52 protein-coding genes, 1 tRNA gene, 3 pseudogenes and 1 other annotated feature (2 of these 57 cut by a window edge) are annotated in these 56567 nt (G+C 62.8%); of the genes and pseudogenes, 27 read left to right on the top strand and 29 right to left on the bottom strand.

All coding sequences use genetic code 11. The features are described 5' to 3' along the window. Positions 1-2140, top strand: the 3' portion of a protein-coding gene (locus ACSHWJ_RS00495; protein ID WP_432539139.1) for a DNA translocase FtsK. 185 nt of this gene lie to the left of the window's left edge; 2140 of the gene's 2325 nt are visible here — the last part of the coding sequence; the start codon falls outside the window, past its left edge; it ends in the stop codon at positions 2138-2140. A 16-nt stretch (positions 2141-2156) separates the two neighbouring features. Here the strand turns inward: ACSHWJ_RS00495 and ACSHWJ_RS00490 are convergent, their stop codons facing one another. From ACSHWJ_RS00490 to ACSHWJ_RS00475, 4 genes are all read right to left on the bottom strand, one after another. Beyond that, positions 2157-2654 carry a type II toxin-antitoxin system RatA family toxin gene (locus ACSHWJ_RS00490; protein ID WP_432539138.1) on the bottom strand — a complete coding sequence of 166 codons (498 nt, stop codon included), beginning with the start codon at positions 2652-2654 and terminating at the stop codon, positions 2157-2159. A gap of 275 nt (positions 2655-2929) precedes the next feature. Continuing rightward, positions 2930-3466: a flavodoxin gene (locus ACSHWJ_RS00485; RefSeq protein WP_010960955.1), complete on the bottom strand. Its 537-nt coding sequence runs from the start codon at positions 3464-3466 to the stop codon at positions 2930-2932. A gap of 400 nt (positions 3467-3866) precedes the next feature. Beyond that, positions 3867-5318, bottom strand: a complete 1452-nt coding sequence (gene nhaD / locus ACSHWJ_RS00480) for a sodium:proton antiporter NhaD (RefSeq protein ID WP_432539137.1) — start codon at positions 5316-5318, stop codon at positions 3867-3869. 83 nt (positions 5319-5401) lie between these two features. Beyond that, a complete protein-coding gene (locus tag ACSHWJ_RS00475; protein WP_432539136.1) occupies positions 5402-6769 on the bottom strand; it encodes a porin in 1368 nt (455 codons plus the stop codon). Between the two features lie 124 nt (positions 6770-6893). Between ACSHWJ_RS00475 and ACSHWJ_RS00470 the strand changes: the two are divergent. Then, a pseudogene (locus tag ACSHWJ_RS00470) lies at positions 6894-7745 on the top strand (IS3 family transposase); the annotation flags it as partial. After that, positions 7064-7180: a sequence feature (AL1L pseudoknot), on the top strand. (Overlaps the previous pseudogene by 117 nt.) Positions 7746-7947: 202 nt before the next feature. On the opposite strand, the gene groL reads toward ACSHWJ_RS00470, so the two are convergent. Continuing rightward, on the bottom strand, positions 7948-9576 hold the full coding sequence (gene groL / locus ACSHWJ_RS00465) for a chaperonin GroEL (RefSeq protein WP_010960960.1): 1629 nt from the start codon (positions 9574-9576) through the stop codon (positions 7948-7950). 43 nt (positions 9577-9619) lie between these two features. Further along, positions 9620-9910 carry a co-chaperone GroES gene (gene groES / locus ACSHWJ_RS00460; protein WP_010960961.1) on the bottom strand — a complete coding sequence of 97 codons (291 nt, stop codon included), beginning with the start codon at positions 9908-9910 and terminating at the stop codon, positions 9620-9622. A gap of 184 nt (positions 9911-10094) precedes the next feature. Between groES and ACSHWJ_RS00455 the strand changes: the two are divergent. Beyond that, a pseudogene (locus ACSHWJ_RS00455) lies at positions 10095-10433 on the top strand (transposase); the annotation flags it as partial. 361 nt (positions 10434-10794) lie between these two features. Beyond that, positions 10795-10989, top strand: a pseudogene (locus ACSHWJ_RS00450) (transposase); the annotation flags it as partial. Positions 10990-11201: 212 nt separating this feature from the next. On the opposite strand, the gene ACSHWJ_RS00445 reads toward ACSHWJ_RS00450, so the two are convergent. Continuing rightward, positions 11202-11277, bottom strand: a tRNA-Lys gene (locus ACSHWJ_RS00445). A 14-nt stretch (positions 11278-11291) separates the two neighbouring features. After that, a complete protein-coding gene (locus ACSHWJ_RS00440) occupies positions 11292-11711 on the bottom strand; it encodes an integrase core domain-containing protein (RefSeq protein ID WP_218797825.1) in 420 nt (139 codons plus the stop codon). 119 nt (positions 11712-11830) lie between these two features. Here ACSHWJ_RS00440 and ACSHWJ_RS00435 point away from each other — a divergent pair, with 119 nt between their 5' ends. Both ACSHWJ_RS00435 and mtaB read left to right on the top strand, forming a co-directional pair. Continuing rightward, complete coding sequence (locus ACSHWJ_RS00435; protein ID WP_432539135.1) at positions 11831-12625, top strand: hypothetical protein; 795 nt, start codon at positions 11831-11833, stop codon at positions 12623-12625. Between the two features lie 27 nt (positions 12626-12652). After that, positions 12653-13963, top strand: coding sequence for a tRNA (N(6)-L-threonylcarbamoyladenosine(37)-C(2))-methylthiotransferase MtaB (gene mtaB, locus ACSHWJ_RS00430; protein ID WP_432539134.1), 1311 nt, complete (start codon positions 12653-12655; stop codon positions 13961-13963). Here mtaB and cysZ read toward each other — a convergent pair. The 6 genes from cysZ to ACSHWJ_RS00400 are packed head-to-tail and all read right to left on the bottom strand — an operon-like array spanning position 13917 to position 20688. Next, positions 13917-14678 carry a sulfate transporter CysZ gene (cysZ, locus tag ACSHWJ_RS00425; protein WP_432539133.1) on the bottom strand — a complete coding sequence of 254 codons (762 nt, stop codon included), beginning with the start codon at positions 14676-14678 and terminating at the stop codon, positions 13917-13919. The two genes, mtaB and cysZ, sit on opposite strands and share 47 nt — an antisense overlap. A gap of 33 nt (positions 14679-14711) precedes the next feature. Beyond that, positions 14712-16094, bottom strand: a complete 1383-nt coding sequence (locus ACSHWJ_RS00420; RefSeq protein ID WP_010960967.1) for a sigma 54-interacting transcriptional regulator — start codon at positions 16092-16094, stop codon at positions 14712-14714. 19 nt (positions 16095-16113) lie between these two features. Then, the gene (locus ACSHWJ_RS00415) at positions 16114-16683 is read right to left on the bottom strand and encodes a hypothetical protein (RefSeq protein WP_010960968.1); all 570 of its coding nucleotides are present in this window, start codon (positions 16681-16683) and stop codon (positions 16114-16116) included. Further along, a complete protein-coding gene (locus ACSHWJ_RS00410; RefSeq protein WP_333687276.1) occupies positions 16676-18229 on the bottom strand; it encodes a sensor histidine kinase in 1554 nt (517 codons plus the stop codon). The genes ACSHWJ_RS00415 and ACSHWJ_RS00410 overlap by 8 nt, the downstream gene beginning before the upstream one ends. A gap of 27 nt (positions 18230-18256) precedes the next feature. Next, positions 18257-19126 (bottom strand): ribose-phosphate pyrophosphokinase, encoded by an 870-nt coding sequence (locus ACSHWJ_RS00405; RefSeq protein ID WP_010960970.1) that lies wholly within the window; start codon positions 19124-19126, stop codon positions 18257-18259. A gap of 11 nt (positions 19127-19137) precedes the next feature. After that, on the bottom strand, positions 19138-20688 hold the full coding sequence (locus ACSHWJ_RS00400) for a thymidine phosphorylase family protein (protein ID WP_218797828.1): 1551 nt from the start codon (positions 20686-20688) through the stop codon (positions 19138-19140). A gap of 437 nt (positions 20689-21125) precedes the next feature. Here ACSHWJ_RS00400 and ACSHWJ_RS00395 point away from each other — a divergent pair, with 437 nt between their 5' ends. The 5 genes from ACSHWJ_RS00395 to ACSHWJ_RS00375 all read left to right on the top strand — a co-directional run bounded on the left by ACSHWJ_RS00395 (position 21126) and on the right by ACSHWJ_RS00375 (position 28997). Further along, entirely contained in the window at positions 21126-21758 is a 633-nt protein-coding gene (locus ACSHWJ_RS00395; protein WP_017365194.1) for a DUF2076 domain-containing protein, read from the top strand. A 753-nt stretch (positions 21759-22511) separates the two neighbouring features. Then, positions 22512-23162 carry a hypothetical protein gene (locus ACSHWJ_RS00390; protein ID WP_017365195.1) on the top strand — a complete coding sequence of 217 codons (651 nt, stop codon included), beginning with the start codon at positions 22512-22514 and terminating at the stop codon, positions 23160-23162. 226 nt (positions 23163-23388) lie between these two features. Further along, entirely contained in the window at positions 23389-24516 is a 1128-nt protein-coding gene (locus ACSHWJ_RS00385; protein WP_256996464.1) for an efflux RND transporter periplasmic adaptor subunit, read from the top strand. A 24-nt stretch (positions 24517-24540) separates the two neighbouring features. Continuing rightward, positions 24541-27690: an efflux RND transporter permease subunit gene (locus ACSHWJ_RS00380; protein ID WP_017365197.1), complete on the top strand. Its 3150-nt coding sequence runs from the start codon at positions 24541-24543 to the stop codon at positions 27688-27690. After that, on the top strand, positions 27687-28997 hold the full coding sequence (locus ACSHWJ_RS00375) for a TolC family protein (RefSeq protein ID WP_218797831.1): 1311 nt from the start codon (positions 27687-27689) through the stop codon (positions 28995-28997). The genes ACSHWJ_RS00380 and ACSHWJ_RS00375 overlap by 4 nt, the downstream gene beginning before the upstream one ends. 17 nt (positions 28998-29014) lie before the next feature. Here the strand turns inward: ACSHWJ_RS00375 and ACSHWJ_RS00370 are convergent, their stop codons facing one another. From ACSHWJ_RS00370 to ACSHWJ_RS00340, 7 genes are all read right to left on the bottom strand, one after another. Further along, positions 29015-29599: a MarC family protein gene (locus ACSHWJ_RS00370; protein ID WP_010960978.1), complete on the bottom strand. Its 585-nt coding sequence runs from the start codon at positions 29597-29599 to the stop codon at positions 29015-29017. Positions 29600-29644: 45 nt separating this feature from the next. Beyond that, positions 29645-30769 carry a S1C family serine protease gene (locus ACSHWJ_RS00365; RefSeq protein WP_432539132.1) on the bottom strand — a complete coding sequence of 375 codons (1125 nt, stop codon included), beginning with the start codon at positions 30767-30769 and terminating at the stop codon, positions 29645-29647. 31 nt (positions 30770-30800) lie between these two features. Beyond that, positions 30801-31244 (bottom strand): phosphate-starvation-inducible PsiE family protein, encoded by a 444-nt coding sequence (locus ACSHWJ_RS00360; protein WP_026045929.1) that lies wholly within the window; start codon positions 31242-31244, stop codon positions 30801-30803. 176 nt (positions 31245-31420) lie between these two features. After that, complete coding sequence (locus ACSHWJ_RS00355; protein WP_432539131.1) at positions 31421-31741, bottom strand: chaperone modulator CbpM; 321 nt, start codon at positions 31739-31741, stop codon at positions 31421-31423. Between the two features lie 3 nt (positions 31742-31744). Continuing rightward, positions 31745-32671, bottom strand: coding sequence for a DnaJ C-terminal domain-containing protein (locus ACSHWJ_RS00350; RefSeq protein WP_017365201.1), 927 nt, complete (start codon positions 32669-32671; stop codon positions 31745-31747). Positions 32672-32716: 45 nt separating this feature from the next. Beyond that, positions 32717-33550 carry a ZIP family metal transporter gene (locus tag ACSHWJ_RS00345; RefSeq protein ID WP_010960982.1) on the bottom strand — a complete coding sequence of 278 codons (834 nt, stop codon included), beginning with the start codon at positions 33548-33550 and terminating at the stop codon, positions 32717-32719. Further along, positions 33547-33930 (bottom strand): YkvA family protein, encoded by a 384-nt coding sequence (locus ACSHWJ_RS00340; protein ID WP_432539130.1) that lies wholly within the window; start codon positions 33928-33930, stop codon positions 33547-33549. The genes ACSHWJ_RS00345 and ACSHWJ_RS00340 overlap by 4 nt, the downstream gene beginning before the upstream one ends. Before the next feature lie 251 nt (positions 33931-34181). Between ACSHWJ_RS00340 and ACSHWJ_RS00335 the strand changes: the two genes are divergently transcribed. From ACSHWJ_RS00335 to ACSHWJ_RS00320, 4 genes are all read left to right on the top strand, one after another. Next, on the top strand, positions 34182-34556 hold the full coding sequence (locus ACSHWJ_RS00335) for an Hsp20/alpha crystallin family protein (protein WP_228370150.1): 375 nt from the start codon (positions 34182-34184) through the stop codon (positions 34554-34556). A gap of 20 nt (positions 34557-34576) precedes the next feature. After that, positions 34577-34957 carry an Hsp20/alpha crystallin family protein gene (locus ACSHWJ_RS00330; protein ID WP_010960985.1) on the top strand — a complete coding sequence of 127 codons (381 nt, stop codon included), beginning with the start codon at positions 34577-34579 and terminating at the stop codon, positions 34955-34957. A 78-nt stretch (positions 34958-35035) separates the two neighbouring features. Further along, the gene (locus ACSHWJ_RS00325; RefSeq protein ID WP_432539129.1) at positions 35036-35539 is read left to right on the top strand and encodes an Hsp20/alpha crystallin family protein; all 504 of its coding nucleotides are present in this window, start codon (positions 35036-35038) and stop codon (positions 35537-35539) included. A 184-nt stretch (positions 35540-35723) separates the two neighbouring features. Further along, positions 35724-36248, top strand: coding sequence for a hypothetical protein (locus tag ACSHWJ_RS00320; protein WP_238536851.1), 525 nt, complete (start codon positions 35724-35726; stop codon positions 36246-36248). Between the two features lie 12 nt (positions 36249-36260). Here the strand turns inward: ACSHWJ_RS00320 and alr are convergent, their stop codons facing one another. From alr to ACSHWJ_RS00295, 5 genes are all read right to left on the bottom strand, one after another. Further along, a complete protein-coding gene (alr, locus tag ACSHWJ_RS00315) occupies positions 36261-37340 on the bottom strand; it encodes an alanine racemase (RefSeq protein ID WP_432539128.1) in 1080 nt (359 codons plus the stop codon). A gap of 3 nt (positions 37341-37343) precedes the next feature. Beyond that, positions 37344-38729 (bottom strand): replicative DNA helicase, encoded by a 1386-nt coding sequence (gene dnaB, locus ACSHWJ_RS00310; protein ID WP_010960989.1) that lies wholly within the window; start codon positions 38727-38729, stop codon positions 37344-37346. 11 nt (positions 38730-38740) lie between these two features. Further along, complete coding sequence (gene hldE, locus ACSHWJ_RS00305) at positions 38741-40162, bottom strand: bifunctional D-glycero-beta-D-manno-heptose-7-phosphate kinase/D-glycero-beta-D-manno-heptose 1-phosphate adenylyltransferase HldE (RefSeq protein ID WP_010960990.1); 1422 nt, start codon at positions 40160-40162, stop codon at positions 38741-38743. Between the two features lie 76 nt (positions 40163-40238). Next, positions 40239-41189, bottom strand: a complete 951-nt coding sequence (pip, locus tag ACSHWJ_RS00300) for a prolyl aminopeptidase (RefSeq protein WP_432539127.1) — start codon at positions 41187-41189, stop codon at positions 40239-40241. A 77-nt stretch (positions 41190-41266) separates the two neighbouring features. Next, positions 41267-42190: a hypothetical protein gene (locus tag ACSHWJ_RS00295; protein ID WP_010960992.1), complete on the bottom strand. Its 924-nt coding sequence runs from the start codon at positions 42188-42190 to the stop codon at positions 41267-41269. A 476-nt stretch (positions 42191-42666) separates the two neighbouring features. On the opposite strand from ACSHWJ_RS00295, the gene ACSHWJ_RS00290 reads away from it, so the two are divergent. From ACSHWJ_RS00290 to ACSHWJ_RS00245, 10 genes are all read left to right on the top strand, one after another. Then, positions 42667-43629: an HpcH/HpaI aldolase/citrate lyase family protein gene (locus ACSHWJ_RS00290; protein ID WP_017365208.1), complete on the top strand. Its 963-nt coding sequence runs from the start codon at positions 42667-42669 to the stop codon at positions 43627-43629. Positions 43630-43683: 54 nt separating this feature from the next. After that, positions 43684-44853: an ADP-forming succinate--CoA ligase subunit beta gene (gene sucC, locus ACSHWJ_RS00285; RefSeq protein WP_010960994.1), complete on the top strand. Its 1170-nt coding sequence runs from the start codon at positions 43684-43686 to the stop codon at positions 44851-44853. 5 nt (positions 44854-44858) lie between these two features. Then, positions 44859-45761 (top strand): succinate--CoA ligase subunit alpha, encoded by a 903-nt coding sequence (sucD, locus tag ACSHWJ_RS00280; protein WP_218797842.1) that lies wholly within the window; start codon positions 44859-44861, stop codon positions 45759-45761. A gap of 70 nt (positions 45762-45831) precedes the next feature. Continuing rightward, positions 45832-46152: a rhodanese-like domain-containing protein gene (locus tag ACSHWJ_RS00275; RefSeq protein ID WP_432539126.1), complete on the top strand. Its 321-nt coding sequence runs from the start codon at positions 45832-45834 to the stop codon at positions 46150-46152. Between the two features lies 1 nt (position 46153). Next, positions 46154-46615 carry a D-aminoacyl-tRNA deacylase gene (gene dtd / locus ACSHWJ_RS00270; RefSeq protein WP_010960997.1) on the top strand — a complete coding sequence of 154 codons (462 nt, stop codon included), beginning with the start codon at positions 46154-46156 and terminating at the stop codon, positions 46613-46615. A 55-nt stretch (positions 46616-46670) separates the two neighbouring features. Then, on the top strand, positions 46671-47519 hold the full coding sequence (locus ACSHWJ_RS00265; protein WP_432539125.1) for a GNAT family N-acetyltransferase: 849 nt from the start codon (positions 46671-46673) through the stop codon (positions 47517-47519). 88 nt (positions 47520-47607) lie between these two features. Next, the gene (dusB, locus tag ACSHWJ_RS00260) at positions 47608-48591 is read left to right on the top strand and encodes a tRNA dihydrouridine synthase DusB (RefSeq protein WP_432539124.1); all 984 of its coding nucleotides are present in this window, start codon (positions 47608-47610) and stop codon (positions 48589-48591) included. 14 nt (positions 48592-48605) lie between these two features. Next, complete coding sequence (locus tag ACSHWJ_RS00255) at positions 48606-48878, top strand: helix-turn-helix domain-containing protein (protein ID WP_228370151.1); 273 nt, start codon at positions 48606-48608, stop codon at positions 48876-48878. 34 nt (positions 48879-48912) lie between these two features. After that, positions 48913-50475, top strand: a complete 1563-nt coding sequence (gene purH / locus ACSHWJ_RS00250) for a bifunctional phosphoribosylaminoimidazolecarboxamide formyltransferase/IMP cyclohydrolase (protein ID WP_432539123.1) — start codon at positions 48913-48915, stop codon at positions 50473-50475. A 5-nt stretch (positions 50476-50480) separates the two neighbouring features. Continuing rightward, entirely contained in the window at positions 50481-51680 is a 1200-nt protein-coding gene (locus ACSHWJ_RS00245; RefSeq protein WP_218797847.1) for a (Fe-S)-binding protein, read from the top strand. Between the two features lie 64 nt (positions 51681-51744). Here ACSHWJ_RS00245 and speD read toward each other — a convergent pair whose 3' ends face one another. From speD to ACSHWJ_RS00230, 3 genes are all read right to left on the bottom strand, one after another. Then, positions 51745-52545, bottom strand: coding sequence for an adenosylmethionine decarboxylase (gene speD, locus ACSHWJ_RS00240; RefSeq protein ID WP_026045934.1), 801 nt, complete (start codon positions 52543-52545; stop codon positions 51745-51747). A gap of 92 nt (positions 52546-52637) precedes the next feature. Next, a complete protein-coding gene (locus tag ACSHWJ_RS00235; protein ID WP_010961004.1) occupies positions 52638-53054 on the bottom strand; it encodes an OsmC family protein in 417 nt (138 codons plus the stop codon). A 38-nt stretch (positions 53055-53092) separates the two neighbouring features. Further along, the gene (locus tag ACSHWJ_RS00230; RefSeq protein WP_432539122.1) at positions 53093-53269 is read right to left on the bottom strand and encodes a hypothetical protein; all 177 of its coding nucleotides are present in this window, start codon (positions 53267-53269) and stop codon (positions 53093-53095) included. A gap of 85 nt (positions 53270-53354) precedes the next feature. Here ACSHWJ_RS00230 and ACSHWJ_RS00225 point away from each other — a divergent pair, with 85 nt between their 5' ends. Together ACSHWJ_RS00225 and ACSHWJ_RS00220 are read left to right on the top strand one after the other, a co-directional pair. Then, complete coding sequence (locus ACSHWJ_RS00225; protein ID WP_228370152.1) at positions 53355-54017, top strand: hypothetical protein; 663 nt, start codon at positions 53355-53357, stop codon at positions 54015-54017. A gap of 84 nt (positions 54018-54101) precedes the next feature. Then, a protein-coding gene (locus tag ACSHWJ_RS00220; protein ID WP_432539121.1) for an alpha-2-macroglobulin family protein crosses the window boundary here: on the top strand, positions 54102-56567 show its 5' portion. 3300 nt of this gene lie beyond the right edge of the window; only the first 2466 of its 5766 coding nucleotides appear in the window; its start codon is at positions 54102-54104; its stop codon lies off the right edge, out of view.

Genomic DNA, 56567 nt, shown 5'->3' with positions numbered 1-56567 from the left:
CTGGCTGTCGGATTTCTCGTTTTCCCTGTTCGGGATCGTTGCCTTTCTGCTGCCACTGCTCCTGGCCGGTTATGGGTACCGAATCTACCGCGGCCGCGGCGCGTACTACCGGTTCTCCCTGCTCGGCTCCAGCCTGCGCTGGCTCGGCCTGGGTGCCGCCATCGCTGCCGGTTCCGGCATCGTCGATCTTCAGCTGCTGCGGGTGCCGCTGCCTTTGCCGGAAACCACCGGAGGCATCGTCGGGCGGGAACTCGCGGATCTCATGACCGGATCGTTCGGCATCAAAGGTGCTTCGGTCTTGCTCGGCGGCATCTTCCTGGCCGGAGTGTCCCTGGCCACCGGTCTGTCTTGGCTGAAGCTGGTGGATGCCATCGGTCGGGCGGTATTGCTGCTGGTCCGGCGGCTCACGACCGTTCCCGCCAGGGGCGGAGAGCAGCCCGCGGTGACGCCCGAACCGGCGCTGGCGACGCCCGCTCCAGTGAAATCACGCACGGCCCCGTCTCGGCCGGCCAAGCCACAGGAGCAGCCGGCGGCACCGCCCCCTCCTGGCGAATCTGCCGGACAGCCCGCGCAGCGCGCGCCGGTCATCCCTTTCCTGCAACCCAGGAAGCCGGCGGTCCGCAAGCCGGCTGGCGGAGTCCTGCCCTCGCTGGCCCTGCTCAATGGCACCTCGGCCAAGGTACATGCCTATTCTCCGTCGGTGCTGGAGCAGATGTCGGAACTGGTGGAAACGATCCTGGCGGATTTCGGTGTGGATGTGGAAGTCGTCTCGGTCCATCCCGGCCCCGTGATCACCCGTTTCGAGCTGCAGCCAGCGGCCGGCGTCAAGGTCAGCCGGATCAGCGGCCTGGCGAAAGACCTGGCGCGGGCTCTGTCGGTCACCAGCGTGCGGGTGGTCGAAGTCATTCCGGGCAAGTCAGTGGTAGGATTGGAAATCCCCAACCGGGAGCGCGAGATCGTGCTGCTGCACTCGGTCCTGGCCTCCGAAGCCTACCAGCAGGCCCACTCCCCTCTCACCCTGGTGCTGGGCAAGGACATCAGCGGCCAGCCGGTGGTGGCCAACCTGGCCAAGATGCCGCATCTCCTGGTCGCCGGCACCACCGGATCGGGCAAATCGGTCGCCATCAACGTGATGATTCTGAGCCTCTTGTACAAGGCCGGGCCTGCTGACGTCCGGCTGATCATGATCGACCCCAAGATGCTGGAACTTTCAGTTTACGAAGGCATCCCCCATCTGCTGACGCCGGTGGTCACCGACATGAAGGAGGCCGCCAATGCGTTGCGCTGGTGCGTCGCCGAGATGGAACGCCGCTACAAGTTGATGTCGCTGGTTGGTGTGCGCAACCTCGAGGGCTTCAACCAGCGGGTTCGTGAAGCCGCCGAAGCCGGCAACCCCTTGCGTGATCCGTTGTGGAACCCGAACCTGGCCCTGGGCGACGAGGAGCCGCCGCTGCTCGAACCCCTGCCCTGCATCGTCATCGTCATCGACGAACTGGCCGACATGATGATGATCGTAGGCAAGAAGGTGGAGGAGCTGATCGCCCGGCTGGCGCAGAAGGCGCGTGCCGCGGGGCTGCATCTGATCCTGGCCACCCAGCGGCCCTCGGTGGACGTGATCACCGGCCTCATCAAGGCCAACATTCCGACACGCATCGCGTTCCAGGTCTCCTCCCGGATCGACTCGCGCACCATCATCGACCAGGGCGGCGCCGAAACGCTGCTCGGCAACGGCGACATGCTCTACCTGCCTCCTGGCACCGGCTTCCCGCAGCGCGCCCACGGCGCTTTCGTGTCCGACCACGACGTCCACAAGGTGGTGGAGTTCCTCAAGAGCACCGGCGAGCCGGATTACATCGAGGACATCACGCGGTTCAGCGAAGACTCCGCAGACGGATCAGGATTCCGCGGGGGGCACGGTGAAGGCGGAGGAAGCGATGAAAGCGACGCCCTTTATGACGAAGCGGTAAGGTTCGTGACGGAAAGCCGCAAGGCTTCCATATCCTCCGTGCAGCGCCGCTTCAAGGTGGGCTACAACCGTGCCGCGCGGATGATCGAGGACATGGAACGTGCCGGCGTGGTCACGCCGGCCGATACCAACGGCAGCCGCCAGGTATTGGCTCCGCCACCACCACCGGTCTGAAGGAATCCGCCCTTCCTCAGACAGACCCGCTCCTTCCGACGCCATCCCGTGCCTGCCCTGGCGGCAACGCCGGCCCGGCGTTGCCGTAGCGCTTGGCAGCCTGATTGCAGAAGGCGGCCACCAGCGACTCCATCACCTCCCTGAAAATCCCGCCCAGAGCCATCTGCAGGAGGGGATTCGCGAATTCGAAATCCACCCGGAACGAAACGTCGCAGCCGCCGTGAGGATTGGCGTCGAAACGCCAGTTCCCGCGCAGATACTTGAACGGCCCGTCCACCAGCTTCATATGGATATGCCGGCCCGGTTCCATGGTATTGGCCGTGGTGAAATTCAGCCTCACGGCACCCTTGGCGAGGGTGATGGTCGCCTTGATATGGCGATCCGCCGCAGACAGCACTCTGACATCGCGGCAAAGCGGCAGATATTTCGGATAGTCGGCCACGTCGTTGACGAGCTCGTACATCTGGTCCTGCGTATAATTCACGCAGACGCTGGTCGCTATTGTCGGCATCATTTCCCTCGAAAATTCGACGGTCGCCCGGCCTCCTCCGTCTGGAGACGCGGCGCACACCGGAACTCGAGATGATAAAGCAGTTCACCGCCTGGATCGAAGCCGAACCTCGCTCAAAATCGACCGGATGAAGCGGATGTTCGTCGATCTCACGAACCTCGGCCTTTCAGCCTCCGGAACACGCCGGGCTCATAGGGGTCGACCGGCGGAAATCCGAGGAAGCCCCGATCGACTCGGAGCTTCCCCGCAGCGTTGCAAGCCGGCGCAACCCGGTGTCATCAGGCGCCGACGAGGGCCGGCCTGACGATCTCCAGCCATTCGTCGAGGCGTTCGTCCGTCATTTCGCTCTGGTTTTCGTGGTCGATCACCAGGCCGACGAACTTGCCGTCCACCACCGCCTTGGACTTTTCGAACTCATAGGTGTCCGTAGGCCATGCGCCGACCACCCGCGCCCCGCACTCGACCACCTGATCGTAGATTTCGCGCAGGGCGTCGACGAATTCATGGCCATACCCCTGCTGATCGCCCAGACCGAACAGCGCCACGGTTTTCCCCGACATGTCCTTGCCCTTGAACTTCGGCAGGAACTCGAGCCAGCTCTCCTCCGAAGCACCGGAATCCAGGCCCGGCAGTTCCCCATCCCCCAGGGTCGGTGTACCCAGAATCAGTGCATCGTATTTGAGCACATCGTCGATGTCGGCCTTTTTGACGTCGACCGGAGCATCCGCGTCCTCACCCAGTTTCTTGGCAAGCTGCTTGGCGACGCGGCGGGTATTGCCGGTATCGGAGCCGAAAAAGATCCCTATCTTCCCCATGACTGTTTCCTCTATAACATATTGTTCAACAAGGATAATGTTGCGCCCGAACCGACCTTGGCCCGATTGGCCGCAGCCGGCAAAGTTCCGCATCCGGGCGGTTCTTGAACCAGGACCGCGGCGCACGACTCCGCGACACCCACCAGCGGTTCAGGCATCGACCAGAATGAAGCAATAACCAGACCATTTATAGGGAAAACCCGGCTCACAGGCGCTGACGCGGTTTCCAGGGTCGGAAAATGTCCACAGAATCTGTGGATAAGGATGTGGGCTCACCGGGCAATCAGGATTCATCAGATTGATATACAAGGACATTTCTACAACGTTCAGAGCTTTTCCAGGATCGCACGCAAAAAGTGCCAAACGCCATCCACGGCGCCTGCCAAAGAAGCCTGGACTGTCAGAAGTATTGCGAGTTGACGATGAAATGGACCCCGATGGCCGCAAAATAACCAAGGAGAATCACAGGGCACCATTTCAGATGGCTGCTGAAGCTGTATCGTCCCCCGGTCATCCCGAGCAAAGCGATGCCCGGTGCCGACCCGATGGCCAGGAGACTGCCCCCCACCCCCAAGGTCAGGGTCACGAGCAGCCACTGTCCTTCGGGCAGTTCGGGGCGCATGCTCAGAACGGCGAACATCAGCGTGCCGTTGTCGACGAACGCGGAGGAGAGCCCGATCAGCACGTTTGCGAGCGTGGCACTGTGCTGGCCATACAGCCAGGCCGAGACGGCATCCAGATAGCCGATGAAGCCGAGCCCGCCGATGCCCGTCATCGCACCATAAAAGAACAGGAGCGTGTCCCATTCCAGCCGCCCCACCTTTTCGAAGATATCGAAACGCTGCGTTTCGAGAATGCCGTCCGGCATATCGGGCTCGGGTGGGGACGGCTTGGCATCCCGGGCACTCGAAGCGATGCGATTTTCGGTCTTGCGAAGATAAAACGTGAAGAACTGCAACAGCGACAGCCCGGCCATCATCCCCGCGGCCGGCGGCAGGCGAAGATACATATCGGAGAACACCGCCAACCCGATGGTGACCCCGAACAGGACGATCACCCGCACGGCTCCGCGCCGCATCGCGATACTCTCCGCTTCCACCCGCGGCGTGTCGTGAGGCACCGCGAAATGCATCGCAAGCGCGGGCACCAGAAAATTCACCAGACAGGGAACGAACAAGGTGAAGAACTGGGTGAACTCCAGCATCCCCTTCTGCCAGACGAACAGGGTGGAAATGCCGCCCAAGGGGCTGAACGAACCGCCGGCATTGGTGGCCACCACGACGTTGATGCAGGCCAGCGAAACGAAACGGGGACTGTTCCTTCCCACCGCGACCACGACCACGCCCATGAGCAACCCGGCCGTCAGACCATTGACCACGCTGGAGATGAAAAACACCAGGGTTCCGGTGACCCAGAACAATGCCTTGTAGCCCAGCCGCAGCCTCACCAACGCGAGCCGCAAGGCGTCGAAGACACCCATGTCCTCCATGGCGTTCAGATAGGTCATGGACACCATGATGAACAGCAGCAGTTCGATATAGGCGAGGAGATTCGAGGTGAACGCCGTCACCGCCGCAGCGACCTGCCCGTGCTGCCGGTAGACGAGGGAAATGGCGAACCAGACGAGAGCGGCACCGAGGAGCATGGGTTTGGATTTCCGCAGATGCGTGACTTCCTCCAGCATGGCTGCGGCGTAGGCCGACACCATCACGACCAGCGAGAAATACCCTGCCCAGTGGTGAGTCAGATCCAAAGGCACCGGCGATGTCTCCGCATCGCCCAAGGCGGCCGATGGAAGCCCGACAAGCAGTCCCAGCAACGGCAAGGCCAATTTCTTCGCCAGCGGATTCATTGGATGTCCTATTTCAAAAACGGCGCAGTGTAAGGGAAATGTCCTGGAACAACGGCGCTCCGTCGCCGACGGGGCTGTCGGCGTCAGAAAGTCACGGTCACGTCGGCGGAAAACAGGAATTGGTCCGAGCGCTTCCCTGCATCGAAAATCTTGATGGCGTCCGACCAGTCGTAGCGGGCATTGGGACGCAGGATGACCCAGTTCAGGGGCTTCCAGTTCAAACCCACCGTCAGCGCGTAATACCCGCTGCCCTGGAACGGATAGACGGTGGAGAAATCCGGGTTGCAGGCATAGGGCCGGGCCTCCCCGGCGCCGTTGACGTTCATGCTACCGCTGCAGCGCGGCGGTCCGGACACCCGGAAGCCATTGTTGTCGCGCCACCATTCGGCCCTGAGTCCTACTGACCAATGCTCCTCCAACGCATAGGTCAGCCACTGGGCGATGCCGTACCACTGGGCGTTCTCGAGCTTTCCGCCGTTGCGGGTGTAATTGGTGGTCTGCACCTGATCCGCGAAACCGTGGGTATGTTCGATGACGTAATGGAGCCTGTCGTCCAGAAAACTCGTCTTACCCACCAGGCTGTATATCGCCCAGAGGTCACCGAACCGTTCGGAACGCCCTCCTGCCATTGCCGTCAGACTGAGCGAATCGCTCTTGTCATCGCTGGTCCAGACGCCGCCCCCAAGGAAATCCCAGTTTCCCAGCTGCTCATCCCAGGTGCCGTCGCCGCCGCCGGTGGCGCTGCCGGTGACCGCGCCGGCCGACACAGCCCAATTGGCGTCGATCGCATAACGGGACAGAATGCCGGTATGGGTGAAAGGATTGAACTGAAAGGTATAAGGTCGGGTGATGAAAAAGTTGTCCGGCGCCGTCACCATTTCGTACCCCAGCGGAGTATAGAAATGGCCGGCCTTGACGACGATGCCGTTGCCCATCGGCAGATTGAATTCGGCATAGGCCTGGGGCAGAGCGATGCCGTAGAAGCGGTCCGACCAGCTCGATAGATGCAGGTCCCAATGCCCGCGGTTCAGTGGCCGACCCGTTCTCGGGTCGACGTAGGGGATGCCGTAGGCCTGGGTGAAAATCGTGTCGGTACCGTACATGAAGTCGAAACGGCCGCCGACGTCCCACTCGTTGGGACCGCCCGCGATGGCCCGCTCCAGATACAGATAGAACTGGTTCATCTGAGGTTCGCCGGCACGGTCGTTGAAAGAAACCGGGCCGTTGAAATTGTCCGCCGGCCTGCTCGCATTGTATGTCACGCTGGCGTTCACCCATCCTCCCAGGCGGATGCCCAACCGCTGGAATCCCGTGCGTTGATCGATCCCGGCGCCGAGATAATCGAGCAGGCCCGAGGTGGTATCCGTGGCGGATGCCTGGAAACCGGTCGAGAACAGGCCCGTAAGGAGAGCGTAAGCCCACGCAAAGCGAACCAGCCTCGCCAGTGCCATGAACATTCGTCATCCGAAGAAAAAAACGAGGGCAGTTTATCTGCGCGGAGATAAAAAGTACGTAAAAAGATTCCGGCACGGACAAACTCCCTGCCTTGACCGTTCCCTCTCAGAAAACTGAACCGCCCAGAAGATCGGCGGTACGGCGGAGACGCCGCGGCGCTGGATACGGCAGTCCGCGAACGACAACGGAGAACGCGAGAGAACGACGCTCAGCGAGCATGAGCGGATCAAGGCGTTGGAATGGGAGGTGCGGGAACTGCGCCAGGCCAACGAGATCCTGCGCAAGGCATCGGCGTATGTTGCCCAGGCGGAGTTCGAAAGCCCGTTCAAGCGATGAAGGCGTTCATCGACCAGCACCGCGAAGTCTATGGAGTCGTGCCGATCTGCAAGGTGCTGCCGATCGCTCCATCGACGGACTGGCGGAATGCGGCCCGTCAGGCCGATCCCAGCAGAGGTCGGCCCGCTCCCGGCGCGACGAGTGCCGATGCGGGTAAATCCGACGGGTCTGGGCGGAGAATTTCCAGGTCTACGGCGCGGACAAGGTCTGGCAGAATCGCGGCGCGAAGGTCTCCCGCTCGGTCCGGGCCGACTTCGGACTGGATGCCCTGGCACAGGCGCTGCGTGCGCGCAAGCCGTTCGGCCCCGGCAGCCTGGTCCCTCAGGCGATAGGGAAAACCAGTACCCGTCGATCCGGCACACCGAGCGCCCGGTCGAGGCTGGCCTCGAACCCGGGGGGCGGCGTGGGAGGGGTCGCATGACACCATCTTTGCCGAAACCCTCAACGGGCTGTACAAGGCCGAGGTGATCCATCGGCAAGCCTGGAAGAACCGGGAGGCGGTGGACTGGGTTACCCAGACCTTGGGTGGACGGGTTCAACCATCGCAGGCTGCTGGAGCCCATCGGCTACCTCCCGCCCGCCGAGGCCGAAGCCGCCCATTACCGTAGCCTTCCCGGGTCCGCCATGGCTCCGTGACTCTCATCCGGAAAACACGGGGCGGTTCACTTTTCGCCAGGCACCGTAGGACTCGCATGGACGGATCACCGATCGATCCATAAGCGAACCCCCGGTTCCGTGCCATGAGGGCTCCAGAACCGGGGGCCGATTCGGGAATGGGCATTCCCGCTTCTTTGCGGCTTTTGGAATTCGGGAGAATTCCAAAAGAGGAACTCCTTGATTACATCATGTCATCCATGCCGCCGCCGGCCGGCATGCCGCCTTTTTCCTTCTTGGGCATTTCTGCGACCATCGCTTCAGTGGTCAACATGAGACCCGCGACGGAAGCCGCGTTCTGCAGGGCGGAACGGGTGACCTTGGTGGGATCCAGGATACCCATCTCGATCATGTCGCCGTATTCGGCGGTGCCGGCATTGTAGCCGAAGGTCCCGGTGCCTTCCTGGACTTTCGCGAGTACGACTGATGGCTCCTCGCCGGCATTGGCTACGATCTGGCGCAACGGCTCTTCGATCGCCCGGCGCAGGATGGCGATTCCCACCGTCTGATCGTGGTTTTTGCCTTCCAACGTCTTCAGCGCCTGCTGGGCCCGGATCAGCGCCACGCCGCCGCCCGGTACGATGCCTTCTTCGACGGCCGCACGGGTGGCATGCAGCGCGTCTTCGACGCGCGCCTTCTTCTCCTTCATCTCGACCTCGGTGGCCGCCCCTACCTTGATGACGGCCACGCCGCCGGCCAGCTTGGCCACACGTTCCTGGAGTTTCTCGCGATCATAGTCGGAGGTGGTGTCCTCGATCTGCTTGCGGATCTGCTCGACCCGGGCCTTGATGGCATCCGCGGAACCCGCGCCGTCGACGATGGTCGTGGTTTCCTTGTTGATCTGGATTTTCTTCGCCTGGCCCAGGTCGGTGAGTTCGACCTTCTCCAGACTCAGACCCAGCTCCTCGGAAATCACCTGACCGCCGGTCAGGATGGCGATGTCTTCCAGCATGGCCTTGCGGCGGTCGCCGAAACCGGGCGCTTTGACCGCACAGACCTTGAGGATGCCGCGCATGTTGTTGACCACCAGGGTGGCCAATGCCTCACCGTCCACGTCTTCGGCGATGATTAACAACGAACGGCCGGCCTTGGCGGTTTTCTCCAGTACCGGCAGCAGGTCGCGGATGCTGGAGATCTTCTTGTCGTGCAGGAGGACGTAAGGATTCTCGAGTTCCACGCCCATGGTGTCCTGCTTGTTGATGAAGTACGGGGACAGGTAGCCGCGGTCGAACTGCATACCTTCGACGACGTCGAGCTCGTTCTGCAGACCAGAGCCCTCCTCAACCGTGATCACGCCTTCCTTGCCGACCGTGTCCATGGCCTGGGCGATGATCTGGCCGATGCTTTCATCGGAGTTCGCGGAGATGGTGCCAACCTGGGCGATGGCCTTGCTATCGGTGCAGGGCTTGGACAGCTTCTTCAATTCCTCCACCACGACGCCGACGGCCTGGTCGATGCCGCGCTTGATGTCCATCGGATTGGCGCCGGCTGCGACCGATTTCAGGCCCTCCCGCACGATGGCCTGGGCCAGCACGGTGGCGGTGGTGGTGCCATCACCGGCCACATCGGAAGTCTTCGAGGCAACTTCCTTCACCATTTGCGCGCCCATGTTTTCGAACTTGTCCTTCAGCTCGATTTCCTTGGCGACGGACACGCCGTCCTTGGTCACGACCGGAGCGCCGAAGCTTTTTTCCAGAACGACGTTACGTCCCTTCGGCCCCAGGGTCTGCTTCACCGCGTCGGCGAGGATGTTCACGCCGGCCAGCATGCGGTGACGGGCGTCGTCCGAAAAACGTACTTCTTTTGCTGCCATCAGTTCATTCCTCCAGTGTTCACTTCAAAAGCTTGGTCAAAGATCAGGATTCGATAACACCCATGATGTCGTCTTCGCGGAGCATCAGGTACTCCGTACCGTCGATTTTGATCTCGGTGCCGGAATACTTGCCGAACAGTACCGTATCGCCTGCCTTCACAGCCAAGGGGCGCACCTGACCATTGTCCAGCACTTTGCCGGTGCCGACGGCGACGATCTCGCCCTTGATCGGCTTCTCCTTTGCAGTATCGGGAATCACGATGCCCCCCGGGGAGGTCTTCTCTTCTTCCCGGCGGATAACCACAACACGGTCATGCAAGGGACGGATTTTCATGATGACTTGGAACTCCTTTAACTATGTTGCTTCAAGGAATGGTGCGAAATGCACGGAATTCAGCGATTAGCACTCTCAGGCGGGTGCTGCCGACGATATAGAGACACGGAACCTGATTTCAAGGCCCATGACTGACCGGCCTTCTGTATGCCTCCCATAAAGGAATCTCCGAACGCGGAACCCCATGAAACAGACCACCTTCGCCTCCTTGGCCTTTGACCGGAAGAAGAAGCAGACCCGGCGCGAGAAGTTCCTGGCCGAGATGGAGCAGGCGGTCCCGTGACCGGAACTGCTGGCGGTGATCGAACCGCATTACCCGAAAGCGGGTCGGCGCGGTCGTCAACCGTACCCGTTGGCGACGATGCTCAGGCTTTACTTCCTCCAACAAGGGTATGCCTTGTCCGACCCGGGCCTGGAAGATGCCCTGTACGAGATCGAATCGATGCGGCGTTTTGTGGGTCTGGAGTCGGCCGATGACGCGCTGCCGGATGAAACCACGCTCCTGAATTTCCGGCGCCTCGTCGCCGGTCGCCCATCCGCCTACGAATGCCCTGCAACGACCGCGAACCCATCATGGTCGAAGACAAAGGCGATTACGTGTGGAGGGAATCAACCGATGACCCCGCGCCGTGTTCTGAATAAGGCCGAATCCGCCGCCTGCCTGGGTCTGAGCACCGAAGCATTCGACAAAAAACGTCAACGTCAAACCGCCCCCTTCAAAAATATCCGCGCCATCCTCTACGACATGCGCGACCTCGACGACTGGCCGGACCGACTCAAATGCCGGGAACGACAGGAATCTTGACCCGCTCCGAGCCAGCCGTACCAGGGAAAACGAGAGAAGTCCGTCAACCCCGGAGAATGACGGACATGAAGAAGAGCAAATCATTGGCTTCCAGCGGCAGGCCGAGGCCGGCATGGCCATCCCCGAGCTGTGCCGCAGCGGCGGCTTCAGTCAGGCCACGTTTTGCAAATGGCGCACCAAGTACGGCGGCATCCCGGTCTCCGAAGCCCGGCGCCTGCGCGAGCTGAAGAGCGAGAACGCCAAGCTCGAGCGCCTGCTGGCCGAGGCGCACCTTGGGTAAAACGCTAGCCCCACAGGCGCGGCGTGCCTGCCGCCTTGTGGAAGAAAACGGAGTAGGCTTTGAAGTGAGGCAAGCGCTCATGGGCTACACCAGCGTCACCCACATCTACCGCCCAGTCAACGTCCGCCGGATGCTGGACGCGCTCTGGCTGCTATGCCGCAATGAAGAAGGAGAAGAATGAAAAGTCGTGCGACTTTTCAAGAAAGTGGTGGGCCGTATTGGATTCGAACCAATGACCACTGCATTAAAAGTGCAATGCTCTACCGACTGAGCTAACGGCCCCAGGAAGACGGCCATTATAAAGAAGGCATGGGTAATGAAGCAAGTCGATGTAGGCCTCCCTCACCTCTGGCACCCGGGGTGATGTGGGAGGAGGAATCGGAGAGGGGGTGCTGGCCGAAGCGATGGTGAGGTCGTTTGGTGCTGTCGAAGACGAGCCAATCGGCCAGTTTCTGGTTGAAGAGGCCAAAGCCGGTAAATAGCGGGTCTTCGTGGTAATCCACGAAGGATTCTTGCAGGGTGCGGTTGAAGCGTTCGATGTGGGCAGTGATCTTGGGCGGCTTGGGGTAGGAATACCGGCGTCCGATACCGTGGGCCTCGAGGGTTTGAGCAAGACCAGCCTCGAACTCGGAGCCGTCGTCCGAGAGGAGCCGGGCTGGGCGCTCCTTGCCTCCTTGGACTTGCCCGGTTTGGGATGGCGCTACGCCCTTTGCCATCGAGACGGCGGGAACGCCAGCGCATTTGTCTGGGGCGCACTGGACGGGGCCGCGCTTATGCAGTCGAGCGGCACACACGCCCCGCCTTCACATTGACCGACTTCGCTCGGCGACGGACAATGGTTCCCCCGCTCGGCTTCGATTTCCGCATCATGCGACTCCTCCTGCGTTGTCTGCTTCTGGCCACGATGCTCACGCTGTTCGGATGCGTCTGGCTGCGGCTGCTGGAAGTCAAGAATCAGCTCGAGGATTTCGACGATCATTTCAAGGTGGTCTCGACCGATCATTTTCTGCTCGAATTCCTCCACCCGGTCCTTTACGCCGACGATTTTCGCGAGCTGACGCGGATGGAGCCAACCCGGATCGAAACACTGCCCAAAGGCAGCCGCTGGCATGTGTTGTTCGAAAAGATCGATATGAATGGCAAACGGGATCCCGACCAGCGGGATCTCGAGTTTGTGCTCGGCTTCAACGCGAAGTCGCGGCTGGAGGTCTGGGATTTTCCACCTCCTTTCCTCGCCGCCGCGCCTCCGCAGTTTCTTGAAGCTTCATTACGGTCGCTGGGCAAGGGAGAAATCTTCCAGGATCAGCGCCAGCTCAAGGTCGATCCGAAAGACCTGCCGCAAATCGGCGCGGAACTTCCCAACCAGGCCCGTGTAAAAGAAGGCCTGGGACAGCCGGCGCTGGAACTGGACCATGAAGACGGTCGGCTCTGGGTGTACCGCTACCGGGTCAATACCCCTCATATGGAAGATGACGATGGAAGCCGGCGCATTGCGGTGGCCAGACTCTGGTTCGATCCGGCCACCCAGACCTTGCGGAAATTCGCCGGAAAATTCATCGGCCTCAAGCTGTCCATCGATTACCGCAAATTTTTGTCCGCCAAACACGCCGCCCACACCGACGACCAGTGAGCGGCGATTCTGCAACATCCCTTCACCATGCGAATCAATCTTCAAAGTCTGGGCTGCCGCCTGAACGAGGCGGAACTGGAAAGTTGGGCCCGGGAATTCCAGGCCGCCGGCCACCGTCTCGTCAGTGAAACAGGCGATGCCGACCTCATCGTCCTGAATTCCTGTGCCGTGACCGCCGAAGCAGTACGCAAGTCGAGACAGATGATACGACGCACCCAGCGGCTAAGCCCCCGCGCACGCCTCGTGCTCAGCGGCTGCTACGCCACGCTGCATGGTGACGAAGCGGCAGCGCTCGGCGTCGATCTGGTAGTCAGCAACGCAGACAAATCACGCCTGGTTGAAATCGCCGCACGGGAACTCGCACTGGAAGCCATGCCGGAATTTTCCACCGAGCCCGGCGAGACCGCCCTGTTCGCTCTGGGTCGGCAGCGCGCGTTCGTCAAGGTGCAGGACGGCTGCCGTTACCGCTGCACGTTCTGCATCGTCACCGTGGCGCGGGGCGAAGAGCGCAGCCGCCCGCCCGCGGAAGTCATCCGGGAAATCCGGCGGTTGCAGGCAGAAGGCGTTCAGGAGGTAGTGCTGACGGGCGTGCATCTCGGCGGCTACGGCAGCGACCTTGGGCTGCCGCTGGATGCGTTGATCCGCTCCATTCTGCAGGAAACGGAGATTCCGCGCCTGCGGCTGGGCTCTCTGGAACCCTGGGATCTGCCTCCGGGCTTTTTCGACCTGTTCGAGAACCCCCGTTTCATGCCGCATTTGCACCTGCCGCTGCAGAGCGGCAGTGACACAGTGCTCAAACGCATGGCGCGGCGCTGCAAGTCGGAAGAATTCGCTCGATTGGCGGACCACGCCCGGCGTCAGGTGCCCGACATCAACATCACGACCGACATCATCGTCGGTTTTCCAGGAGAAACCGAACGGGAATGGGAGGAAAGCCTGCAGTTCATCGAAACCATCGGTTTCGGCGACATCCACGTCTTCACCTATTCCGTCCGCGAGGGCACGAAAGCGGCGGCAATGGGAGGGCACGTCCCTGCCGAAATCAAGAAGGAACGCAGCCGGGTCCTGCACGAACTGGCTCTGGGTCAAAAACGGGCGCTGCTAGGTCGGTTCGTCGGCAGGGAAATGCCCGTGCTCTGGGAAAACCGGAGGGACGGCGCCGATCGCGGCTACACGCCGAACTATCTCCGCGTCGCCATACAGACTCCGGAAACCGGGCTGACCAACCGCATCACGCCGGTCCGCCTCGTGAAGGTGGATGCCTCCGGCGAATTCCTCTGGTGCGGACCGGTTACTCTTCCACCGGCAGCTCCAGCAGATACAAGGTGGCGCCGATGACCGCCGCCGGCGCGGCGAGCACGTTGAGGAGAGGGATCGTCTGAGCCAGCAAGACCGTCCCACCGAACGTCGCTGCCCCGAGTCGGAACCGCCCCAGCAGGCTCCGCTGGTGGTCGAAATCGTAGCCGCGTGCTTCCAGCGGATAAGCCGTGTATTCCAGTGCCATGAACCAGGCATTGAAGATCATCCATAGCACCGGCGCGACGAGGTTGACGACCGGAACCAGGAACAGGGCCGCCAGCGGCACGATGCGTAGCCCCAGGTAGGCCAGGCGCCGGAACTCGCTCCTCAGGGCCGACCACATGCCGACCTCGCCCGCCAACCCAGCTGGCCGGATCCGGCGACCCGTCGCCAGTTCCGCCGTGCGTTCGGCCAGGACGCCATAGAACGGCGAGCCGATGATGTTGGCCAGCACCGAGAAGGTGAAATACATCAACGTGAAGAAACCGACGGCGAACACGGGCCACAGCAGCCAACGCAGGAAATCCAGCCATCCCGGCAGCATCCAGTTCAGGAACGCGGAAAAATAGCGGATCCCCAGCCACAGCCCCAGGCCGTAGAGGACCAGATTGACGGCCAGCGGAATCCAGACGTAGCGCCGGATACCGGGCTTGGCCAACCAGGTCAAGCCGGTGATCAGGCAGCGGAAGGCCGTCATAGGCGAATTCAAACGGCGGAAGTCGATCGCCGTCACCTGCGAAATGGGATTGCTCATGAGGAAATCGTGAGAAACCGACTGTAGAGCATATCACGAAGGCGGCTGCGCATCGCCGGCGGCATCTCCGCCTCCCTTGAACATCGCCGGATTCATGCCATGCCGGCTCAAGAGCCGGTAAAACTCGGTACGGTTGCGCTTAGCCAGACGGGCGGCCTGGGTCACGTTCCCTCGGGTCATCTGCAATAGGCGGATGAGGTAGTTGAGTTCGAACTGGTCCCTGGCTTCCTGCAACGAAGGGAAAGACGACGGCGCCTCCCGCAAAGCACGTTGCACCAGGGTCACGGGGATCAGTGGCGTGGTCGACAGCGCCACGCACTGCTCCACCACGTTGCGCAGTTGCCGGACGTTGCCGGGCCACTGAAAATTCACCAGCGCCTCCATCGCCTCCGGAGAGAAGCCCTTGACCTGGTCGCCGTACGAACTCACCAGCTCCCGAAGAAAATGCATGGCCAGCAAGGGAATGTCCTCGGGACGCTTGACCAGGGGCGGCAACAGCAGGGTCACGACGTTGAGGCGGTAATACAGATCCTCGCGGAAGTTCCCCTCCGCCATCGCCTGTTCAAGGTCGACATGGGTGGCCGAGATCACCCGGACGTCGACCGGCTCGTCATGGGTCGCTCCGACGGGACGCACCTTCATCTCCTGAAGGGCGCGCAACAGTTTCACCTGGAAGGATCGTGGCATGTCACCGACTTCATCCAGGAACAGCGTGCCACCGTCGGCCGCTTTGAACAGGCCCTGGTGGTCCCGCGTCGCCCCGGTGAACGCCCCCTTGCGGTAACCGAACAGCTCGGACTCGAGCAGATTTTCCGGGATGGCGCTGCAATTGACCGCCACGAACGGCCCCTTGGCACGAGGACTGAGGTCGTGAATGGCCCGAGCCAGCAGTTCCTTGCCGGTACCGCTTTCACCACCGATGAACACGCTGGCCCGGTTCTGGGCCACACGCTGGGCCTGCCCCAGGACCTCTTCCATCAAAGGGCTCTGGGTGACGATCCGGGCGCGCCACTCCTCCTTGTCGGGAATGACGGTCGTGTTTCCGTTGATGCGGATCGCTTCGGAGATGTGCTCAATCAGTTCGTTCTTGTCCACCGGCTTGGTGACGAATCCGAATACGCCCCGCCGGGTCGCCGCGACTGCGTCGTTGATGGTACCGTGTGCCGTCATGATGATCACTGGCAAGGTGGGATGGCGTTCGTTCAAGGCGTCGAACAATGCCATGCCGTCCATACCGTCCATCCTCAGATCGGTGACGACGACATGGGGCCGGAATACCACCACCTGCGACAGTGCCGACTGGCCGTTCGCCGCTTTCGCCACATCGAACCCCGCCGCCGTCAGGCGCAGCCCGATCAGACGCAACAGGTCGGGATCGTCGTCCACCAGCAACACTCGCTTGCGCGCTTCACTCATCGTTTGAAAAACCCAGTCACTATAATTTCTGCTCAATCGATTTGAGCGTGTTCAATTTATTGCGCAGCTGTTCGACTTCGCTTTCCAGGCTCTGGATCTTGCTGTCCTTGGCCCGGACATCCTTGCGCACCTTGTGCTTTCCGCTCTGTGCTTCCTTGAGCTGTCGATCCAGCTCGGCCTTTTCGGCCGCTTCCCTCTGCGACCGCGACACCAGCTCGCTCAGGTAGGCCAGCCAAGCGCGTACCCGCAGGTCCTCGATCTCGCTGATCACCACCTTGATGTTCCCAAGCGTCACCGAGGCGTCGCCGCACCCCGTCGTCACCATCTGCGCCAGCAATAGGTGTAACCGGTATCCCATGCGGGGACTGGATGCCTGCATACGGTCGACCTGCTGACACTCCGGCAGACGCTCGGCCGGAGCCATCCTGGCGAGGTCTTCGCCGTAGCGGACCAGCGCGTCCAGATCCGTCGCCGCGTAATCGCGGGGAGCTGGCGCAACCGGCTGCTCCGGAGGTTTGGCCGGCCGCCACAGCTGGCATCCCGCGACCAGCCCCGCAAGCAGAGCAAGCAATACATGTGCCTTAGACATCGGCGGGTTCTCCTTGCCGAGGAAATGAAATTCGCACGCGCAACCGCGGCGTCGATTCTTCACACCAGGGGATTCTGACCCGAACCAGGGTGCCGTTGCCGGTCGGCGGATCCAGCAGTTCGACGCTGCCATGGTGGCTCATGACGCACTCGCGGACGATGGCCAGACCGAGCCCCGTACCCGGAATACCCAGTTCGCGTCCCTTGCTGCCCTGGAAGAAAGGCTCGAACACCTGCTGCCGTTCTTCCGGCGCAATTCCCGGCCCTTCGTCGCCGACCTCGAGTTCCATGTAGTGATCCAGGGCGCCGAGCCGCAGTGAAATCAGGCCACCGGCCGGAGAATACTTGACGGCATTGGACAGGAGATTGTCGATCACGGTACGGAGCTGTTCACGGTTACCTTCTATTTCGATCTTCGCCAGGTGGACATCGAGCCGGAGATCTTTCGCCCGCAGACGCAACTGATACTCGTCCAGCACCTCGCCCACCAGCGCGTGCATGTCCACTGGTTCACGCCGGAGCGCGGCCGGGTCGGCATTGGCCTGACTGAAGTTGATCAGCGCCGTGATCAAGCGCTCGAGCCGCTGGGTATTGCTGACCAGTATCTGGGTGATTTCCTTCTGCTCGGGGTTGAGCTCGCCCACCACTTCATCCGCCAGCAGCCCCGTGCCCTCGTGGATGGTCGCGAGTGGTGTCTTGACCTCGTGCGAGACGTGGCGCATGAACTGCTGCTTGGCCTCCTCCAGCGCATTCAGCCGGCTTCTGAGCCATTCCAGGCGCTCGCCCAGGAAAGTCAGGTCGGACGGGCCGGTGACGCTGACCGGCTGCTGGTAATCGCCGCTCCCCAACTGACGGATCGCGGATTCCAGTTGCCGGATCGGGCGGGTGATGAGGACGGTGAACAGGGCGACGAGGCAGGCCGCGCCGGGGACCAGCACCGCCGACCTCACGAGGATGCGGTCCTGGACCGATTTGGAATGCCCGTCGAGCCGCGCCACCTCCTGGTCGATCAGCACGGTATAGGCCTGCGACAAGGTCCTGGCTTTCCTCCCCAGGGACTGGAACAAGCCGTCGAACTTTTCCAGTCCTGCCGAAGGACCCTGCGAACCACGGCGCGGCACCGTCCCTTGCGTTTTCGCCTTGCGGCTTTCCTGTGCCTCCATCACACTTTGGTAGGCGGCCGCTTCCTCCGAGCCGAACTGATCGAGCTGGGCAGTCAGCGACTCATCTTCGGTGCGGACCCGCAAGTCCAGCACGATGTCCTGCACCTGTTCATGCATGGCTTCGAAGGCGCTGCGCATGTCCGCATCGTCGAACACCAGGAGCTGCTTCCCTTTTCGTTCCAGATCGCTCAAACGCTCCATGAGCATGAAGCTTTTCTGGCTGAGCTGCGCGACGGAATAGACGGTTTTTCGGGACTGCGCGGCGAGATCATCCACGGCACCGACGGTCGAACCGATGGCGACCAACAGCGGCAAAGCCGCCAGCACGAAGCCGCCGAGCACCAGTTTGCTGACCGACAGCGAAGGAAAACGGAATTTGTACAACGAAAGATTCCTGCTGCTTAGGGCCGCTCAAAACGCGCATTTTCGCACCGCATCGGCCAGCAGAGGTGCGAGACACATCCGGTTGGTGGGATGGCTGATGCTGTCGGTCGAGGCTATCGCACCGACGCCCGCCTGTTTGAGGCGGCTCCAGGCATCACCGGTAAACAGCGCATGAGTCACGATCACATCGATTCGGGCGACGCCGGCTCGGGCGAGCAGCCTCGCCGTCTCCGCCAAGGTCGTTCCAGTGCTCGCGATATCGTCCACCAGCACCACGCCCTTGAACGCTCCGGCCTCCTGCGGGAGGGAGATGCCGACCTCTCTGTCTCCCAAACGTCGCTTCGAGGCGACGGCGCAAGGCAGACCTGCCTGCGCGGCAATCGCCTCCACCCATTGCCTGGACTCTTGATCCGGTCCCAATAATAGCCACTCTTTGCGATCCGTCGCCAGATAGCGACTGACGAGCGTCGCCGACGACACACTCAGGACCCGTTTCAGCGGTACCGCCTGCTCCAGACGGTCGATCCTGTGCAAATGGGGGTCGACGGTGATGAGCGCATCGAAATAACGTGCCAACAGATTTCCGACGACCTTCTGGGAGACCGCCTCACCGGCCTGAAATGCGATGTCCTGGCGCATGTAGCAAAGATAGGGCGCCACCAGAACCAACCGGTCGCAGCCTTGCCCGCGCAAGGTCTCGGCGGCCAACACCAGTTCCACCAGTTTGTCGTTGGGGCGATCCAGGCTGCGATGCACGACACCCGTCCCCCGCACGTCGGGAGGAACCCTTACGCGACTTTCACCGTCCGGGAACCGGTGGACCTCAATTGCGCGCCACGGACAACCCAAGGCCCCGGCAAGCTCTTGGGACTGAGTCAGGGTTTCGTCGAAGCCCATGACGACCACGATCAGAACTCCATGTGAGTCTTGGTCAGGAAAGCGGCATCTCCGATGTTGTAACCGCTTCTCGTGCGCGTGAACTCCCGGGCGAATTCGAAATTGGCAGGGAATTCCGCGTAGACCCGGTAGAGCGGCTGCCCCTCCTCTACCGTATCGCCCAGCTTGTTCAACAGATCCACGCCTGCCCCTCGGCTCATCGGTGCGCCGGCGAGGCGGGCCGTCTGCGCCAAGAAAAAATTGTCGATCCCGACCACCACGCCGGCCCGCTCCGCCCGCACCTCGAAGACCAGCCTGCCGGGCTCCAGGCGCCGCTCCTGCCGGCCCTGGGCATCGATGATCCGGTGCATCTTGGCGAGCGCCCGGCCCGATTCCAGGATGTCTCGAGCGATCGAATAGCCGAAGCCGCCCCGGACGTCGGGATCGAACTCGAGGATGCGACCGGCCAGGCGCAAGGATTTTTCGCGCAGATCGACCGGCGCTTCCGGATCGTTCTCCAGCACCTGCATGACGTCCCGCACCTCCAGCACCGGACCGATGCCGCGGCCGACCGGCTGGGCACCGTCGGTGATCACGGCTTCCAGATGCAGGCCGACGCGGTCACCGACGTATTCGAACAGTTTCCTGAGCCTCATGGCATCGCGCATCTGCCGCACCTTGGCGGTAGGGCCGACCGGAATGTCCAACAGCAGATGGGTGGCGCCGGCCGCCAACTTCTTCGACAGAATAGAAGCGACCATCTGGCCTTGAGAATCGATGCCGAGGGGACGTTCGACCGAGATGAGCATATCGTCGACCGGAGCCAGGCGAGTGGTGCCGCCCCACGCCAGACAACCCCGTTCCATCCGCACCAGCCGGTCGAGTGATTCCGGCGCCAGATCGGTGCGCGCGAGCACTTCCATGGTGTCCGCCGTCCCGGCAGGCGAAGTGATGGCGCGGCTGGAGGTCTTGGGGATCAGCATCCCGTGCGCCGCCACGATGGGCACGATCAACAACGACGTCCGGTTGCCCGGAATACCGCCGATGCAGTGTTTATCGGCCACCAGCGGCTCATTCCAGCTCAATCTCACCCCGGTTTCCAGCATCGCACGCGTCAGCGACAGCACTTCGTCACGATCCAACCCGTTCTGGCCGGTCGCCACCAGGAACGCGGCCATCTCCATCTTGGAATAGCGCCCTTTGGCAATGTCGCTGGTAATGGCCTGATAATCGCCGTAATCCAGCCGTTCCCCGCCGATCTTGCGCCGGACGCCGTCCATGGATAGTGGAGGCTCGGCCTGCGCCACGTTCACGAGCTGGCCCGCGGGTTCGCCGAAACGCTGGAATGCCTGCTCCGACAGGCCCAGCTCGTCCGGGGCCACGATGCAGACATCGTCCACCACGTTCAGCACCGCCTCGATCTGCTTGCCGTTGCAGCCCACCCGGATCTTGGCGAGCGCCTGAAAGCCCTCCGCCCGATACACCGAACATTCGCGGTGCAGGTACGCCACGTTTTCCCGGTACGTATCGATCGCCACCGGCCGGAGCTTCAGGCGAGTCTTGATCGACTCTTCGTCGGACATCGGTTGGCAATCCTTCCTCGCATCGAAAATCCCCGGCTCTCGCCGGAACCCAGTTTGCCCCTACGATAGCATGCCTTTCGAGCACCACGATCCTTTTCGCCGGCCCTCGTTCCTTCCTCTCCCGGCGCTGTGCTCGCGGCGAATGCGATGGCACCGGCTGCCCCTGCCTGGCTCATCCGAAGTCCTGAGCGTGCGCGCCGCTAAACTCCGTTCCGGCAACCCGCACCATTTTCCGGCGTCGAATACACGAATCACTACTGATTCCTAAGTGACATTTCACAGAAACGTCCAATTGGACGCGGATGCCGCCGACCGGCCGCGATCCTGGCGCTCATCCGCCGGGGAATGGTCATCGCCGCCACCCCGTTGAAATCATCGGGATCCATCCCGAAAATGGGCGATGTTGGGACTCATGCCCGCCATCGAACCATCACCCCATGAACACTGAAGAACGCCAAGCACTCGAACGTTTTCTGTCACGGCTGACAGAGATCAAAGGCATCGAGAAAAACCCGGAAGCCGACCGGTTGATCCAGGACGCCGTGGCACGACAGCCTGATGCCGCCTATCTGCTGATCCAGCGCAACCTGTTGCTGGAGAAGGCATTGGAAAACGCCAAGGCCCGCATCGAAGAGCTCCAGCGCCAGCCTTCCCCGGTCAGTCGCAGCAACGGCAGCTTTCTGGGCGGTGATCCCTGGGCGCAGGCCTCGGCACCGGCCGGCCGCACCTGGGACGCCACCCCTGCGGGCTACCGCCAACCCGCGCCGCCGCCCTCGGCGGCTCCCGGCTTCCTGAGCAACATGGCCTCGACCGCCGCCGGCGTGGTTGCGGGCTCGTTCCTGTTCCAGGGCATCGAGAACCTCATCCATGGGGGGCAGCACGATCCCTGGGGCGCGTCAGCCGGCGGTCACCTCACGGAAAATACCACCATCAACAACTACTACGGTTCGGATCAGGCTCCCACCGGAGAAGATCAAGACGGCTGGTCCGATCTGGACGACTCGTTCCTCGACACCGGATACGACTTTTCGGGTGACGATCTCGGAGGAAGCGACGATAACTGGATCTGACGACCCGGGTCCCCTCCGGTCATGGGACGACGGGGTCGCCAGCGCCGTTGCGGAACGCCGGTTTCTGCGCGCGGGGCTTCTTCAGGGAAAGCGACCCGCGGTCGGGAGATCCTCCTGAACGGCACGAAACACCGCGGCGAGCGGGAAGGTTCGGCCAAAATCGGGAATCCGCCGCCGGGCCTTGCGATGCAATGAGGCCGCCCGCTGCCGCGGTTCCTGCGACACGGTCTCGACCCGGCGGCGCTTGGCCGGCTGACGGCCCGCAGCGAATGCGCCGGCGAGAACGAGCCGGCCGATCGGGCGCGGGCCGTCGTAGGCGAACCTGGCGAGGGGGAGGATCGCGTCGTTGCAATCGAAACCGCCCGGAGGCAGCCGCTCCCGAAAGAGGTCGGCTTGGGTCCCGGATCGGAACGTTCGGATCTCGCCGCGCTTCGGCAGGCGTGCCTCCCACCGCTCCGCCCCGACCTATGCCAGACCGTGGCCGATCGGCATCGACCCGCCGGTCGAGGTCGAGAGGCGATCCGGTTCTTTCCGCCGAAAACCGGGCTCGATCAGGAGGGGTGAACGGGGAAGTACCCGTCATCCCGTGGATGGCATCGGCCTGGATCAAAGGACACACGGTTTCAGGCTCTTGAAACGCTAGGTTTGGCTTCCGTTCAACGGCGTGGCGTGCCAGAATGCCACCGGCGCTCGTCCGGTCGTGGTGCGCATGACCGGTCCGGCCGCCTCCACTCAACAACCGGGAGCTTCCGAGTGAAAAGATCGATTCTTTCATCGGCGAGGAACGGACTAGCGGCGGCCTGTGCGCTGATTGCGTCCGCCGGAGTCGCTCATGCGCAGTCCGCCTGTTATACCGACAGCCTGTTTCCGGACGAGCGCTTCGTGATCGACGCAGAAACCCAGGGTGTGCTGGTCAGCTCATGGTACGACCTGGCCGCACTGCTGTTCGGCGGCAAGCAAACCGCTTACAGCGTCCACGGTAAATATGTCTACGCCTATCAGGAAGAAGGCGATCCCTGGGTCGTGCACATGGCAGCCGCGACCGGCACGATCGACATCGGCACCCGCTATTTCGGCAAGAACGTCAATCCCGGCGCCGTGCATACCCAGACCGGGGCCCGCCTCGGTCTGACGGTACACATCGTCGAAGGGACGGGTGGCGAGGCTCTGTTCCTGCCCGTTACGCTGGACTGCAGAAGCACCGAAACCAGCGTCCTTCCCAGCGAGTGGAGCTGCGAGAGTTACAACGCCTGGGGAGATTACTTTGGCGTCAGCACCCTGACCAGGGTGCCCTATCAGGCTGACGACGAACGCTGCAACCTGTTCGAAGTCGTCCCCCCTACCATGCCCACTGTTTCCCTGAGTCAGGGCGGTCACCACAAGAGTCGCGCATTCAGACAGTAGTCCGACACACGGGGCCGGCTTTCGCGGCCGGTCCGCTCTTTATTCACGGCTCGGCAAGATGTGCCCCCACCCGTCCCAGTGCAATAAGACATCGGCCTCGAGGGGAACCTGCACTCCCCCCGGGCCCGGATACCTCAAATTCTCTTTCCATTCGATCGTTTTCCTTCTCCTCGTGTCGGCGGCCGGCTGCTCGGATCACACCGGCTCCCACAAGAACGCCGCGGGCATGCCAAACGTAGCGGCAGTCACACCGGTGGTGCGGACGGACCTGGTGAGCACGCTCAATATCGCTTCTGAATTCGAGCCGTATCAGCAGGTCGACGTCCATGCCAAGGTGGCGGGCTACGTGAAGAGAATCGACGTAGACATCGGCGATGCGGTCAAGGAAGGGCAGGTTCTCGCCGTCCTCGAGGTTCCTGAACTCGAGGAAGATCTGGCGCGTGCGCATGCCGCCGTTTTGCGGGCCCGAGAGCGTATCCGGCTGGTCAGCAGCAACATCCGCCGCGCCGAAGCGATAGCCCGTCAGGCAGCGCTGACCTATCAGCGCATGTATTCGGTCAACCAGACCACCCCCAACCTGGTGGCCCAGCAGGAGGTCGACCTCGCCCAGTCCCAGGCTGATGCCACGGCGGCGGAACTTTCGTCCCGCCAAGCCGCCGCCCTGGTGGCCGAACAGGAACTCGCAGAAGCCCAGGCCGAGGAACTCAAGGCCAGGACGCTGGCTGACTATGCGACGATCCGGGCACCCTTCGCGGGCATCGTCACCAAGCGTTATGCCGATACCGGCGCCATGGTGCCACAGGGTATCCAGTCCAGCCAGCAGGCCATGCCGGTGGTCCGGATCACTCAGGTCGATCCGCTCAGGCTTTCCTTCCCCGTCCCCGAATCCTTGGTTCCGCTGGTTCACCCGGACACTCCGGTGACCGTCCACGTTCCTTCCCTGAACCGCACTTTCGAAGGAAAAATTTGGCGCTTCACGGGGAAAGCCTCCGATGTCACCCGCACCATGGAAACCCAACTCCTGGTCCCCAATCCACGCTTTGAACTCAAGCCCGGCATGCTGGCCTCCGTGGAGTTCGTGCTGGCGCGGCGCGACCGGTCTCTAGCGATACCGGTCGAAGCCGTGGATGAAGACGGAAAGGAATCGACGGTACTGGTGGTCGGTCCGGACGGCAAAGTGGAAGAGCGCAAGCCGAAGCTCGGCATCAGATCGCCGGACCGCTACGAAGTGATCTCGGGCCTCGAGGAAAACGAGCTGGTCATCGTCGCTGGACGTTCCGCCTTCCTCCCCGGACAGACGGTCCAGACGAGAACGGTGTCGTTCGACGACCCGCCCGCCGAGGGCGGGCATTAGACGGCCACGGAAGCTAGCTGCGAGATGCCCCGGTTCGCGCTCCGTTTCCCCTATTTCATCATCGTCGGCGGGTTGATGGCCGGAGTACTGGGCATTTCGGCCCTGCTGCGCATGCCCGTCGACCTGTTCCCCGCCATCAACATTCCGGTGGTCATGGTCGCCACCTTCTACTCCGGCATGCCGCCAAAGCAGATCGAAACGGCGATCACCGCACCGTTCGAGCGCATGTTCACCCTCGCCAGCGACGTCGATCACATCGAATCGCGGTCCCTGCCCGGCGTCAGTCTGATCAAAGTCCATTTCCATCCGGGCTCCAATCCGGACTCGGCGCTGACCGGCATCTCCAATCTGGCGATGGCGACACTCCGCCGCCTGCCACAAGGTACCCTCCCGCCGGTGATCCTGAAATCGGACGCGTCCAGCATGCCGGTGTGCCTGGTGACCTTCAAAGGCCAGGGTCTGGCCGAAAAGGACCTGCTCGATATCGCCCGTTTCAACGTGCGCAACCAGATGGCCAGCGTACCCGGCGCCTCGGTACCGTTGCCGTTCGGCGGCAAGATGCGGCAGATCCAGGTTTACGTGGACCCCATGAAGATGCAGGCCTATGACTTGAGCATCGACGACGTGGTGAACGCGGTCAACGACGCCAACCTGATCCTCCCTGCCGGCTTCTCCCGCATCGGCGATCTGACGTACAACATCTATACCAACAGCCAGGTCGCCACGATGCGGGAACTGGACCAGGTACCGTTGCGCACCGTAGGCCAGGGGGCGGTGATGGTAGGCGACGTCGGCCGGGCCAAGGACGACACCATGATCCAGACCAACATCGTACGCATCGACGGCCAGCGTTCGGTCTACGTGCCGGTGCTCAAGCAGGGCGGGAACACCAATACGATCGCCATTGTCGACGGGATCAAGGACATCGTCTCCCGCCTTTTGGATGTACCCAAGACCCTGATGACGGAGGTCATCTTCGACCAGTCCCTGTTCGTCAAAAGCGCCATCGAGAACCTGATGCACGAAGGACTCACGGGCCTGTGCCTGACCGGCCTCATGATCCTGATGTTCCTCGGCAGTCCGCGCGCCACCGGGGCGGTGATGCTGTCTATCCCACTGTCGGCGCTGACCATGTTCTTCGTCATGTTCCTCGGCGGCGGCTCCGTCAATACCATGCTCCTGGGCGGCCTGGCGCTGGCATTCTCGCGCCTGATCGACAACTCGGTAATCGTACTGGAAAACATCTTCCGTCATATGGAAATGGGCAAGCCTGCGGCGAAGGCTGCGGAGCAAGGCGGAATGGAAGTGTCACTCCCGGTGCTCGCCGCCACCCTCACCATGGCCATCGTGTTCTTCCCGGTGAGCTTTCTGCAGGGCGTCAGCAAATTCCTGTTCTCGGCGCTGGGCCTGGCCGTCGTCATGTCGGAATTCGCATCGTACGTCGTGGCCATGACCGTCGTACCGCTGTTCTGCTCCCGGTTCATCACGAACGTCCATGGCAATGGCCAAGACGCCCGATCCTCCCTATTGAGCCGCTTCAATGCCGGGTTCGATGCACGCTTCCAGGCCTTTCTCGACCGGTACCAGGCCCTGCTGGCCCGCGCCCTGCAGCGTCCCCGTGCCACGCTCGCGGGCATCACGGGCCTGTTCGCCGCCAGCCTATTGCTGTTTCCGCTGCTGGGCCTTTCGTTCTTCCCCCGCACCGATCCGGGATTGTTCACCCTCATGATCAAGGCGCCCTCCGGAATGCGGCTGGAGAAGACCGAGGACCAGATCCGCCAGGTCGAGGCACTGATCCGCCGCAACGTCACACCGGAAGATCTCCAGCTCATCCTGTCGAATATCGGCTCGGTGGCCGACCTACCGGCGCTCTACACCACCAATTCGACCGAGGACACCGCCTTCGTCCAGGTCGCTCTCAAGGCCGGCCACAAGACCAGCAGTTTCGAATACATGGACCGGATCGGGGAAGCACTGCGGGAGGAAATGCCCCAGCTGAGCACCTACCTCCAGACCAGCGGTCTGATCGACGCGGTGATGAACCAGGGAATGCCGGCGCCGATCGATGTCCAAGTGGGCACCAACGACCTCGAGACTGCCGATCGTGTGGTCAAGGCCCTGACCGCGGAGATTCGGAAGCTTCCCGGCACCGGCGACGTTTTCACCCCGCAGGACAACCATCTGCCCGCTTTCAATATCGAGGTGGACCGCATCCGCGCCGGTCAGGTCGGCCTCACGGAGAAGAACGTGGTCGACAGCCTGATCTCGGCGCTGACGTCAAACGTCATGATCTCGCCGAACTATTGGATCGATCCCAAATCCGGCAACAATTACTTCCTTTCGGTTCAATATCCGCTGGAACTGATCCGCTCGATCAATGACCTCAGAAACCTGGTGCTGCGCGGCCCCAACGTGCAAGGCCCGACGACCCTGGACAGCGTCGCCCGGATCGAGGAGATGCACACTCCCAACGAAGTTGACCACTACCAGATCCGACGCGTGATGGACATCTACGTCACTCCGCAAGGCGAGGATCTGGGACGGCTGGCTACCGCCATCGAAGACACCGTGGCGGGAATGCAGTTGCCGGAAGGCGTGACGGTGACCTTGCGCGGGGCCGTGCAAAGTATGCGGGCGTCTTTCCACAGTTTCGCCCTCGGCCTGAGCCTGTCGGTCATCCTGGTCTACCTGGTACTGGTTGCCCAGTTCCGTTCGTTCGTGACGCCTTTCATCATCCTCCTGGCGGTACCCACTGGTCTTACTGGGGTCATCCTGATGCTGCTCGTGAGCGGGACTACGCTCAACGTCATGTCTCTGATGGGCGTGCTCATGCTGTGCGGCATGGTGGTCTCCAACAGCATCCTGATCGTGGAATTCACCCACCAATTGCGCGCCGGCGGCATGACGGTCGTCGACGCCGTTTCGCAAGCCTGCCGGACCCGCTTGCGGCCCGTACTGATGACCTCTCTCGCCACCATCATCGGCCTGATTCCCATGGCTTTGAAGCTCGGCACCGGCAGCGAGGCCTATGCCCCGCTGGCGCGCGTCATCATCGGCGGCCTCAGTGCCTCGGTGGTGTTGACGGTATTCATCGTACCCGCCACCTATGTGCTCCTGTTCCGCGATCGGAACGGCGAAAAACCGGCCGATTCGCCGCCAGAGGCTACCACATGAGACCCGGGCTGTATGGTCTGTCCGCCACCTCGGCGCTGCTGCTGGCATGCACGACCGGCCCGGCGGACGCCCTCACCCTGTCACTCCGGGAAGCGCAGGACATCGCCCGCACGAGTCACCCGCGTATCCAGGTTGCCGACCTCCAGGCCCAGGCCTCCCAGGAGGCGGTCGTCCAGGCCAAGGCCGCCTACCTGCCGCATATCACCCAGCAGACCGTGAGTGCGGTTTCGAACAGCTCGAAAAACGCACCGGCGCGTCTGGCCGCGGGTTACGGCCTGGCACCGCCGCCGGTGGCGTCGCGCGCCGCGACCGGCGCCTACCTGAAACAGTTGATCTATGATTTCGGCCGCACTTCCAACCTGATCGCCAGCGCCGAATTGAACGCCAAAGCCAGCGAGGAGAACCGGGCCGCCAACGAAGCGCAGATCATACTATTGGTGACCGCCGCCTATTTTCAGATGGTCCAAGCGCAGGCCGTGCTGAAAGTGGCCGAGGACACTCTCGCGAAACGGGAGCTCAATCTACGGCAGGTCAAGGCGCTGACCACCTCCGGACTCAAATCCGCTCTCGACGTCAGCTTCGCCGAAGTCAACCAGAGCGATGCTCAGTTGCTGCTGCTCAAGGCGCAGAACGATCTGGCCTCGGCCCGCGCCGTGCTTTCCACTGCCATGGGCCGCCGTGACGAAGAAGTTTTCGACGTGCGGGAGGAACCTCTGCCGCCGCCCGTCGGCGAGCTGGAGAGCGCCATCACCGAGGCGCTCTATTTGAGGCCCGATCTGCGCACCCTGCGGCTGCAGTTACAGGCAGCGGAAAAGTTCGCGGAAGCGGAAAAAGCCGCCGCCCGCCCCAAGATCGAGCTGGTGGGCGACATCAATTACATGCCATGGGTCAACATCGAAGCAGGCAAGTATCCGAAATTCAACGTCATCGGCGGCCTCCTCATCGACGTTCCGGTTTTCGAGGGCTTCGCCCTGGAGGCTCGCGAAAACAAGGCGAAAAAGGAATACCAGGCGGCGGCCCATGGCGTCACCGATGCGGAAAACAACGTCCTGCGCGACGTGCGGGTGGCGTGGATGGCGGCGAAAACCGCATTCGAGCGCATGAAGCCGGCACATCAGCAGTTCCTGGAGGCCGACAAATCGTTCCAACTGGCCCAATCGCGCTACCAGATGGGTTTGAGTTCCATTGTCGAACTGACTCAAGCCCAGCTCAACCTCACCCGCGCCGCGATCGATGAAATCGAAGCCCGGGTCGAATACCAGGTACGCTGTGCCGAGCTGGACTATCAGATAGGCAAACTGCGCTGACGGCCGACGGCGCGGGTTCAGGTGAAGAAGCGCTTGATACCTGCCATGGTCATGTCCACGGCGACCAGGTTGAGCAGGAGTCCCATCAGCCGCTCCAGGGCAGTCAAACCCCGCGGTCCCAGCCATTCTCCGAGCAGCCGACCGAGCAGGAAGGTGGTCAAGTTCGCCAGAAAAACCAGTGTCAGGGCGGTGAACAGCGTCGGAAACGGAATCCCCTGCTGTTTGCTGAGCAGCATCACCGTGGTCAATGCTGCAGGCCCGGCAATGGCGGGTATGGCGATGGGGACGACAAGGGGATCATTCGCGTAACGGTCATCGAAAGTCTCCTGAGCCCCGCCGAAAATCATTTTCAGGGATATGATGGTCAGGATCACCCCGCCCGCGATGTTCAAAGACGGCTGGGTCACGTTGAGGTAACCCAGCAACAGATCGCCCTTCCAGGCGAACACGACCAGCACCACGAAGGCGATCGCCGTTTCACGCAACACGGCACGGAGGTAAGCCGCATGCCCCAGCCGTTGCAGTACTGTCAGCAGCAGTGGCAAATTGCCGAAAGGATCAGTGATCAGAAACAACAATACGGCGACCTGGGCCAGTGTCATGCGGCGATCCGGTCAGATGGGAGGCTTCACGGGATTCCCGGTCGCTCAATTGCCGGCCTGCAGCTGCACGGCGATATCCATCTCTGTGTCGCCGCGCCGCACCGAGAGACGCACTTTCTGGCCGATCTGGTAGTCGTCCAGCAAGGCCGAGAGCTTACTCACGCTATCGACCGGCCTACCTTCCACGGCGACGATGATGTCGCCCGGGATCAGGCGGCCATCCGGCAGCAAGGTGGCGCCCTTGAGTCCGGCCGCTTCGGCGGCGGAGCCCGGATTCACCTTCAACACCAGGACTCCCGTCACACCCAGCCGCTGAACGGCTCTCTGGTTGAGCCCCTCGTCCACCGCGATGCCCAAGGCCGGTCGGATGTATTGACCGCGGCCGATGAGCTGCGGCACTACGCGGTTGACCGTGTCCACCGGCACGGCGAAACCCACCCCGGAAAACGCCCCGGAAGGACTGTAGATGGCGGTATTGATGCCAACCAACCGGCCGGCCGAGTCCAATAGCGGTCCGCCGGAATTACCGGGATTGATGGCGGCGTCGGTCTGGATCAAATGCTCGATGGTGACGCCGGTCTCCTCGGTCAGGGAGCGATCCAGGGCCGAAACGATGCCGGTGGTGAGCGACCAGTCCAAGCCGAAGGGGTTACCGATGGCGAACACCTTCTGCCCCACCTTGAGATCGTGGCTGACGCCAATGGGTAATGGAGCCGGTACGCCCTGACCGACGTCGATTCTCAGCACGGCCAGGTCATGGGCCTTGCTCACCCCGACCAGGGCGGCCCTGTAATCGCGTCCGTCGGCGAGCTTCACGGTGGCCCCGCTCGCCCCTTCCACGACGTGATAATTGGTCACCACATGGCCGGCTTCGTCCCAGATGAAGCCGGAGCCTGTCCCCCGGGGGATGCTGAGTACGTTGCGCGTCCAGGGATCCATGACCTGTTGCAGGGTTGAGATATACACCACCGAATTTTTCGACTTTTCGAACAACTCGACGGTGGCTCTCTCTTCCAGCGCGAGTTCTCCGCGCGGGCTGATCGGGCGAGGTGCTACGTCCCGCGCCGAAGCGGCCTGAAAACCGCCTGCGACCATACCGAACCCCAGGAGCAACGTGGCGGTCGCGGTCCAAAGCCGACGAGGAAACAGGGATTCTTGAATGGGTTTCATGGGAGTCTCCGAAACTGAGGGTAAGGGGTCTTTACGGTTTTTCGCAGGCGCTGAGCAGCCAATATACCGCCCCCAAGGCCAGCAAAGCCGCGGACAAGGCACCGATGGTTGCGGCACCGACATTCGGATCGAGAATGACGAACTTGCGCGACAGCGCGATCAAGGCGACCAATACCACCGTCTTGACCTGAATGACGCTGCCGCGGCGCAAGGCCGCCCGCAGGATGGAATGCTTGAATTCCATCGAGATCAGCAAGGTCATGATCATGCCGAACAGTTCCTGAAACACCGCATGATCGAGCGATTCGAAAACCCGGCTGGTGATCAGCATGGCGACGGTGCGAATGAGCTGATAGAGCGAGATGACGATGACCACCGCGATCACGTTCGCCAGAATGATTGCAACCACCTGCTCGAAACGCTCATAGAGATTCATCAAACGCCATTCTTCGGCAAAGGTCGGACGTCTTTCCATACGGGGGATTTCCGAGTCATCCACCATCGGTTCTTCTCCTGCTTCGATACAGACTACTCGATGCCCAGGACAGATGCACCGGCCTGCGGGAACCGGGACAACCGGCCCTTCGCCCCGGTACCCATGGCGGGCCGTCGAGCAAGTGTGGCGATGCGCCGGGCTCGTCCCATCCTTCGTCAATCCGTGAGTCCGGCCCGCCGCAAACGGGACCGCAGCCTTTCGGTTTCTTCCAGCAGGTCGAGGATGAGAGCCGCCACTTCCAGACTGGTTTCGAAATCGCGCCTCAGACGCAGCAGGCGGCGGCATCGCTGGATATCGGCCGCTGCGAAGCGCCAGGCGGTCGCGTCGGCACCCTGTGGCGTCAATACCCCCAGCTCCACCAGATCGGCGATACAATCGATCCCCGCTCCGCAAGCCAAGGCCAGTTCTTCCAGAGACAACACCCCCTCGTCCCCGATCCAGACGCCGACGCCCGCTACGATGATACTGTTGCTCATGGCCTAAACCCCCAGGGAGCGGCGCGGATCGAAGGCCATCTGCCGCGCCATGTGCCGGTAGAGATCCCGCGCCTGTTCGGTGTCCGCCGGAGGCAGAACGATATCCAGCACGAGATAGAGGTCGCCGGGCGGATCAGCGGGAATGCCCCGTCCCTTGAGGCGCAGCTTGCGTCCGTTCTGTGACCGGGCGGGAATGCGAACTTCGACCGCACCTGCTGGCGTCGGCGCCTTGACGGTCGCCCCCATGGCCGCTTCCCAGGGCGCCACCGGCAGGGTGAGGTAGAGATCGCGGCCATCGACCCGGTAAAAGGGATGCGGCTTGAAATGCACCTCCAGGTAAAGGTCGCCCTGCGGCCCCCCGCCCAGGCCCGGGGCACCCTGGCCGGCCAGACGGATGAGTTGGCCCTCGCGGATGCCCTTGGGGATCTGCACCTGGAGCGTGCGTTCGCGCATCACCAGGCGACCCTGTTCGTCGAGCTGCGGCACGCGCAGGCTGAGAGTGCGGCTGACGCCGCGAAAGGCATCGTCGAGATCGATGAAAACCTTGGCGTGATGATCTTCGCCGCGCGCGCGGAAGGCCCCGGAGCTCCGGCCGAAACCGCCGAACAGGGTGTTGAAGAAATCGCTGAAGTCCGCGCCGTGCCCAAAGGGTCCGCGAGCGAACTCGAAGCCGGCATCCCAATCCGGCGGCGGCCGGAATTCCTGGCCGCTGCGGTAGCCAGCCCCCAGACGATCGTAAGCCGCCCGCTTTTCCGGATCGCGCAACACCTCGTAGGCCTCGTTGATTTCCTTCATCCGGGCCTCCGCCCCCTTCTCCTTGCTGATGTCGGGATGATATTTACGGGCCAGCTTGCGGTAAGCTTTCTTGATCTCGTCCTCGGTGGCCGAGCGCTCGACCTCGAGTATCTTGTAGTAATCCTTGAATTCCATGGTGTTAGCCATCCAGATGATCGTGTCGGAGCAGGTGGTGGCGCCTCATCCGAGGCTCACGCTCAACGCCATCATGAGCGTGAACCCCAACATGATCCCCAAGGTAGCGGCGACGGGGTGGCCGCTAAGCTGGGTTTCCGGGATCACTTCCCGCACTACCACGTACAGCATGGCACTCGCGGCGAATCCCATGGCATAGGGTAACACCGCTCTAGCCGTCAGGGCCGCGGCGGCGCCGGCCACCGCCGCCAGAGGCTCGACCGCGGCCGAGAGCTGCCCGTAAAGAAAACTGCGCAACGGTGAAAGTCCCTCCCGCCGCAGGGGCAAAGCCACCGCCATACCCTCCGGCAGATTGTGGAAGGCGATGCCCGCCATCAAGCCCACCGCAGCTGCCAGACTGACCGGGCTGGCGCCATCGCCGATGGCGCCGAACACGACGCCGAGGGCGAGCCCTTCCGGGATGTTGTGGAGGGCGATGGCCAGGATCAGCAGTGTGGTCCGCCGCCAGTGGCTGCTCAATCCCTTGGCTTCCTTGGCCGGTGCGGCAAGCTGCAATCTCGGCAGCACCTGATCGGTAACGTGGAGGAAGACGATGCCCAGCAAGATCCCGGCGCTGGCGGGCAGCCAGCGCCAGGGACCATAGTCAGCGGACAGCTCGATGGCCGGATGGAGGAGCGACCAGAAACTGGCCGCCAGCATGACGCCACCCGCGAACCCCAGCACCACATCCAAAAAACCTTGATGGACCCGGGCGGTGAAGAATACCAGTGAGGCTCCCAGCGCCGTGCCGCTCCAGGACACCAGGCCCGCGCCGAAGGATTGCCCGATCGGGCCCCACTCGGCGAACGGCGGCAAGCCGGCGATCCCGCCCGCCGTCATGCGCCTTGACCTCGCCAGAGCTTGTATTTTTCCACGTGATCGCGGGTCAAGCGCAACACCAGAAGCAGCAGGGCCACATCGTCCAGATAGCCGATCACCGGAACGAATTCCGGGATCAGCTCGATGGGATTGATGAAATACAGTAGCGCGAAGCTCAATGCGCCGATCACCCAGCGGGGAATGTCCCGATAACGGCCCGAGCAATAGTCCCGCACCAGATCCATCAGCAGCTCGACCTGTTCCAGGATGTCCCGCAACAAAGGAATCCCGAAAATCTTATCCCTGATCGCCGAGCGCTGCGCCTCCACGCGCTCGAAGTTCGCGTCGGTCATCCGGTCCTGGGCATCCCGTAAAACGATCGCTTCTTTCGTCTCAGACATGAAGGCTCCGACAATCCAGCAACGACCCGACGAAAATCGCCGATTCCGGCGCGCCCCGCCATTATAGACGCCGTAGCGGTGAGCTATAGTTACCGGTGCCGCCTTCCCGGCCACGGCTCGGGATCGAAAGGCCGTCGAATGGGCGATTCCTTCAACGCATTTTCAAGAGGTCAACCATGTACGAATCCTTGTTACGGTTTCCAACCGATCTCTTTTCAGAATTCGACCGGATGCAACAGGAGATGGAACGGATGTTCGGGGCATTGGGCATGCCCACCAGCATCCGCGCGGTGGCGCGAGGCTTTCCCGCCGTCAACATCGGCACCACGCCCAAGTCCATCGAGGTTTACGCTTTCGCGCCGGGCATCGATGCTTCCCGACTGGAAGTCAGTGTGGACCGCGGACTGCTGACCATCGCAGGAGAACGGCCGAGCGAATTGTCCGAAGTGGCTGAAAAGGTGAGTGTCTACGCCGATGAGCGTTTTTCCGGCAGTTTCAAGCGAGTGGTGAGTCTGCCGGAAGACGTGGACCCCTCGGGCATCCAGGCCCGTTACCGGGACGGGGTGCTGCGTATATCGGTGCCGCGCAGCGAAGCCGCACAACCCAAGCGTATCGAAATCAAATGAGTGACGGAAGGTGAATCATCATGAGCGACGGTAAACAAGACATCGCCAGGCGCGAAGACGTTCGTCCGGCCCCGGCCCTACTGCCGGCGGTGGACATCGTGGAGGACGAAACCGGCATCACCCTCACTGCCGATATGCCGGGTGTGCCCAAAGAGAAACTGACGGTGCGCATGGATGGCCAGAACCTTTCGATCGAGGGGGAAATCGCCCTGGAGACACCGGAGGGGATGGAGCCCAGCTACGCCGAAATCCGCTCTCCCGCCTACCGCAGGAGCTTCAGCCTGAGCCGGGACCTCGACCCTTCCAAGATCGACGCCCAGTTCAAGGACGGCGTGTTGCGCCTGCGGATCCCCAAGGCCGAGCATGCTCAACCACGCAAGATCACGGTCAGCGTGGACTGATCTTTTCTGAATGGCCAGCGTGGCCCGGCAAACGGGCCGCGGCCGGCCCTCGCCATCCATCGCTGAAGGGGAACAGTCATGACTACATTGAATGAACTCAAGCACGGCTTGGAAGAGGCCTGGGAATCACTGGCAGAGGGCTGGCATCGCCTCCGCGAACGGGCGGCGGGCGCGCTGACCCGATTCAAGCCCGGAGCCTCGGTACCCGCCGTGCCCCGACGCCAGGAGGATTTCTACTTGGCTTCCCCCACCTGGGCCTTGCTGGCTGGAGACGTGTACGAAGACGATCGCAAAGTGGTCATCCGGCTCGAAGTACCCGGGATGGAGAAGGATGATTTCAACCTCGAGCTGCGCGGCGACCTGCTCATCGTGCAGGGTGAAAAACGCCTCGAACGGGAAACCAGCGAAGGCCGGTACCGGGTCTTGCAGTGCGCCTACGGACACTTCCACAGGGTGATTCCGCTGCCGGCGGAGGTGGTCGCGGACCGGGTGCAGGCGTCCTACCGCAACGGCGTGCTCAAGATCGAACTGCCCAAGGCTGCGGCCAGGTTGCCCAGGAGCATCGAGATTCCGGTGCGATGAAGTCCACGGCTACGACCGCGAGGCCGCGGACAAAATGCTTCATTTCACGCAGTCGCCGAGCGATATGGCACAAATCTCGATTATCCTGGCCTCCCATTCCTCGTTCTATGTATGGTTTTTTCGTGGCAACGAACTTGCATCCTGGAGGGTTCGACAACCACCTTCGCTTCCGTTCGGACATTCGATGATCACCAGAACTCCCATGCTCCGCCGTTCGAAATTCCACTCCCTGGTTTTCCTAGCCGCCGCCACTCTCGCCGCCCTCGGTCTCCGCCAGGCAAGCGCTTTCGAATACAACGGCGAAGGCAAGACCCTCGTCAACAAGCGGCTGAAAGGCAGTTACGGCTTCGCCGCGCAAGGCTATTTCGGCGCCGATTTCGATGCCGCGACCAGACTCACTACCGGCGCGATCGCCATCCGCGTCGGCGTGTTCAAATTCGACGGCGACGGCCATTGCAGCATCCACAGCATGGCCAACAAGGCTGGCCTCCAGGCCGCGGTGACCCAGGACACCTCGGAGTGCACCTATGAGGTCTATCTCGACGGTACCGGCAAAGTCGATGCCGTGCTGGGCGGGAAGTCGTTCCAGACGTTTTTCGTGCTGGTGAACAACGGCAAGGAATTCATGTTCACCCGACGGGAAGGCACCGGGACTCCCGCCGATCAGGGGGGCGCCACCCTGGTTTTCGCCATCGCGAAAAAACAATAGCGGGCGGCTGTTTCAGGCGACTGTCTCCACCATGTTCACCCGCTGGGTGACATTGCACAGTAACACGTAGGGAATGGTGTCGGCGTGAAGCGCGATTTCCTCCACCGGCAGCCCTTGTCCCCATAGCGTCACGGTATCGCCGATTTCCGCCGACGGGCAGTCGGTCAGATCGACCGATATCATGTCCATCGAGACCCGGCCGATCAGCGGCACGCGCCTGCCCCGGACCAGCACCGGCGTGCCGGTGGCCGCGCGGCGGGGGTAACCATCGCCGTAGCCTATGGCCGCGATGCCCATGCGGGTCGGGCGGCGGCAGATGAAGTCGCCGCCGTATCCAACCGCATCGCCGGTCTTCAGTTGCTTGACCGCGATCAGGCGGCTCTGCAAGGTCATGACCGGCATCAAACCTTCTTCCGGTCCGCTCCGTCCAGGAAACGGCGATACGCCATACAGCAGGATGCCGGGCCTGACCCAGGCACTGCGGGCCGCCGCCCAGGCCATCAACCCCGCCGAGTTGCCGATGCTGAATTCGCCCCGCCCGCCTGCCATCCGCCCAAAACAACGCAGCTGGATTTCGGTGGTCGGATCATCGGTGGCGTCGGCATTGGCCAGATGGGTCATGACAGGCACCGGCTGGCGCACCTGAGGCATCCGCGCCAGCCGCAACCGCGCCCGGGCGAACTCCTCGTCGGCCAGACCCAGCCGATGCATCCCGCTGTCCGCCTTGAGCCACACCCCCACTGGGACGGAAGTATCGAGCCGCTCCAGCAGATCAAGCTGGAAGCCGGAATGGATCACCGGTTCGAGACCATGGCGGGCGCTCAGCCTCATCCCTTCTTCGTCGCCATAACCCTGCAACACGGCGATGCGTTGAGCGATACCGGCCTGACGCAGAACGATGCCCTCTTCCACCCGCGCCACGGCAAACGCATCCGCTGCCGGCAGCGCTCGCGCGGCCCGGATCAGTCCGTGCCCGTAGGCGTTGGCCTTGATCACGGCCATGATTTTCGAATCCGGCGCGGCGGCGCGAATCCAGGCGAAATTGTGGGCGAAGGCCGCCATGTCCAGGACGGCACGGGCTGCGGGCACCACGGTTTAGTATCCCTCGCTGGAATAGGGATCGGCGATGAAGTTCTCGAAACGCGTGTACTGGCCCAGGAAGGTCATCCTCACCGTACCGATCGGACCGTTACGCTGCTTGGCGATGATGATTTCCGCCGTGCCCTTGTCGGCGCTGTCGGGATGGTAGACCTCGTCGCGATAGATGAACACAATGAGATCGGCGTCCTGTTCGATCGAGCCCGATTCGCGCAAATCGGACGGTACCGGTCGCTTGTTGGGGCGTTGCTCAAGGTTGCGGTTGAGCTGGGACAGGGCTATCACAGGCACGTTCAGCTCCTTGGCCAGCGCCTTGAGCGAACGGGAAATTTCCGAAATTTCGGCAACCCGGTTCTCGCCGCCCGAACATTGCATGAGCTGCAGATAGTCCAGCACCACCAGTCCGAGCTGGCCGTTCTCCCGCGCCAACCGGCGGCAGCGGGCGCGGACTTCGGTGGGAGACAAAGCCGGTGTATCGTCGATGAAAAGTCTGGTTTCGGCCAGGATGTTGATGGCGGAGGTCATGCGGGGCCATTCGTCGTCCTCCAGTTTGCCGGTGCGGACCCGGTGCTGGTCGATGCGGCCGAGTGAAGACATCATCCTCATGGCCAGCTGCTCACCAGGCATTTCCATGCTGAACACGGCGACCGGCAGCCTTTCTTTGATCGCGACGTTCTCGGCGATGTTCATCGCGAAGGTGGTTTTGCCCATGGACGGCCGACCGGCGATGATGATGAGGTCGGACGGCTGCAAACCCGAAGTCATGTCGTCGAAATCGGTGAACCCCGTGCTTGCGCCGGTAATGTGCCCCTCCTTGTGGAACAGCATCTCGATGCGATCGACGGCGGCGGCCAGCAGGCTCTTGATCGGCTTGAAACCGGCGCTGCCGCGCTGACGCTGGTCGGCGATCTGGAACACGCGCTGCTCGGCCTGTTCGAGCAGATCGCTCATGCCGCGCCCTTCGGGCTGATAGGCCGAATCGGCGATTTCGGTACCCACATGGATGAGCTGGCGCAACACGGCGCGCTCGCGCACGATGTCGGCATAGGCGGCAATGTTGGCGGCGCTGGGCGTTTCCCGCGCCAGCACGGCGAGATAGGCAAGGCCGCCGGCTTCTTCGAGCTCTCCCGTCTTTTCCAGTACTTCCGACAGGGTCACGACGTCGAACGGCGCCTGCCGCTCGGAAAGCTGGCGGATCGCACGGAAAATCAGGCGATGGTCGCGCCGGTAGAAGTCTTCCTCGACGATGCGGTCGGCGACGACGTCCCAGGTCTGGTTGTCGAGCAGCAAGCCGCCCAGCACCGCCTGCTCGGCCTGGATCGAATGGGGGGGGATCTTGAGCGCTTCCACGCGCTTGTCGATCGATCGGGCGTATTCGGACATTTCGAGTTCAGTCAGCCGTTGCGGATGGCTTCGATGATGCGGGTGGTGGAATGGCCTTCGACGAAGTCGAGTATCCTCACCTCGCCACCGGTTTCCAGGACGCAATCATGGCCGACGATCGCCGTGATATCGGCGTAATCGCCTCCTTTGACCAGGACGTGGGGACGGATGGCGCAGATTTCGTCGCGTGGTGTATCGCCATCGAAGGCCACGACCCAGTCGACACTCTCCAGCGCCGCCAACATGGCCATCCGGTGCGGCAGCGGATTGACCGGGCGGCCCGCCCCTTTCAAGCGGCGCACCGAGTCGTCGCCGTTAACCAGCACGATCAGACGGTCACCCAGGGCGCGGGCCTGTTCCAGATAATGCACGTGGCCGGGATGCAGCAGATCGAAACAGCCGTTCGTGACCACGATCCGCTCGCCGGCCCTTCGCAAGGGAATGAGCACGTCCAGCAGTTCCGCCAATGTGATCGCTCCCCGCCGGGGAGCCCGCTGGCCGTGAATCGCAATGGCCAGTTCCTCGGGCGAAACCGATGCCGTACCGAGCTTGCCGACCACGATACCGGCGGCCAGATTCGCCAGGGCCACCGCATCGGTCAGCGGCCGACCGACGGCGAGGGCCGCGGCGAGCACGGAGATGACCGTGTCGCCCGCACCGGTCACGTCGTACACTTCTTTGCCATGCGCTGGGAGGTGCAGCGCTCCCGCCGTCGGTCTCAGGAGGCTCATGCCGTGCTCGCCCCGGGTCACGAGCAGGGCTTCGAGATCCAGCCGCGTCATCAACGCCCGTCCTTTGCGTTCGATTTCCGCATCGTCGCAGCAAGCACCGACCACGGCTTCGAATTCGGAAAGGTTGGGGGTCAACAGCGTCGCGCCTCGATAGCGATCGAAATCCACCCCCTTGGGATCGACCAGAACCGGCTTGCCGGCCCGCCGCGAGGCGGCGATGAATTCCTCAACGCAGGCCAGAGTCCCTTTGGCGTAGTCGGAAAGCACCACTACACCGGTCTCCTCCAGCAGCGCACGGAACCGGGTGACCAAGGGAGCGGGATCGAGGTGGGCGAAGCCGTCCTCGAAATCCAGCCGAATGAGCTGCTGCTGGCGACTGACGACGCGCAGCTTGGTGATCGTGGCAACCGCCGGACAACGCTCGATGTGGCTGCGGATGCCGGCCACGGCCAGGAGCCTCTCCAACGCGGCAGCCGCCTCGTCTTCGCCGGCATAACCCAGCAGATCGACTTCCCCGCCCAGTGCCGCCAGATTGAGCGCCACGTTTCCGGCACCGCCTATGCGCTCCTCCGAGCTTTCCACCCGCACGACCGGCACCGGCGCCTCCGGCGAGATGCGGGAAGCTCCGCCGAACCAGTAGCGATCGAGCATGAGGTCTCCGACGACCAATACGCGGGCGAGGCTGAAGTCGGGGAGTATCATGTGAAGGGAACAACGGGAAGAGCCGTTAGAATACCATAGCGGCGCATCGGTATGCGCTGCCCGCCGCGCGGGGGAATCAGCTCCCCAGCCGTTCCGCCATGCCGTCCAGCGCTCTCACCAGAGCATCGGTCATTTCCTCGCCTTGGGCAAGATGACCGGCGTTCGGCAAAATCGTCAACTCGGATCGCGGCAATGCCCGATGCAGCAGCCAGGCCGCCTCGGGAGGACAGACCAGGTCCTGCCGGCCGTGCACGATGATCGCGGGCAGATGGGCGATCTTCGGACAGTCTTCGACGATCTGACCTTCCCTGATGAAATAGCGGGCCGCCGCATAATGGAGTTCGATGCGGCACTGCGCCAAGGCTCCGGGGGGAAGGGGATCATCATCCGCCGGGTTGAACCCGGAACCCAGCGTGACGCGGCTGCTCCAAAGCCACCATTCCTTCGCCATTCGCCGCTGTTCAAGCTCATCGGCGCCTTTGATCCGGCGGTGGATAGCCCGGACCGGATCGGCCCGCTCCCGGGCATCGAAATTGTCACTGAACCGCTGCCATGCCTCGGGATGGAAGCGACTGGCACCATCGCGCACGAACCAGTCCACGTCGCGCTTGCGCGCCAGGAAACTGCCCCTCAGGATCAGCCCGCTCACCCGCTCCGGAAAGGCCTGCGCATAGAGCAACGCCAGGGCCGCCCCCCAGGAGCCACCGAAAAGCAGCCATTTCGGGATATTCAAGCGCCCTCGGATCGATTCGAGGTCGTCGATCAGATGACGGGTGGTATTGTTCTTGAGCGCACCATGCGGGGTCGATCGCCCGCAGCCCCGTTGATCGACGAGTATCGCCCGGTAACGTTCCGGATCGAAAAACGAGCGATGGTGGTGTCTGCAACCAGAGCCTGGCCCCCCGTGCAAAAACACCGCGGGAATGCCCTCGGGATTGCCGCATTCCTCGACATAGATCTCATGCCCGCCCCCCACTCCGAAACGGTGGAAGACGTAGGGCTCGAGCGGTGGATAAAGCGGTTTCATCAGAGGTTTGCAAACGGGTCGCACAAAAAAGGGGGATCCTGAGATCCCCCTGCGGCCGGCCAGGAGCCTGACGGGCTTCAGAAGCCGATGCCGACGTAAGCACCGGCGGTGTAGTTGTCCGTATCGGTGCTGTTCAAGATGGTCTTGCCGTTGTTCGTCCTGACGCTGTAGTTCAGGTCGCCGCCGGTGAAGTTGTACCGGAAGTCGGCACCCACCCACAGGTTCTTGAAGATATTGTACTCCAGACCGGTACCGAGCATCAGACCGGGATTCAACACGGTCACGCCGCTGGAGGGCGGGCTGATGACGTTGACGCTGAGACCGAACGGCACGATCCAGGGACGGAATCCTTCGATGCCGGTGTATTTCAGCTTGGGAGATGCATACAGGGAGAACATGGTGACCTGCGCCTGCATCCGCGTGCCCGTCACGCTGCTGACGAATGAGTTGTTGACGCTGCCGTAGTTCTTGTAGTCGAACATGATTTCGGCATCGAGCGCCAGGTCGTCGGAAATGCCGAAGGTGTCGTCGCTCAGACGGTGATCCAGACCTGCGCCGACATACCAGCCGGCCTTGTCGGAACCGAAATTGTTCGACGAAAGGAGATTGTTGTTGACCAGCAGTTCGCTGGTACGAGCATGATTCATGGCTGCCCAGCCACCACGGAAGAAGACCATGTCATCCTTCTTTTCTTCGTGTTTGGCCAGCTCGGCAAGCCCCTGATTCACTTTCGCCTGCTGAGCCTGTACCTGCTGAGCCGTATCCTTTGCCTCCGCTTTGGCTTCCGCCGCTTCCGCTTCGGCCTTTGAGCGCGACGCCTCGAGTTCAGCACGCAGCGCCTGCATTTCCTGTTCCATTACCTGCAGTCTCCGTTCCAGCGAAGCCTGGGCCGAAGAAGCATGGGCTTTCGGAGCGGCCATGGAAACCGAAGGCGCGAGAGCGGCGGCGATCGACGCGGTGAGCAGCGTGGTGAAACCACCCGATTTCTTGATCTGATTCATGAAAATCCCCTCGACAAAATATTGTTAGTTGGATAAAGCGTTGCTCCGGAGCAACAGTTAGTTGCTTGCCGGTAGGATGCTAGCAAAAAACCACGGCGGTAACAATTCTCCTTGTGTGATTTTGTTGACCCGAGTCAGCATCGCCGCTTTACGTTCCGACGCGAACGCGCCCCAAAAGATTCAGCCCCATCCGCACCCGGCAGGGGTAATCGATTTCCACCGTAGCGAGTGCACCTCGCAGTATAGAACATCGCCACCGAAAGGGCATATTAGTGAATCCCAATGGCCTGGTTTATAATTCAGAGTTCGCCGTATACGATTTACAACAACCCGAACGCCGGGAGATGCGCCATGCCGGCGATTTCCGGCCGCCGTTATGCGCCCCCGCAACGGCGACGCACGCTCGCGAAGCGATGCGCACTAACCACGCACAAGATCACAACCCCCTGAATACATCTGAGAACTCAAGAGGTCACATGGCTGTCAAGAACCGTCTACACCGCAGCGAACTCGCGGTGCCGGGCAGCAATCCACGCATGCTCGAGAAAGCGCCGGAAGCCGGCGCCGACATCGTCTTTCTGGACCTGGAAGATGCGGTTGCGCCGGATGACAAGGAGCAGGCACGCCGGAACATCGTCTTCGCGCTCAACACCTACGACTGGTCCAAATGCGCGGTCTCCGTCCGCATCAACGGCCTCGACACCCATTACGCCTACCGGGACCTCGTTGAGATCGTCGAGTCCTGCGGCGACAAGCTCGACACCATTCTGGTGCCGAAAGTCGGCAGCGCCTCGGACGTTCTGTTCGTCGCGACTTTACTTTCCCAGATCGAGGCCTACAAAGGTTTCAAACCGATCAATATCCACGTGCTGATCGAAACGGCCATGGGCATGGCCAACGTGGAGGAGATCGCCCGCACCTGTCCTGAACGCATGGAGGCCATGGTGTTCGGCGTGGCCGACTACGCTGCCTCGGTGCGCGCCCGCACGACCAACATCGGTGGCGCCAACCCGGATTACGGCATGCTGACCGACCCTGACGAAAGCGGTACCCGCGCCTATCACTGGGCCGACCAGTGGCATTTCGGCATTTCCCGCATGGTCGCGGCCTGCCGCGCCTATGGACTTCGCCCCATCGACGGCCCCTTCGGCGATTTCAGCGATCCGGAAGGATTTCGCGCCGCAGCCCGCCGTGCCGCGGCTCTGGGCTGCGAAGGGAAGTGGGCGATCCATCCCTCCCAGATTCCACTGTGCAACGAAATCTTCACACCCACGGAAAAAGAGGTCACGCGGGCCTACCGCATCCTGGAAGCCATGGAGCAGGCGGCGAAGGAGGGCAAAGGCGCGGTGTCTCTGGATGGGCGGCTGATCGATGCCGCCTCGATCCGGATGGCGGAGAACGTGGTCCGCCAGATGAAGCAGATCGAGTCGCGTCGGTAGGAATCCCCCCTGTCTCGCGCGATGCATATTTCGAGTTGAACGAGGAGATCGTCCGTGAATATCCATGAGTACCAGGCCAAGGAGCTGCTCAAGACCTATGGCGTGCCCGTGCCCGACGGCGCCGTTGCCTATTCCGACGCGCAGGCCGCCAGCGTCGCCGAGGAGATCGGCGGCAGCCGCTGGGTGGTCAAGGCGCAGATCCATGCCGGCGGTCGCGGCAAGGCCGGGGGCGTAAAGGTCGCCCACTCCATCGAGGAAGTCCGCCAATACGCCGACGCCATGCTCGGCAGCCACCTCGTCACCCATCAGACCGGCCCGGGAGGCTCGCTGGTTCAGCGTCTGTGGGTGGAACAGGCCAGCCATATCAAAAAGGAATACTACCTGGGCTTCGTGATCGATCGCGGCAATCAACGCATCACCCTGATCGCCTCCAGCGAGGGCGGCATGGAAATTGAGGAAGTCGCAAAGGAAACCCCGGAGAAAATCGTCAAGGAAGTCGTCGATCCGGCCATAGGCCTGCTGGACTTCCAGTGCCGCAAGGTCGCCACGGCGATCGGCCTGAAAGGCAAGCTGATGCCCCAGGCCGTCAGGCTGATGAAGGCCATCTACCGCTGCATGCGCGACAAAGATGCCCTGCAGGCCGAAATCAATCCTCTGGCCATCGTGGGCGAAAGCGACGAATCGCTCATGGTCCTGGATGCCAAGTTCAACTTCGACGACAACGCCCTGTACCGGCAGCGCACCATCACCGAGATGCGCGACCTGGCCGAGGAAGACCCGAAAGAGGTCGAAGCCTCCGGCCACGGTCTCAATTACATCGCCCTCGACGGCAACATCGGCTGCATCGTCAATGGCGCCGGCCTCGCCATGGCTTCGCTCGACGCCATCACCCTGCATGGCGGCCGTCCGGCCAACTTCCTCGACGTGGGCGGCGGCGCCTCCCCCGAGAAGGTCACCAATGCCTGCCGCATCGTACTGGAAGATCCCAACGTCCGCTGCATCCTGGTCAACATCTTTGCCGGCATCAACCGCTGTGACTGGATCGCCAAGGGCCTGATCCAGGCCTGCGACAGCCTGCAGATCAAGGTGCCGCTGATCGTGCGCCTGGCCGGGACGAACGTCGACGAGGGCCGCAAGATCCTGGCCGAATCCGGCCTCTCCTTCATCACCGCGGAAAATCTGGACGACGCGGCCGCCAAGGCCGTCGCCATCGTCAAGGGATAACACTCATGAGCGTATTCGTTAACAAGCACTCCAAGGTCATCTTCCAGGGCTTCACCGGCGAGCACGCCACCTTCCACGCCAAGGACGCCATGCGGATGGGCACCCGGGTGGTCGGCGGTGTCACCCCTGGCAAAGGCGGCACCCGCCATCCCGATCCCGAACTCGCTCATCTGCCGGTGTTCGACACCGTGGCTGAAGCCGTGGCCGCCACCGGCGCCGACGTCTCCGCCGTGTTCGTGCCGCCGCCCTTCAATGCGGACGCGTTGATGGAAGCCATAGACGCCGGCATCCGGGTCGCCGTGACCATCGCCGACGGCATCCCGGTACACGACATGATCCGACTGCAGCGCTACCGGGTGGGCAAGGATTCCGTGGTGATCGGACCGAACACCCCCGGCATCATCACGCCGGGCGAGTGCAAGGTGGGCATCATGCCTTCGCACATTTACAAGAAGGGCAACGTCGGCATCGTGTCGCGCTCCGGCACCCTCAATTACGAGGCGACCGAACAGATGGCCGCGCTGGGGCTGGGCATCACCACCTCGGTCGGCATCGGCGGTGACCCCATCAACGGAACCGATTTCGTCACCGTCCTGCGCGCCTTCGAAGCCGACCCGGAAACCGAGATCGTGGTGATGATCGGCGAAATCGGCGGCCCCCAGGAAGTCGCCGCCGCCCGCTGGGCCAAGGAAAACATGACAAAGCCGGTCATCGGTTTCGTCGCAGGCCTTGCCGCACCGACCGGCCGACGCATGGGCCATGCCGGCGCCATCATCTCCAGCGAGGCCGACACCGCCGGTGCCAAGATGGATGCCATGGAAGCCTTGGGGCTGTATGTCGCCCGCAACCCGGCACAGATCGGCCAGACCGTGCTACGCGCCGCGCAGGAACACGGAATCAGATTCTGATTGCCGGGTTCCCGAGATCAACGAACCGGGGCTCTCGGCGGTACGCCGTGGCCCCCTACCCGTTCCCACCATGCGACAATTGACCCCTCATCAAGTCAAAGCACTCCTCGACGAACCCGAGGCAGCCCCATTGCTGCTGGACGTGCGTGAACCCGGCGAGTTCGCCTTTTGCCACATCGAAGGCAGTCTGCACATCCCCATGGGAGAGATCGTATCGAGGCTGGGCGAACTCGACCCCGACCGGACGACCGTCGTGGTCTGTCACCACGGCATGCGGAGCTTTCAGGTCGCCCGGTTTCTGGAGACCCAGGGCTTCGGGCGGGTCATCAATCTTGCCGGTGGCATCGATGCCTGGGCGCGGGAAGCCGATCCCGGCATGCCCCGCTATTGAAATGATCGCCCTGATCCAGCGGGTCACCCAGGCCAGCGTCCGGGTCGACGGCGCGACGGTCGGCGCCATAGGCCGGGGCACCCTGGCCCTCGTCGCTATCGAGCGCGGCGATGGCGCGACCCAGGTGTCGCGGATGGCTGAGCGCCTGCTCGGCTACCGGATGTTCCCGGACAGCGAAAACCGCATGAACCTGAGCCTGGCCGAAACGGGCGGCGGCCTGCTGCTGGTCTCGCAGTTCACCCTGGCCGCCGACACCGCGAAAGGCATGCGTCCGAGCTTCACCCCCGCAGCCGATCCCGAAACCGGCCGCCGGCTGTTCGACGCACTGGTGGATGCCACCCAGCGCCGGCATTCCCCCGTTGCAACCGGGCGCTTTGGCGCCGACATGCAGGTCTTTCTCGTCAATGACGGTCCTGTGACCTTTCTGCTGCGCTGTCCGCCCGACCGGCCTCCGGGGGGATAGGCCCCATGGTCCGCGTCCGCTATCATCGTCCGATGAGTATGCGGAGGTATTCGCCATGCAGCAGAAATTCCATATCGAACGCATGGACCGGCAACGGCTGGAGCTGGCGCTGGACTGGGCGGCGGCAGAAGGATGGAACCCCGGCCTGCACGATGCGGCGAGCTTCTTCGCCGCGGACCCTTCCGGATTTTTCATGGGCTTTCTGGACGACGAGCCGGTAGGGAGCATCAGCGCGGTATCCTATCCCGGCGACTTCGGTTTCATCGGGCTCTATATCGTGCGGCCGGAGCACCGTGGCAAGGGTTTCGGCCTCAAGCTCTGGCATGCTGCCGTGGAGCATCTGGGAGAGCGGACGGTCGGCCTGGACGGCGTAATCGAACGGCAGTCCAGCTATGCCCGTTCCGGCTTCGTCACCGCCCACCGCAACATCCGTTTCGAGTGGAACGGTCCCGCGGCCGTGGAAACGGATACCGCCGTGGGCCGGCTGGAACCGTCCGAGTTCGACGCGATCCTGGCCTATGACGCCGCACTGTTCCCGGGGAGCCGGGATGGATTCCTGCGCGTCTGGACCCGACAGCCGGAGTGTACCGGCCTGCTCTACCGCTCCGACGATGGCGACATCGCCGGATACGGACTGCTTCGCCCTTGCCGTAGGGGCTACAAGCTCGGTCCATTGTTCGCCGACACACCCCGAATCGCGGCGTGCCTGCTGCAAGCTTTCCGTCCTCACGCGGGAACGGCCCCCATCTACATCGACATGCCGGCACCCAATACCGCCGCCTTGCAGCTGGCCGCCCGGCATGGCATGCGGCGGGTCTTCGAAACCGCGCGCATGTATACACCGCGGATACCCTCCCTGCCGTTGGAACGCACCTTCGGCATCACGACTTACGAGCTGGGCTAGGCGGTTCCATACCATGCCAGCGCCGACGGCGCCAGTCCTTGGCAGCGATGGCGCGTCCCGGTAGACTTCCCCGCTTTTTTCCACCGCTATGCAAATCGGACCCTACCGCCTCAGTAGCCCGGTCATCCTCGCACCCATGGCGGGCGTCACCGATCTCCCTTTTCGCAGGCTCTGCCGGCAATTCGGCGCGGGGCTCGCGGTCTCGGAGATGATATCCGCCAGCCCGGCGTTGCAGGCCACACGCAAGTCCAGGCTGCGGCAAGATCACCGCGGTGAGCCTGGCCCGATCAGCGTCCAGATCGTCGGCGCCGATCCGAGGGAGATGGCCGAGGCGGCGCGCCGCACTGTCGATCTCGGCGCCGACATCATCGACATCAACATGGGCTGCCCCGCGAAAAAAGTCTGCAACGTCGCCGCCGGTTCGGCCCTGCTGCGCGACGAGAAGCTGGTGGCGAACATCCTCGAAGCGGTGGTCCAGGCCGTACCGGTTCCGGTCACCCTGAAGATCAGGACCGGCTGGGATTCGGCGTCCCGAAATGCGGTCAGCATCGGAAAAATCGCCGAAAGCGCCGGAATCCGGGCGCTCACGGTTCATGGCCGCACCCGCGCCTGCGGGTTTGCGGGGGCAGCCGAATACTCTACAATTACCGAAGTTAAGAAAGCCATCGGCATTCCGGTCATCGCCAACGGCGACATCGACTCTCCCGGAAAAGCCGAGGCCGTGCTCCGATCGACCGGCGCGGATGCCGTGATGATCGGCCGTGGCGCCTGGGGACGGCCCTGGCTGCTGCGGGAAATCGACGCGCGGCTCAAGGACGGTCGCCAGCCCTTGCCCCCTACGCTCGATGAGATCCGCCGCACCGTGCTCGGCCACCTCGAAGCGCTGTATTCCTTCTATGGGGAGAAGCAGGGGGTGCGGATCGCACGCAAACATATCGGCTGGTACGCCGCCCGGATCCCGGGTCTGGACGACCGGCCGGTACCGGGGATTTTTTCCCTCGCCAACGCCCCCCAGCAGCTCTCCGCTGTGGAAGCCCTGTTGAAATTTCAGTTCGAGAAGACCGCTGCATGAGACAGGACAATCGATTGCTTGAATCTTTCGAATCTCCGCCCAAGGATCCCTCCCCCGCGCCCGTGGTGCTCAGCGAGCAGGTACGTGCGGCCTTGGTCAATTATCTGTCACAGCTGGACGGCATCAGCGTGACCGACATGTATACCCTCGTCATGGGTGAAGTCGAACGACCGCTCATCCGTACCGTGCTCGAGCACTGCTGTCACAACCAGACCCGCGCCGCCCAGTTGCTGGGCCTCAGCCGCAGCACACTGCGCAAGAAGATGCAGCAGCACGGCATCGAGTGAGCAATTTCCCAGCCTTTCCGACCCGAGAGATCCAATGAGCAATCCTATCGCCCGCGCCCTCGTCAGCGTTTCCGACAAGACCGGCTGCGTGGAGTTCTGCCGGGGCCTCGCCGGCATCGGCGTCGAAATCATCTCGTCCGGCGGCACCGCCAGACTGTTGGCCGAACACGGCGTCCCGACCATCGAAGTCAGCGACTACACCGGCTTTCCGGAGATGATGGACGGCCGGGTCAAGACGCTGCACCCCAAGGTTCATGGCGGCATCCTCGGCCGGCGCGGCATCGACGAGGCGGTCATGGCCGAACACGGCATCCGCCCGATCGACCTGGTCGTGGTCAATCTCTATCCGTTCGAACAGACCGTCGCCCGGCCCGATTGCGACATGGACACCGCCATCGAGAACATCGACATCGGCGGCCCGGCCCTGATCCGCGCCGCGTCGAAGAATCACGCTTCCGTCGCGGTGGTGGTCGATCCCGCGGACTACGCCGCGGTGCTGGCTGAGCTGGAAGCCTCCGGCGGCGGCCTGTCACACGCCACCCGCTTCGCTCTGGCGGCCAAGGCCTTCCGTCATACGGCCTGGTACGATGCAGCGATCGCCGACTATCTCGATGGCCGCCAAGGGGCTGACGGCTTCGCCGATCCGCTGCTGCTGCGCTTTCGCCGTATCCAATCGATGCGCTACGGCGAGAATCCACACCAGCGCGCGGCGTTTTACCTCGAACCCGGCGCCCCCCCCGGCTGCATCGCATCGGCCCGCCAGTTGCAGGGCAAGGAGCTGTCTTACAACAATATCGCCGATGCCGATGCCGCGCTCGAATGCGTCAAGGGCTTCTCGGATCTCCCCGCCTGCGTGATCGTCAAACACGCCAATCCGTGCGGCGTAGCCGAAGGCACCACCCTGTCCCAGGCCTACGACCTGGCCTATGCCACCGATCCCACCTCCGCCTTCGGCGGCATCATCGCGTTCAACCGGACGCTGGACGCCGAAACCGCCCGTACCATCGTCGAACGGCAGTTCGTCGAGGTCGTCATCGCGCCCGCGATCGCCGACGATGCCCTGCCCGTTCTGGCCGCCAAGCCCAACGTGCGCGTGCTGAGCACCGGCCCCTGGCCCGCCGAGCCGGCAGCGGAGCTGGATTTCAAGCGCGTCGGCGGCGGCTTGCTGGCGCAGGACAAAGACATCGAACGGGTGACCGGCGAACGTTTCCGGGTCGTGAGCCGGCGCTCGCCGACGGAACAGGAGCTGATCGACCTCCAGTTCGCCTGGCGGGTGGCCAAATTCGTCAAGTCCAACGCCATCGTCTATTGCAGGGACCGCCGCACGGTCGGCATCGGCGCCGGCCAGATGAGCCGCGTCTACTCCGCCCGCATCGCCGCGCTCAAGGCGCAGGACGAAGGCTTGAGCGTGGCGGGTTCGGTCGTCGCCTCCGACGCGTACTTCCCGTTCCGCGACGGCATCGACGCCGCCGCCGAAGCCGGGGTCACGGCGGTGATCCAACCGGGCGGTTCGGTCAGGGACCCCGAGGTGATCGCTGCGGCGGACGAACACGGCATGGCCATGGTCTTCACCGGCATCCGTCACTTCCGCCATTAGCAGCCGTGAACCCGGCACTGGAATCGCTCCTGGCTGACGCCGACCTGTGCGTCAAATGCGGCCTTTGCTCTCCGCATTGTCCCACCTATCGGCAGACGGCCGACGAGAACGAATCCCCCCGCGGCCGTATCGCCCTGATCCAGGGCTGGGCCACGGGCCGGCTGTCTTTGACAGCGGCCTTGCGCGGCCCACTGGACGACTGCCTGCTGTGCCGGAATTGCGAAGCCGTCTGCCCGGCCAAGGTTCCCTACAGCCGGCTCGTGGACCGGTTCCGCGCCGAGACGGGGCAGCGGCGTAAGCCTTTGGCCGCCCGCGCCCTGTCGTCGGCGGTACGGAAAGGACTGCGCCATCCCACGTTGGCGAGCCTGGGACGGCGGATGTTGGATGTGGCGGGTCGCCTGCCGGGCGGCGCTGCCTGGAAATCCCTCCCGCCCTCGGGAAACCCGGAAAGCTGGTACGGCGACCATCCGGCCGCCGGGAACCCTCTCGCCCATGCCGGACTGTTCCTGGGCTGCACGGCAGCGGTGGCCGATGCGGCCACGGTGACGGCGATACTCGGACTGTTGCCACGACTGGGGGTTGGCCTCAGCGTACCGCGAAACCAGGTCTGTTGCGGGGCCATGGACCTTCATGCCGGCGACGCGGCAACCGCACATGCGCTGATGTCCCGCAACATCGAAGTCTTCGGGGAACGGCCGCTGGATGCGGTGATCGGCTTCGCCAGCGGCTGCAGTGCGACCCTGTTGGAATACCGCTGCCATTCCGAAACCCGGGCGGCGGAAACCCTTTCTTCGAAGGTACAGGACGTCAGCCGCTTCCTGGCCGATCGCATCCCCGAGGAACGCTGGGATCTTGCGCCGCTGGAGGCCAGGATTTTGGTCCATCATCCCTGCTCGCTGCGCAACGTCTGCAAGACGGAAAGCAGCGTGGAAACACTGTTGCGCCGGATTCCCGGCGCGGAAGTGAAGACCCTACCCGTCAAAGGGCGTTGCTGTGGCGCCGCCGGGAGCTACATGATCGAGCACCGTCGCATGGCCGAAGCCATCCGCACCGAAACGGTGGACGCCATCTTGGCGCAGTCCCCGGATTACCTGGTGACTTCCAACATCGGCTGCGCCCTTCATCTGCGCGCCGGCTTGCAGGGCCGGGCCGACATTCCGGTGATCCACCCGGTCCAGCTGCTGGCGCGGCTCCAGCGCGTCTGATCCGCTGGAAGACGAAAAACCGGCGCCGCGGCGCCGGTTCCCGGCAAGCCTTTCCTGGCCGACCTCAGCGCCGCAGCTTGTAATTGCGGCCGTAGAAGATTTCCGCCATCTCCCGCTGAAGCTGCTTCTGCACGTGGGCGCGTTCCTCCGGCACCAGCTGGTCCTTGTCGGTCTCGAACAGGTAGTTGTCGAGATTGAAGTCCTTCAGGATCATCTTGGTGTGAAAGATCTTTTCCTGATAAACGTTCACGTCGATCATCTGATAGCGGTCCGCCGTGGCATCGGAGATATAGTTCTGGATCGAGGTGATGTCATGGTCGATGTAATGCTTCTGGCCGCTGATGTCACGGGTGAAGCCGCGCACCCGGTAATCCATGATCACGATGTCCGATTCGAAGCTGTGGATCAGGTAGTTCAGCGCCTTCAGCGGCGAGATGCGACCGCAGGTGGAGACGTCGATGTCGGCGCGGAAGGTGCTGATACCGGCATGCGGGTGGCTCTCCGGATAAGTGTGCACCGTGATGTGGCTCTTGTTCAGATGCGCCACCACGGCCTCCGGCATCGGGCCGGGCGACTCGGAATTGGTGATGGCCGCCGGAGCCTCGTGCCCTTCCGAGATCAGCATCGTCACGCTGGCACCCTGCGGCTCGTAATCCTGGCGCGCGATGTTCAGGATCTCCGCGCCGATGATGGCGTTGACATCGGTGAGTATCTGAGTCAGACGCTTGGCGCTGTAGGCCTCGTCGATGTACTCGATGTAGCGGCGCTGGCCGGCTTCCGACTTTGCATAGCAAATGTCGTAGATGTTGAAGCTCAGCGATTTGGTCAGGTTGTTGAACCCGTGTAATTGCAGCTTGTTGTCCATCAATTTCCGATATGACCCCGCCAGGAATATCTGCCACAAAAAATTAACGGGCGCTTGCGCCCGCCGAAAATTCGCCGCGATGCTTTGCCAGCCTATCCGTCGGCGATCTCGTAATCGTGGGTGATTTCCGCCGTCTTGCCCAGCATGATCGACGCCGAGCAGTATTTTTCCGCCGATAGCTCGATCGCCCGCTTCACCACCTCTTCCCTCAGGCCCTTCCCCTTGACCACGAAATGGGCATGAATCCGCGTGAAGACCTTTGGATCGGTCTCGGCCCGTTCGGCTTCGAGCTGGACTTCGCAATCGCGCACGTCGTGCCGCCCCTTCTTCAGGATATGGACGACGTCGAAAGCCGTGCAGCCGCCCATCCCCAGCAACAGCATCTCCATCGGACGCACTCCCAGGTTACGGCCTCCGCTCTCTGGCGCCGTGTCCATCAGCACGGCATGGCCGCTACCGGACTCGCCGAGAAATGCCATGTGATCGACCCACTTGATTCGTGCTTTCATCGTCGAAGTGAAGCATCGTATAAAATTTCGATAGGGTATCACAAACCGTAAAGGAAATAGACCTCAAAGCCGACGTCCCGCGGCAGCTCCCCGAGGCGGCTCGAGGCGCGTTTCCGGCTCGGCGGCATGAGGGAGGCGGGACCATGGAAGCTTTCGCCGGGATTCCCCTGCTCCGGAACGGCGGTGGTCTTGGCCGGTTCTCGTTTATCTTTCAACGGCGTCTCGGGGATAATGGGACTCCGATGCCAGTAACGCCCAACGGAAGTGATCCTCGAACCTTCCTTTCCCGACCGCCGATCCATGGATACCAATGCCTCACCCGTTCTGGAAGAGTTGATCCCGGGCTCACGCAAGCTGTACCTGATTTTCGGAGGAATGCGAGGCGCCCTGGGCATCCCTCCCTTCGAGTTCTACGAGAGCGCTCGGATTCTGAACGAAAGCCGGGTGTTCTTCCGCGATCTGTCGCAGACCTGGTACCACGCCGGCCTGCCCGGCATCAGCTCGAACATCCCCGAAACCGTCCGCTACATCGAACGCATCATCGATAAATCGCCGGCGGAGGAAGTCGTCTTCATCGGGAATTCCATGGGGGGGTACGCCGCGATCCTGTTTTCCACGCTGATCGGCCGCGGCAGGGTCGTCAGTTTTTCGCCCCAGACCTTCATCTCCCCGTCCAAGAGAAGGGCATCGGGAGACGGGCGGTGGCGCTCCAGGATACTCCGGACCTACGGCGCAGCACTGTTCAAGCCCAAGTTCTTCGACCTCCGACGGGTCTTGGAAATGGCCACCGGCGACAACCGGATCGACATCTTCGTCTCATCGCTGGATGGCCTGGACGTCGTCCATGCTAGAAATCTCGCGCCGTTCGGCAATGTCCGTATCACCGAACGCGAGCTGGGTGGCCATGACTTGGTCAAGCACCTGCGGGACAACGGGGAGCTTCAACTCATCCTCCAGGGATGAGACCATTGCGGCCTTTGGAACGATACATCCGATAACCCGCTCCGACCGGTCCCCGGTCGCCCTGATCCGTGACGAGGAAACGTGATGAGCATGCGCGCAGTGTTCTGGGTCGTGACGTTGTGCTGGATTCAGGCGGCCGGTGCCGCGCGGCTGGAGCTGTTTTCGCCCGAGGGAACGGCCAAGGACGTGCGCCAGGTGACGGCGCGATTCTCCGAACCGATGGTTGCGTTCGGCGATCCCCGGCTCGCCGACCCGTTCACGGTGGATTGCCCGGTCCGGGGGCGCGGACGCTGGGCCGAACCCCGCACCTGGGTCTACGACTTCGAAGCCGACCTGCCCGCCGGCCTTTCCTGCCGATTCCGACCGAAGGCGCAGTTGAAGGCATTGAGCGGCGCGCCGGTCGATCTCGCCAGGGAATACCGCTTCGACACCGGCGGTCCGGTGGTGATGGGTTCCTATCCCAGCGAAGGCAGCGAGAACGTCGATGAAAACCAGGTCTTCCTGCTGGCCGCCGCCGCTCCGGCCACGCCGGAAAGCGTCACCGCCCATGCGCGCTGCCGGATCGAGGGCATGGAAGAGGCGATCGGCGTCGACGTCCTGACCGGCGAGCGACGGGATGCAGTGTTGGCCCAGCGCCGGAAACTGGGCTGGGGCTACACCGACCTGCTCTGGCCGGACGCCGATTTCGACTCGCTGGAACCGGAGGAAATCAAGGCCGGCGAAGCACGGCTGGTGCTGGTGCAATGCCGTCGGGCCATCCCGCCGGAGACGAAGGTCAGCATCTTCTGGGGCAGGGACATCGCCGCGCCCAGCGGCGTCGCGACGACCGAAGACCAGGAACTGAGCTTCAAGTCCCGCCCGAGCTTCACCGCCCGCTTCGGTTGCGAGCGGATCAATGCCGAGGCGGACTGCATTCCGCTCCTGCCGATGTCCCTGCGCTTCGGCGCGCCCGTGCCCGCCGACCAGGCCGCGGCCGTGCGCCTGGTCGATGCCGCCGGCAAGGTCTATCCGGCTGACGGACTCGACCCGGGCCGCAAACCTTTCGTCGAGGAACTGAGCTGGAAAGGCCCCTTCCCGGAAAAGTCCACGCTCCGCATCGAACTGCCCCCGGGGTTCGTCGACGATGCCGGACGTCCGCTGGAAAACGCCAGCCGTTATCCGCTGGAAGTCAAGACCGACGAATATCCTCCTTTGGCCAAATTTCCCGGCGAGTTCGGCATTCTGGAGCTGAAGGAGGGCGGCGTCCTGCCCGTCACCGTGCGCCACATCGAGAACCCCATGACCGGCCAACGACTGGCCTCGGGCGGCCCGGCCATCCCCGGCAAGATGAAGCGGGTGGCGTTGAGCGACCAGGACATCGCCGCCTGGATGCGCAAGGTGAAGAAGGCCGCCGAACGCCGGGGCGAATCGGTCCAGTTGCCCGACGGCGGCACCGAATGGAAGGAACTCACCGGTACCGAATCGGTGTTCGCCGATACTCCGGCGGAAACTTTCGAGCTGCCGCGTGCCGAAGCCCAGAAAGAGTTCGAGGTGCTCGGCATTCCCTTGGAAAACGCGGGCTTTTACGTGGTCGAACTGGCCAGCCCACGGCTCGGCGCCGCTTTATTGGGGGAGGAAAGGCCCCGCTACGTGGCGACCTCGGCGCTGGTCACCAATCTGTCGGTACACTTCAAATGGGGCCGGGAATCCTCGCTGGTCTGGGTGACGACCCTGGATTCGGCCCGGCCGGTGCCGAACGCCGATGTCCGCATCAGCCGCTACTGCAAGGACGAAACGTTGTGGCAGGGCCGGACGGATGCCAACGGCGTGGCGCTCATCCAGGGCCCGGCCCTGCCCAATCCCTCGGATTCCGGCGAGAGCTGCGACTGGGGCGACGGCCCCCTCATGGTGAGCGCCCGGACCGAGGACGACATGAGCTTCACCTTGAGCAGCTGGACCAATGGCATTTCGCCGCAGAACTTCGGCCTGGCGGTGGGCTTCTACGGCAACCCGGAAATCGTCCACTCGGTGCTGGACCGAAGCCTGTTCCGAGCCGGAGAGACCGTGTCCATGAAGCACTTCCAGCGCCTGCGCACGTCCAACGGCTTCGGCCTGCCGGATACCCGACCCGCGAAAATAAAGGTCCGCCACACCGGCAGCGGCCAGGAATACGAACTGCCGGCCGAGTTCGACGCGCGCGGAATCGCAGAAAATACCTGGGCGATTCCGGCCGAAGCCAAGCTCGGCGGTTACGAAATCGTATTCGTCTATGCCGACGGCAGCGAATCCGCCACCTCGGCCGAATTCCGCGTCGAGCAGTTCCGAGTGCCTACCATGCGCGCCGACATCCAGCCGCAGTCCGATGCGCTGATCAACGCCAGGGAAGCCACACTCGACCTTCACGTCAGCTATCTTTCCGGCGGCGGCGCGGCCAATGCGCCGGTCAAAGTCCGCACCCTGGTCGAGCCGCGCGCGGTGTCATTCCCCGGTTATCCGGATTTCGATTTCGAGGTGCAGGCCATCGAGGAAGGACTGCGCGACAGCGGCTACAGCGAGGAAGCCGAGAAACCC

Origin of the sequence: Methylococcus sp. S1M (assembly GCF_051295855.1) — a bacterium.
Taxonomy (GTDB): Bacteria; Pseudomonadota; Gammaproteobacteria; order Methylococcales; family Methylococcaceae; genus Methylococcus; species Methylococcus capsulatus.
Note: the sequence above shows the minus strand (reverse complement) of the source record. Positions and strands in the feature narration are given on the sequence as shown.

Bases quoted from the DNA above. Each gene is read 5' to 3' on its own strand.
- ACSHWJ_RS00490 (WP_432539138.1), bottom strand. From the start codon at position 2,654: ATGATGCCGACAATAGCGACCAGCGTCTGCGTGAATTATACGCAGGAC.
- ACSHWJ_RS00485 (WP_010960955.1), bottom strand. From the start codon at position 3,466: ATGGGGAAGATAGGGATCTTTTTCGGCTCCGATACCGGCAATACCCGC.
- nhaD (WP_432539137.1), bottom strand. From the start codon at position 5,318: ATGAATCCGCTGGCGAAGAAATTGGCCTTGCCGTTGCTGGGACTGCTT.
- ACSHWJ_RS00475 (WP_432539136.1), bottom strand. From the start codon at position 6,769: ATGGCACTGGCGAGGCTGGTTCGCTTTGCGTGGGCTTACGCTCTCCTT.
- groL (WP_010960960.1), bottom strand. From the start codon at position 9,576: ATGGCAGCAAAAGAAGTACGTTTTTCGGACGACGCCCGTCACCGCATG.
- groES (WP_010960961.1), bottom strand. From the start codon at position 9,910: ATGAAAATCCGTCCCTTGCATGACCGTGTTGTGGTTATCCGCCGGGAA.
- ACSHWJ_RS00440 (WP_218797825.1), bottom strand. From the start codon at position 11,711: ATGGCAAAGGGCGTAGCGCCATCCCAAACCGGGCAAGTCCAAGGAGGC.
- ACSHWJ_RS00435 (WP_432539135.1), top strand. From the start codon at position 11,831: ATGGTTCCCCCGCTCGGCTTCGATTTCCGCATCATGCGACTCCTCCTG.
- mtaB (WP_432539134.1), top strand. From the start codon at position 12,653: ATGCGAATCAATCTTCAAAGTCTGGGCTGCCGCCTGAACGAGGCGGAA.
- cysZ (WP_432539133.1), bottom strand. From the start codon at position 14,678: ATGAGCAATCCCATTTCGCAGGTGACGGCGATCGACTTCCGCCGTTTG.
- ACSHWJ_RS00420 (WP_010960967.1), bottom strand. From the start codon at position 16,094: ATGAGTGAAGCGCGCAAGCGAGTGTTGCTGGTGGACGACGATCCCGAC.
- ACSHWJ_RS00415 (WP_010960968.1), bottom strand. From the start codon at position 16,683: ATGTCTAAGGCACATGTATTGCTTGCTCTGCTTGCGGGGCTGGTCGCG.
- ACSHWJ_RS00405 (WP_010960970.1), bottom strand. From the start codon at position 19,126: ATGGGCTTCGACGAAACCCTGACTCAGTCCCAAGAGCTTGCCGGGGCC.
- ACSHWJ_RS00400 (WP_218797828.1), bottom strand. From the start codon at position 20,688: ATGTCCGACGAAGAGTCGATCAAGACTCGCCTGAAGCTCCGGCCGGTG.
- ACSHWJ_RS00395 (WP_017365194.1), top strand. From the start codon at position 21,126: ATGAACACTGAAGAACGCCAAGCACTCGAACGTTTTCTGTCACGGCTG.
- ACSHWJ_RS00385 (WP_256996464.1), top strand. From the start codon at position 23,389: ATGCCAAACGTAGCGGCAGTCACACCGGTGGTGCGGACGGACCTGGTG.
- ACSHWJ_RS00380 (WP_017365197.1), top strand. From the start codon at position 24,541: ATGCCCCGGTTCGCGCTCCGTTTCCCCTATTTCATCATCGTCGGCGGG.
- ACSHWJ_RS00375 (WP_218797831.1), top strand. From the start codon at position 27,687: ATGAGACCCGGGCTGTATGGTCTGTCCGCCACCTCGGCGCTGCTGCTG.
- ACSHWJ_RS00370 (WP_010960978.1), bottom strand. From the start codon at position 29,599: ATGACACTGGCCCAGGTCGCCGTATTGTTGTTTCTGATCACTGATCCT.
- ACSHWJ_RS00365 (WP_432539132.1), bottom strand. From the start codon at position 30,769: ATGAAACCCATTCAAGAATCCCTGTTTCCTCGTCGGCTTTGGACCGCG.
- ACSHWJ_RS00360 (WP_026045929.1), bottom strand. From the start codon at position 31,244: ATGGAAAGACGTCCGACCTTTGCCGAAGAATGGCGTTTGATGAATCTC.
- ACSHWJ_RS00355 (WP_432539131.1), bottom strand. From the start codon at position 31,741: ATGAGCAACAGTATCATCGTAGCGGGCGTCGGCGTCTGGATCGGGGAC.
- ACSHWJ_RS00350 (WP_017365201.1), bottom strand. From the start codon at position 32,671: ATGGAATTCAAGGATTACTACAAGATACTCGAGGTCGAGCGCTCGGCC.
- ACSHWJ_RS00345 (WP_010960982.1), bottom strand. From the start codon at position 33,550: ATGACGGCGGGCGGGATCGCCGGCTTGCCGCCGTTCGCCGAGTGGGGC.
- ACSHWJ_RS00340 (WP_432539130.1), bottom strand. From the start codon at position 33,930: ATGTCTGAGACGAAAGAAGCGATCGTTTTACGGGATGCCCAGGACCGG.
- ACSHWJ_RS00335 (WP_228370150.1), top strand. From the start codon at position 34,182: ATGTTCGGGGCATTGGGCATGCCCACCAGCATCCGCGCGGTGGCGCGA.
- ACSHWJ_RS00330 (WP_010960985.1), top strand. From the start codon at position 34,577: ATGAGCGACGGTAAACAAGACATCGCCAGGCGCGAAGACGTTCGTCCG.
- ACSHWJ_RS00325 (WP_432539129.1), top strand. From the start codon at position 35,036: ATGACTACATTGAATGAACTCAAGCACGGCTTGGAAGAGGCCTGGGAA.
- ACSHWJ_RS00320 (WP_238536851.1), top strand. From the start codon at position 35,724: ATGATCACCAGAACTCCCATGCTCCGCCGTTCGAAATTCCACTCCCTG.
- dnaB (WP_010960989.1), bottom strand. From the start codon at position 38,729: ATGTCCGAATACGCCCGATCGATCGACAAGCGCGTGGAAGCGCTCAAG.
- hldE (WP_010960990.1), bottom strand. From the start codon at position 40,162: ATGATACTCCCCGACTTCAGCCTCGCCCGCGTATTGGTCGTCGGAGAC.
- pip (WP_432539127.1), bottom strand. From the start codon at position 41,189: ATGAAACCGCTTTATCCACCGCTCGAGCCCTACGTCTTCCACCGTTTC.
- ACSHWJ_RS00295 (WP_010960992.1), bottom strand. From the start codon at position 42,190: ATGAATCAGATCAAGAAATCGGGTGGTTTCACCACGCTGCTCACCGCG.
- ACSHWJ_RS00290 (WP_017365208.1), top strand. From the start codon at position 42,667: ATGGCTGTCAAGAACCGTCTACACCGCAGCGAACTCGCGGTGCCGGGC.
- sucD (WP_218797842.1), top strand. From the start codon at position 44,859: ATGAGCGTATTCGTTAACAAGCACTCCAAGGTCATCTTCCAGGGCTTC.
- ACSHWJ_RS00275 (WP_432539126.1), top strand. From the start codon at position 45,832: ATGCGACAATTGACCCCTCATCAAGTCAAAGCACTCCTCGACGAACCC.
- dtd (WP_010960997.1), top strand. From the start codon at position 46,154: ATGATCGCCCTGATCCAGCGGGTCACCCAGGCCAGCGTCCGGGTCGAC.
- ACSHWJ_RS00265 (WP_432539125.1), top strand. From the start codon at position 46,671: ATGCAGCAGAAATTCCATATCGAACGCATGGACCGGCAACGGCTGGAG.
- dusB (WP_432539124.1), top strand. From the start codon at position 47,608: ATGCAAATCGGACCCTACCGCCTCAGTAGCCCGGTCATCCTCGCACCC.
- purH (WP_432539123.1), top strand. From the start codon at position 48,913: ATGAGCAATCCTATCGCCCGCGCCCTCGTCAGCGTTTCCGACAAGACC.
- speD (WP_026045934.1), bottom strand. From the start codon at position 52,545: ATGGACAACAAGCTGCAATTACACGGGTTCAACAACCTGACCAAATCG.
- ACSHWJ_RS00235 (WP_010961004.1), bottom strand. From the start codon at position 53,054: ATGAAAGCACGAATCAAGTGGGTCGATCACATGGCATTTCTCGGCGAG.
- ACSHWJ_RS00225 (WP_228370152.1), top strand. From the start codon at position 53,355: ATGGATACCAATGCCTCACCCGTTCTGGAAGAGTTGATCCCGGGCTCA.